General features: G+C 66.7%; 63 protein-coding genes and 1 tRNA gene (2 of these 64 cut by a window edge). 22 read left to right on the top strand and 42 right to left on the bottom strand.

Going from position 1 to position 52,090, the window contains the following annotated elements; all coding sequences use genetic code 11:
• The 6 genes in view from F579_RS0104560 to F579_RS0104535 are tightly spaced (at most 40 nt apart) and all read right to left on the bottom strand, a layout consistent with a single transcriptional unit that may run on beyond the window.
• Nucleotides 1–62, bottom strand: partial view of a phage virion morphogenesis protein gene (locus F579_RS0104560; protein WP_019024057.1) — the 5' portion only. The gene continues 475 nt to the left of window position 1, outside the view; only the first 62 of its 537 coding nucleotides appear in the window; the start codon lies at nt 60–62; its stop codon lies beyond the left edge, outside the window.
• Entirely contained in the window at nt 62–472 is a 411-nt protein-coding gene (locus F579_RS0104555; protein WP_019024058.1) for a phage protein Gp36 family protein, read from the bottom strand. The genes F579_RS0104560 and F579_RS0104555 overlap by 1 nt, the downstream gene beginning before the upstream one ends.
• Nucleotides 473–475: 3 nt before the next feature.
• Nucleotides 476–763, bottom strand: coding sequence for a hypothetical protein (locus F579_RS0104550; protein ID WP_019024059.1), 288 nt, complete (start codon nt 761–763; stop codon nt 476–478).
• A 3-nt stretch (nt 764–766) separates the two neighbouring features.
• On the bottom strand, nt 767–1,693 hold the full coding sequence (locus tag F579_RS0104545) for a hypothetical protein (protein WP_019024060.1): 927 nt from the start codon (nt 1,691–1,693) through the stop codon (nt 767–769).
• Nucleotides 1,694–1,733: 40 nt separating this feature from the next.
• Entirely contained in the window at nt 1,734–2,102 is a 369-nt protein-coding gene (locus F579_RS0104540) for a capsid cement protein (protein ID WP_019024061.1), read from the bottom strand.
• Between the two features lie 39 nt (nt 2,103–2,141).
• Nucleotides 2,142–3,278 (bottom strand): peptidase, encoded by a 1,137-nt coding sequence (locus F579_RS0104535; protein WP_019024062.1) that lies wholly within the window; start codon nt 3,276–3,278, stop codon nt 2,142–2,144.
• 162 nt (nt 3,279–3,440) lie between these two features.
• Between F579_RS0104535 and F579_RS0104530 the strand changes: the two genes are divergently transcribed.
• From F579_RS0104530 to F579_RS15500, 8 genes are all read left to right on the top strand, one after another.
• Nucleotides 3,441–4,013 (top strand): hypothetical protein, encoded by a 573-nt coding sequence (locus tag F579_RS0104530; protein ID WP_019024063.1) that lies wholly within the window; start codon nt 3,441–3,443, stop codon nt 4,011–4,013.
• A gap of 66 nt (nt 4,014–4,079) precedes the next feature.
• Entirely contained in the window at nt 4,080–4,454 is a 375-nt protein-coding gene (locus F579_RS0104525; protein ID WP_019024064.1) for a hypothetical protein, read from the top strand.
• A gap of 158 nt (nt 4,455–4,612) precedes the next feature.
• Complete coding sequence (locus tag F579_RS0104520) at nt 4,613–4,888, top strand: hypothetical protein (protein ID WP_019024065.1); 276 nt, start codon at nt 4,613–4,615, stop codon at nt 4,886–4,888.
• A 48-nt stretch (nt 4,889–4,936) separates the two neighbouring features.
• Nucleotides 4,937–5,305 (top strand): hypothetical protein, encoded by a 369-nt coding sequence (locus F579_RS0104515; protein WP_019024066.1) that lies wholly within the window; start codon nt 4,937–4,939, stop codon nt 5,303–5,305.
• Between the two features lie 128 nt (nt 5,306–5,433).
• The gene (locus tag F579_RS0104510; protein WP_019024067.1) at nt 5,434–5,736 is read left to right on the top strand and encodes a hypothetical protein; all 303 of its coding nucleotides are present in this window, start codon (nt 5,434–5,436) and stop codon (nt 5,734–5,736) included.
• 49 nt (nt 5,737–5,785) lie between these two features.
• Nucleotides 5,786–6,022 carry a hypothetical protein gene (locus tag F579_RS0104505; RefSeq protein WP_019024068.1) on the top strand — a complete coding sequence of 79 codons (237 nt, stop codon included), beginning with the start codon at nt 5,786–5,788 and terminating at the stop codon, nt 6,020–6,022.
• A gap of 53 nt (nt 6,023–6,075) precedes the next feature.
• Entirely contained in the window at nt 6,076–6,384 is a 309-nt protein-coding gene (locus F579_RS0104500) for a hypothetical protein (protein ID WP_019024069.1), read from the top strand.
• Nucleotides 6,381–6,581 carry a helix-turn-helix domain-containing protein gene (locus F579_RS15500; RefSeq protein WP_081616895.1) on the top strand — a complete coding sequence of 67 codons (201 nt, stop codon included), beginning with the start codon at nt 6,381–6,383 and terminating at the stop codon, nt 6,579–6,581. The genes F579_RS0104500 and F579_RS15500 overlap by 4 nt, the downstream gene beginning before the upstream one ends.
• A 138-nt stretch (nt 6,582–6,719) precedes the next feature.
• Here the strand turns inward: F579_RS15500 and F579_RS0104495 are convergent, their stop codons facing one another.
• The 19 genes from F579_RS0104495 to F579_RS0104405 form a co-directional block, all read right to left on the bottom strand.
• On the bottom strand, nt 6,720–10,211 hold the full coding sequence (locus tag F579_RS0104495; RefSeq protein WP_019024070.1) for a phage minor head protein: 3,492 nt from the start codon (nt 10,209–10,211) through the stop codon (nt 6,720–6,722).
• Nucleotides 10,208–11,665, bottom strand: a complete 1,458-nt coding sequence (locus tag F579_RS0104490) for a DUF935 family protein (RefSeq protein WP_019024071.1) — start codon at nt 11,663–11,665, stop codon at nt 10,208–10,210. Before F579_RS0104490 ends, F579_RS0104495 begins: the two co-directional genes overlap by 4 nt.
• A gap of 3 nt (nt 11,666–11,668) precedes the next feature.
• Nucleotides 11,669–12,838, bottom strand: coding sequence for a phage terminase large subunit (gene terL, locus F579_RS0104485; RefSeq protein WP_231365773.1), 1,170 nt, complete (start codon nt 12,836–12,838; stop codon nt 11,669–11,671).
• 161 nt (nt 12,839–12,999) lie between these two features.
• Nucleotides 13,000–13,452 (bottom strand): hypothetical protein, encoded by a 453-nt coding sequence (locus F579_RS0104480; RefSeq protein WP_019024073.1) that lies wholly within the window; start codon nt 13,450–13,452, stop codon nt 13,000–13,002.
• Nucleotides 13,449–14,858, bottom strand: a complete 1,410-nt coding sequence (locus F579_RS0104475) for a DNA modification methylase (RefSeq protein ID WP_019024074.1) — start codon at nt 14,856–14,858, stop codon at nt 13,449–13,451. Before F579_RS0104475 ends, F579_RS0104480 begins: the two co-directional genes overlap by 4 nt.
• A 3-nt stretch (nt 14,859–14,861) precedes the next feature.
• A complete protein-coding gene (locus F579_RS0104470) occupies nt 14,862–15,275 on the bottom strand; it encodes a hypothetical protein (protein WP_019024075.1) in 414 nt (137 codons plus the stop codon).
• On the bottom strand, nt 15,272–15,655 hold the full coding sequence (locus F579_RS0104465; RefSeq protein ID WP_019024076.1) for a DUF1353 domain-containing protein: 384 nt from the start codon (nt 15,653–15,655) through the stop codon (nt 15,272–15,274). Before F579_RS0104465 ends, F579_RS0104470 begins: the two co-directional genes overlap by 4 nt.
• Nucleotides 15,645–16,079, bottom strand: coding sequence for a hypothetical protein (locus F579_RS0104460; RefSeq protein WP_019024077.1), 435 nt, complete (start codon nt 16,077–16,079; stop codon nt 15,645–15,647). The genes F579_RS0104465 and F579_RS0104460 overlap by 11 nt, the downstream gene beginning before the upstream one ends.
• Nucleotides 16,080–16,105: 26 nt before the next feature.
• Entirely contained in the window at nt 16,106–16,519 is a 414-nt protein-coding gene (locus F579_RS0104455; RefSeq protein ID WP_019024078.1) for a Mor transcription activator family protein, read from the bottom strand.
• The gene (locus F579_RS0104450; RefSeq protein ID WP_019024079.1) at nt 16,516–16,980 is read right to left on the bottom strand and encodes a VRR-NUC domain-containing protein; all 465 of its coding nucleotides are present in this window, start codon (nt 16,978–16,980) and stop codon (nt 16,516–16,518) included. The genes F579_RS0104455 and F579_RS0104450 overlap by 4 nt, the downstream gene beginning before the upstream one ends.
• Nucleotides 16,981–17,112: 132 nt before the next feature.
• On the bottom strand, nt 17,113–17,634 hold the full coding sequence (locus F579_RS0104445) for a class I SAM-dependent methyltransferase (RefSeq protein ID WP_019024080.1): 522 nt from the start codon (nt 17,632–17,634) through the stop codon (nt 17,113–17,115).
• Entirely contained in the window at nt 17,627–17,785 is a 159-nt protein-coding gene (locus tag F579_RS15350) for a hypothetical protein (RefSeq protein ID WP_019024081.1), read from the bottom strand. Before F579_RS15350 ends, F579_RS0104445 begins: the two co-directional genes overlap by 8 nt.
• Before the next feature lie 10 nt (nt 17,786–17,795).
• Nucleotides 17,796–18,239 carry a single-stranded DNA-binding protein gene (ssb, locus tag F579_RS0104435; protein WP_019024082.1) on the bottom strand — a complete coding sequence of 148 codons (444 nt, stop codon included), beginning with the start codon at nt 18,237–18,239 and terminating at the stop codon, nt 17,796–17,798.
• Between the two features lies 1 nt (nt 18,240).
• A complete protein-coding gene (locus F579_RS0104430) occupies nt 18,241–18,477 on the bottom strand; it encodes a hypothetical protein (protein ID WP_019024083.1) in 237 nt (78 codons plus the stop codon).
• Entirely contained in the window at nt 18,474–18,656 is a 183-nt protein-coding gene (locus tag F579_RS0104425; protein ID WP_019024084.1) for a hypothetical protein, read from the bottom strand. The genes F579_RS0104430 and F579_RS0104425 overlap by 4 nt, the downstream gene beginning before the upstream one ends.
• Nucleotides 18,653–18,949, bottom strand: coding sequence for a hypothetical protein (locus F579_RS0104420; RefSeq protein ID WP_019024085.1), 297 nt, complete (start codon nt 18,947–18,949; stop codon nt 18,653–18,655). The genes F579_RS0104425 and F579_RS0104420 overlap by 4 nt, the downstream gene beginning before the upstream one ends.
• Entirely contained in the window at nt 18,946–19,281 is a 336-nt protein-coding gene (locus F579_RS0104415) for a hypothetical protein (RefSeq protein ID WP_231365774.1), read from the bottom strand. Before F579_RS0104415 ends, F579_RS0104420 begins: the two co-directional genes overlap by 4 nt.
• A 34-nt stretch (nt 19,282–19,315) precedes the next feature.
• Nucleotides 19,316–20,140, bottom strand: a complete 825-nt coding sequence (locus F579_RS0104410; RefSeq protein WP_019024087.1) for a helix-turn-helix domain-containing protein — start codon at nt 20,138–20,140, stop codon at nt 19,316–19,318.
• Nucleotides 20,137–20,349 (bottom strand): Cro/CI family transcriptional regulator, encoded by a 213-nt coding sequence (locus F579_RS0104405; RefSeq protein WP_019024088.1) that lies wholly within the window; start codon nt 20,347–20,349, stop codon nt 20,137–20,139. Before F579_RS0104405 ends, F579_RS0104410 begins: the two co-directional genes overlap by 4 nt.
• Before the next feature lie 102 nt (nt 20,350–20,451).
• On the opposite strand from F579_RS0104405, the gene F579_RS0104400 reads away from it, so the two are divergent.
• From F579_RS0104400 to F579_RS0104370, 7 genes are all read left to right on the top strand, one after another.
• Complete coding sequence (locus F579_RS0104400) at nt 20,452–21,030, top strand: helix-turn-helix domain-containing protein (protein ID WP_019024089.1); 579 nt, start codon at nt 20,452–20,454, stop codon at nt 21,028–21,030.
• Nucleotides 21,031–21,172: 142 nt separating this feature from the next.
• On the top strand, nt 21,173–21,370 hold the full coding sequence (locus F579_RS0104395) for a hypothetical protein (RefSeq protein ID WP_019024090.1): 198 nt from the start codon (nt 21,173–21,175) through the stop codon (nt 21,368–21,370).
• Nucleotides 21,367–22,293 (top strand): YqaJ viral recombinase family protein, encoded by a 927-nt coding sequence (locus F579_RS0104390; RefSeq protein ID WP_019024091.1) that lies wholly within the window; start codon nt 21,367–21,369, stop codon nt 22,291–22,293. The genes F579_RS0104395 and F579_RS0104390 overlap by 4 nt, the downstream gene beginning before the upstream one ends.
• A gap of 2 nt (nt 22,294–22,295) precedes the next feature.
• The gene (gene bet / locus F579_RS0104385; RefSeq protein ID WP_019024092.1) at nt 22,296–23,117 is read left to right on the top strand and encodes a phage recombination protein Bet; all 822 of its coding nucleotides are present in this window, start codon (nt 22,296–22,298) and stop codon (nt 23,115–23,117) included.
• Entirely contained in the window at nt 23,114–23,368 is a 255-nt protein-coding gene (locus tag F579_RS0104380) for a hypothetical protein (protein ID WP_019024093.1), read from the top strand. The genes bet and F579_RS0104380 overlap by 4 nt, the downstream gene beginning before the upstream one ends.
• Nucleotides 23,361–23,555, top strand: coding sequence for an AlpA family transcriptional regulator (locus F579_RS0104375; RefSeq protein WP_019024094.1), 195 nt, complete (start codon nt 23,361–23,363; stop codon nt 23,553–23,555). The genes F579_RS0104380 and F579_RS0104375 overlap by 8 nt, the downstream gene beginning before the upstream one ends.
• Entirely contained in the window at nt 23,552–24,088 is a 537-nt protein-coding gene (locus F579_RS0104370; protein WP_019024095.1) for a hypothetical protein, read from the top strand. Before F579_RS0104375 ends, F579_RS0104370 begins: the two co-directional genes overlap by 4 nt.
• A 504-nt stretch (nt 24,089–24,592) precedes the next feature.
• Here F579_RS0104370 and F579_RS0104365 read toward each other — a convergent pair.
• From F579_RS0104365 to pdxH, 3 genes are all read right to left on the bottom strand, one after another.
• Nucleotides 24,593–25,594, bottom strand: coding sequence for an integrase (locus F579_RS0104365; protein WP_019024096.1), 1,002 nt, complete (start codon nt 25,592–25,594; stop codon nt 24,593–24,595).
• Between the two features lie 79 nt (nt 25,595–25,673).
• Nucleotides 25,674–25,763, bottom strand: a tRNA-Ser gene (locus tag F579_RS0104360).
• Between the two features lie 78 nt (nt 25,764–25,841).
• The gene (gene pdxH / locus F579_RS0104355; protein WP_019024097.1) at nt 25,842–26,486 is read right to left on the bottom strand and encodes a pyridoxamine 5'-phosphate oxidase; all 645 of its coding nucleotides are present in this window, start codon (nt 26,484–26,486) and stop codon (nt 25,842–25,844) included.
• Between the two features lie 129 nt (nt 26,487–26,615).
• On the opposite strand from pdxH, the gene F579_RS0104350 reads away from it, so the two are divergent.
• The 4 genes from F579_RS0104350 (at nt 26,616) to F579_RS0104335 (ending at nt 31,565) form a co-directional block, all read left to right on the top strand.
• Nucleotides 26,616–28,172 (top strand): glutamate synthase-related protein, encoded by a 1,557-nt coding sequence (locus F579_RS0104350; RefSeq protein WP_019024098.1) that lies wholly within the window; start codon nt 26,616–26,618, stop codon nt 28,170–28,172.
• 101 nt (nt 28,173–28,273) lie between these two features.
• A complete protein-coding gene (locus F579_RS0104345; protein ID WP_019024099.1) occupies nt 28,274–28,702 on the top strand; it encodes a hypothetical protein in 429 nt (142 codons plus the stop codon).
• Between the two features lie 65 nt (nt 28,703–28,767).
• A complete protein-coding gene (locus tag F579_RS0104340; protein ID WP_019024100.1) occupies nt 28,768–29,166 on the top strand; it encodes a globin in 399 nt (132 codons plus the stop codon).
• Between the two features lie 122 nt (nt 29,167–29,288).
• Complete coding sequence (locus F579_RS0104335; protein WP_019024101.1) at nt 29,289–31,565, top strand: YgiQ family radical SAM protein; 2,277 nt, start codon at nt 29,289–29,291, stop codon at nt 31,563–31,565.
• A gap of 134 nt (nt 31,566–31,699) precedes the next feature.
• Here the strand turns inward: F579_RS0104335 and F579_RS0104330 are convergent, their stop codons facing one another.
• The 3 genes from F579_RS0104330 to hpnD are packed head-to-tail and all read right to left on the bottom strand — an operon-like array spanning nt 31,700 to nt 34,711.
• Nucleotides 31,700–32,509 (bottom strand): SDR family NAD(P)-dependent oxidoreductase, encoded by an 810-nt coding sequence (locus tag F579_RS0104330; RefSeq protein ID WP_019024102.1) that lies wholly within the window; start codon nt 32,507–32,509, stop codon nt 31,700–31,702.
• Nucleotides 32,506–33,840 carry a hydroxysqualene dehydroxylase HpnE gene (hpnE, locus tag F579_RS0104325; protein WP_019024103.1) on the bottom strand — a complete coding sequence of 445 codons (1,335 nt, stop codon included), beginning with the start codon at nt 33,838–33,840 and terminating at the stop codon, nt 32,506–32,508. Before hpnE ends, F579_RS0104330 begins: the two co-directional genes overlap by 4 nt.
• Before the next feature lie 13 nt (nt 33,841–33,853).
• On the bottom strand, nt 33,854–34,711 hold the full coding sequence (gene hpnD / locus F579_RS0104320) for a presqualene diphosphate synthase HpnD (protein ID WP_019024104.1): 858 nt from the start codon (nt 34,709–34,711) through the stop codon (nt 33,854–33,856).
• Nucleotides 34,712–34,893: 182 nt separating this feature from the next.
• Between hpnD and hemN the strand changes: the two genes are divergently transcribed.
• Nucleotides 34,894–36,279 carry an oxygen-independent coproporphyrinogen III oxidase gene (gene hemN, locus F579_RS0104315; RefSeq protein WP_019024105.1) on the top strand — a complete coding sequence of 462 codons (1,386 nt, stop codon included), beginning with the start codon at nt 34,894–34,896 and terminating at the stop codon, nt 36,277–36,279.
• On the opposite strand, the gene hpnC is transcribed toward hemN, so the two are convergent.
• The 9 genes from hpnC to F579_RS0104270 form a co-directional block, all read right to left on the bottom strand.
• The gene (hpnC, locus tag F579_RS0104310) at nt 36,276–37,154 is read right to left on the bottom strand and encodes a squalene synthase HpnC (protein WP_019024106.1); all 879 of its coding nucleotides are present in this window, start codon (nt 37,152–37,154) and stop codon (nt 36,276–36,278) included. The two genes, hemN and hpnC, sit on opposite strands and share 4 nt — an antisense overlap.
• A gap of 5 nt (nt 37,155–37,159) precedes the next feature.
• A complete protein-coding gene (rmuC, locus tag F579_RS0104305; protein WP_019024107.1) occupies nt 37,160–38,497 on the bottom strand; it encodes a DNA recombination protein RmuC in 1,338 nt (445 codons plus the stop codon).
• On the bottom strand, nt 38,482–39,168 hold the full coding sequence (gene gph, locus F579_RS0104300; RefSeq protein ID WP_019024108.1) for a phosphoglycolate phosphatase: 687 nt from the start codon (nt 39,166–39,168) through the stop codon (nt 38,482–38,484). The genes rmuC and gph overlap by 16 nt, the downstream gene beginning before the upstream one ends.
• Nucleotides 39,165–39,908: a bifunctional 2-polyprenyl-6-hydroxyphenol methylase/3-demethylubiquinol 3-O-methyltransferase UbiG gene (gene ubiG, locus F579_RS0104295; protein WP_026301022.1), complete on the bottom strand. Its 744-nt coding sequence runs from the start codon at nt 39,906–39,908 to the stop codon at nt 39,165–39,167. Before ubiG ends, gph begins: the two co-directional genes overlap by 4 nt.
• Before the next feature lie 11 nt (nt 39,909–39,919).
• A complete protein-coding gene (locus F579_RS0104290) occupies nt 39,920–41,257 on the bottom strand; it encodes a TRZ/ATZ family hydrolase (RefSeq protein WP_019025583.1) in 1,338 nt (445 codons plus the stop codon).
• A gap of 83 nt (nt 41,258–41,340) precedes the next feature.
• Complete coding sequence (gene wrbA, locus F579_RS0104285; protein WP_019024111.1) at nt 41,341–41,961, bottom strand: NAD(P)H:quinone oxidoreductase; 621 nt, start codon at nt 41,959–41,961, stop codon at nt 41,341–41,343.
• A 99-nt stretch (nt 41,962–42,060) separates the two neighbouring features.
• Nucleotides 42,061–44,859, bottom strand: coding sequence for an EAL domain-containing protein (locus F579_RS0104280; RefSeq protein ID WP_019024112.1), 2,799 nt, complete (start codon nt 44,857–44,859; stop codon nt 42,061–42,063).
• A 527-nt stretch (nt 44,860–45,386) separates the two neighbouring features.
• Entirely contained in the window at nt 45,387–45,779 is a 393-nt protein-coding gene (locus F579_RS0104275) for a DoxX family protein (RefSeq protein ID WP_019024113.1), read from the bottom strand.
• Nucleotides 45,780–45,845: 66 nt separating this feature from the next.
• A complete protein-coding gene (locus tag F579_RS0104270; protein WP_051076693.1) occupies nt 45,846–46,745 on the bottom strand; it encodes a phosphate/phosphite/phosphonate ABC transporter substrate-binding protein in 900 nt (299 codons plus the stop codon).
• A 197-nt stretch (nt 46,746–46,942) separates the two neighbouring features.
• On the opposite strand from F579_RS0104270, the gene F579_RS0104265 reads away from it, so the two are divergent.
• Both F579_RS0104265 and F579_RS0104260 read left to right on the top strand, forming a co-directional pair.
• Nucleotides 46,943–48,046 carry a hypothetical protein gene (locus tag F579_RS0104265; protein ID WP_019024115.1) on the top strand — a complete coding sequence of 368 codons (1,104 nt, stop codon included), beginning with the start codon at nt 46,943–46,945 and terminating at the stop codon, nt 48,044–48,046.
• A complete protein-coding gene (locus tag F579_RS0104260; RefSeq protein WP_019024116.1) occupies nt 48,043–48,804 on the top strand; it encodes an OmpA family protein in 762 nt (253 codons plus the stop codon). Before F579_RS0104265 ends, F579_RS0104260 begins: the two co-directional genes overlap by 4 nt.
• Nucleotides 48,805–48,838: 34 nt before the next feature.
• Here F579_RS0104260 and glnD read toward each other — a convergent pair whose 3' ends face one another.
• Entirely contained in the window at nt 48,839–51,520 is a 2,682-nt protein-coding gene (gene glnD, locus F579_RS0104255; RefSeq protein ID WP_019024117.1) for a [protein-PII] uridylyltransferase, read from the bottom strand.
• A 4-nt stretch (nt 51,521–51,524) separates the two neighbouring features.
• Nucleotides 51,525–52,090, bottom strand: the 3' portion of a protein-coding gene (gene map, locus F579_RS0104250) for a type I methionyl aminopeptidase (RefSeq protein WP_012982887.1). 220 nt of this gene lie beyond the right edge of the window; the window shows 566 of its 786 coding nt (coding positions 221–786); its start codon lies off the right edge, out of view; the stop codon is at nt 51,525–51,527.

Genomic DNA, 52,090 nt, shown 5'->3' with positions numbered 1-52,090 from the left:
GCTAGGCGGTCAAGGGCCAGGCCTACGGTCTGGTCTTCAATGTGGGCGGTTCCGGTAATCATCAGTAGCCGCTCAAGGTCTCGCGGGTGAACGTGCGGTCACGGCGCCGGCGCGTGCCGGCAAATCGGCCGGTTCGCTCGCGCGGGGTCAGGCCCTGAATCTCGCGCCGGGCCTGGCCTGCGTCGTCCAGGTACTTGCGCGCCTCGGCGGCGCGCTCGTCTATGTATTCGGGACGGCTTGCGGGGTAGAGGCGGGCCCGTGCCAGGGTCGCGCATAGCTCCCGCAATTCGTCGGGGGGGTTGGCGACCGGCGTCTGGTAGCGGCTGGCCAGGCGGCTTTCCACCTCGGCGGTGGCGCGGGCAATCGCTGCGGCCACCGCTTCGTCGGCTTCGGCTTCCCCGGCCGGCCCGCCCGCGAGTTGTTCAATCTCACGGGCGGTATAGGCCGCTTCCAGATACGCGCGGTCGATCATGGGTTACGCTCCGGCCGCCGCGCCGGCGTCGCCACCGGTGCTGCTGTCGGTACCGGCGTCGCCACCGGTGCCTTCCTGGTCGGAACCTTCGCCGCTGGGCTTGGCCTTGTTCTTGCCTTTGCCCTGCGGGGTGGCCGGGGCGCCCTTGATGGGCTCCACGGCCGGGTAGGGCCCACGCAGCAGGTCTTCCGCTTCGTCGGGGGAGAGCGAAACGGTCGAGCCTGCGGCGTGGGGCTTACCGTGCAGGCGAATCGGAAGCAGAGCCCGATAGCTCTTTTTCGCGTCCGCCATGCTTTACGCCTTCACGTTCTGAACGAAGAACCCGGCATCCTTGGCGGCGATAAGCTCCACCAGGGATTCGCCTACGCGCACGCGCTGGCTACCGCGCAGGCCCACCTTCTCTTCGTTCATCTGGCCCGCTACGCGGTCACCCCACTGTGCGGTGTACCCGAAGGTCAGTCCGCGCTGGGTATCGGCCACCGGGTTGCGGTGCAAGAACGCGCAATGGGCGCCCCAAACACGCGCCATGTTCGGTTCTTGGCCCTTGCGTGCGGTGTTCACAAAACCCTGGCCCACCAGAATGTCCTCAAGCTCGAAAAGCTCGGCAACGGCGGCGCGGGTAGCGGCCCCGGAGTCGCCACTGTTGCCGTGGGCGGCCTTGACGATGTGGGGGTTGGTACGCAGGGCGGTCCATGCGGCGTTGCCCATCACGGCAATGTTCGGGCGCACGATGGGGGTGTCCAGGTACTCGAGAACCGCCGGGATCGGGTTGGCGTCCGGGTTGCTCCACTTGCTACCGGCTGCCAGGGCTTCCTTGTGCGTGAAGTTGTCCGGGTTGTGAACCATGCCGGCCACGCGAACTTCCCGGTCCAGCAGAATCAGGTCGGTCATGGCTTCGACCGCATGGCCCACCGGGTCGTGGCGCTCGTCTGCGTTCTCCAGGTCCGCATTCGGGATGATGTCGTCCAGGCCGTAGTCGCGGGTCGCGGCGGTCTCTTCCTTCGCGCCGAACTCCACTTCGTTGGGCATGGACTTGCGGCCCACCAGGGTGTTCGGAACGGTGAAGCGTTCGGACTTCGCGTACTCCATCCACTTGAAGACTTGTTTGCCAACGCTTACGCGCGGCAGCACGTCGTCCGCAATCATGGCGCGGTTGGTGTAGGCCAGGGCGATCTGCGTCAGATGCTCCTGGATCGGGAACGGGGCGTACTTGGTATTCATCGGGGTCTGTCCTCTATTGGGGTTCGGTGGTGGCTACCCGTTAATCCGCCGGGATCGCGCTGCGGTCGATCATCACGGAGCCGTGGTCGCCGGCATCGCCGGCCATCATGGCGATGCCGACGATGTGGTCTCCGGCGGAGGCCTTAACGGCGCGGCCCTGGGCATCGGCGGTCAGGCGGTCGCCTCGGGTCACGGTGCCGCCCAGTTCAACCTCGGCGGCGCCGGCCATTACCACGTCCATCGGCTCGCCGGCATCGGCGGCGCCCAGGCTGTCGGAGACGCCGATGAAGGCGGCGGAGCCATCGGTCGCCTGCGCGGCCTTGGTGTCGCTGTCACCGAACACGACCAGGCGGTGCGGCTGCACCTCGCTGGCGGCATCGAAGTTCTTGATGTAAAGCTCGTTTTTCATGTCCTGTTCCTCGGTAGGGGCTGCGGGTTCGGGCGCCGGTTACTCGGCGTTATGCTTGCCGGCGTTCACGGCCGCGACGGCTTCGGTAAAGCTCAGGTGCCGGCCGGTGCGCTCCTTGTAGTTCGCCTGGTAGGCGCGGGCTTCATCGGCCACTGCCTTGTTGTCCTTCGGCTCGGTGGCGTCGTCGTCCGTGTCGGCGGCGCGCTCGCTGTAATCGATGGCCTTCGGCAGCTTGGCGATGAAGGCGGACAGGAACTCACGCGGGGTCTGGCTGGTGGCGTCTTCGCCCTCGCCAAAGTCCACGGCCGCCTCGGCGTCCAGGGTCTCCGCGAACTGAACCAGGGCGGGCACGTCCTGCGGGCGGATGCGGCCGGCCTCGGCGTGTTCCTTGAACTCCGCTTCGGCGGCCTGGCGACGCATGGCCGCTTCCTGTTCCGCGATGCGCTGTTCGCGTTCCGCCAGCTTCGCTTCGCGCTCCGCAAAGTCGGTCGTCTGGTCGTCTTTCTTGGCGCCGTCGGCGCCCTCGGTCTTCTTGGTCATGGGGTCTTCCTCGGGTGTGGTCTTCGGGGCTTCGGTGAAGCCGGGTTCAGGCTCGGCGTCCGCTTCGCCCTCCAGTTCGCGGCGGCCGGCGTCTTCCAGGTCTTCCACGAGGTAGGCCGGGATTACGTTGTCCGCTTCCTCCTGGCCCCGGAATCCGATCATCCATTCGCGCAAGCGGCGGAAGAGGCCGGCGGTCATGGTGGTCTCGATAAATTCCACCGCCTCGTCTTCCTCGCTGAACGCCACGTCTTTGAGGCCCTTCACGGCCGGCGGCTGCGCGCCCAGGAATCCAACGTGCCGGAGGTAGTAGCGGCCCGGGGTCGGGTTGTTCGGGCTGTCCGGGGTATAGAACGAGGCGCTGCGCTTCTTGAAGCGGCCGGCCTGCACCATCTCCGCGAACGCCTCGTCTACCTGTTCGGGGGTGGCGCGCATGGATCCGTCTTCGGCGTACTCCAGGCCCTTGATCCAGCCGTAGGCGGGCAGGTTGTCTTTCGGGTGGCCGACCGTAATGGGCGCTTCGTGCAACGCCGGGTCATAGCCTTCAACGGCGGCGCGGAGGTCGTCCTCGGTAAAGTTCAGCGTGGTGCCGCCGGCGCTGGTGTGCGTCCCTCGGCGGAAAATCTCGAACGGCTGCATGGGCTGGCCCTTTGTGGGTTTGCGCCATTGTCCGGGGGTGCTACGGGGGAAGATCAGGGGGGACCGTTTCCCCGGGCGCGCTCGCGTGTACGCCGGGGCTTTACATTAGCGGCCGGAAGTGTACAGTAGGGGCTGACAATCAACCGCAGAGGGGAGTCTGCTATGTCCACGTCCGCTATCTACAACATCGACGGCCAGTACTTCTATACCCACTGGGATGGGTACCCGGAAGGCGCGGCCGTTCGCCTGTTCAACATGATCCACGAACTGACCCAGCCGGCCCGCGATGGGCTGGACGAGGTTCGCGATGCGCGCGGCGGCCTGGGGTTCGCCTTCGTCCGGGGGAACCTGGACGCCGAGCCGCATCCGGGCTCCTACGATACCTGGGGCGCCGAGTACCTCTACAGCGTCAAAACCGGGGCGGGCCCGGCTCAGGTCGTTATCGCCCCGCGCGGGCGCACCGAGGGGGTCTGGCTGTCACAAGAACCCCTGCCGCTGGTCGATTGGCTGGTGTCGCTGGGGCACCCGGTGTGCGAGTGCGAATACGCGCCGTATTTCGGGACCGTCTACCGGCTGGCTACCCGCGAGAACGCCGGGGCCTGTGCGGCGGCGGCGGCGGCTCGGGCTGAACGCTACGGGCCGGAGAACCCGAACCGGGCCGGCTTTGCCGCGAAGGCGCGGGCCTGGGCTGTCGCGGCTGGGATCGATGTGCCGGAAGTCGCGGCCGTCGCCTGAACCTTGGCCCCGGCTTCGGCTGGGGCTCTCTTTCCGGGGCTGCGGCCCCTTTCCCTGGAGGTGTCTATGTGGGTTTTCCTTCCCGATTGCGCGGTGTCCATCGTGGCGCACCGCGACCATGAAGATTCGCTACTGGTGCGGGCTCGCCTGCGCGGCGATCTCGAGCGGTTCCTGGCTGGTTGTGAAGAGGCCGGGGGTGTTACTGAAACCCCGGACGCGGATTACCGGTTCCGCGCGGTCGTGCAGCGCTCCGTGGTGGGCGCGATCCTGTCGGACCAGGCGGCCGGTATGGAGTACGACAATTTCAAGAACCAGGTGCGGCCCGATGAAGACTTGCGCCACTCCTGGTACTACCGGGCCTGGCAATCGGGCCTGAACTGCCAGGAATCCGAGCGGCGCTTCGAGCCGCCTTACTGGCTGGAAGAACCGGCGGAGCCCTAGCGCCGGGCGTCCCCCTGCAACGGCCGGGCCTGGTGCCCGGCTTTTTCTTTATCGAAAACCGCTCGATCCCCCTTGTACGAGGGCCAACGGTCCTATATAGTATGACTCATGGGGTCGCAAGGGGCGGCCCCGGCAAGCAAGCAAAAGGGGAAACCGCAATGACCAACCTGACCGAGAACGAGATCAAGGCCCTGGAATCCTGCCTGAACTATGAAGACCGGGAGACGCAGCTCTCCGATAACTACTCCAACGGCGACCCGGCCGTGTTCCGCAAGGTCTTGGGCTGGGATAAGCACCAGGTCGCTGGCCTCATCTCTAGCCTGGAACAGAAGGGCATGGGGTTCCACGACGAAGAGGACGGGATCTTCTGGCTGTCCGTGGCCGGCGTGCATGCCATCTTCGACGTGCTGGAAGCCCGCGAACGCGGCGAATAATCATCCGGGGCCCTGCGGGGCCCCTCCCAACCGAAGGAGGGACGCGCCATGCGCTACCCATTGAAGATCAAGGCCAGCCGCGTGTTCATCGAGGAATTGTACGAGGCCGAATACGGGGCTTTTGAGGACAAGCAGAACGATATCGAGCGGGCTCAACGGACTGGGGATTGGCAGGGCCCATTCGGGGACGGCTTTGCGATGCCGTCTGTGTGCGAGTTCCTGGGGCGATGGAAAACGCAAATTGAGGTGCGGAACGTTCTCGAACTGGAGGAACTGTACTTCGCGCTCGCCTCGGGAACCATCGGGGTCAGGGGGTACGCCGGGCAAGCTAACCGGATTCTGGATCAAATCCGGCCGGAAGTCCGGGCCAGGTTCCCCGATCTGGTGAAGTCCTGGCCTCGGCAGATGAGCTACTAGGGCCGCCGCCCACGGGGGTAATTCTCGATAATTGCCCCCACCCTGTTGCAATAGGGCCAACGGTCCTTTAATGTATCAGTCATGGGGTCGCGCAGGGCGGCTCCAACAAGCAAGCAAGGGGACAGCAGATGATCTACACCGCCGAGCAAATCCGCGCCGAGCGCAACCTGATTCGCGACGCCGGCCTGGCGATCCCGGGAAAGTACGACGCGCGGGGCCTGATGGCCCTCCACCAAAAGTACCTGACCCTGTTCCGCAAGGGCGCAACGTTCAAGGTGCCGCGCCGCGAGCGCGCCGGCCTGCTGGTCGAGGTCGTCAAGTACGAGAACGAGCGCCGCGAAAAGGCCCAGGCTGCCCAGGCGAAGCAAGCGGCGGCCCTGGCTGCTCACGTCCCGATGGGCGGCCTCGGCGCCGACTACGCCGACCACTAATCGAAACGGGCCCCTGCTGGGGCCCAACAAGCAAGCAAGGGGGATCGCCATGACTGTCACCGTCGAGTTCAACGTCCACGCCTATGAACGCGCCCACGGCCGCTGGCCCCGTAACACCGAGCGGGGCACCTGGGTGTTCCAAGAGATCACCGGGTTTCGCGAAGGCGAACCGGTGTTTGTGCCGGGCCCCCGCAGCCTGGCTGCCGCGAAGCGGTACATCGTGGAAATGGTGGCCGCTGAAGGTGAAACCGGCCGCAACCGCCGCGAGTTCCGCGTCTGCCCGTAACCTGAAACCGGGGCCCTGCAGGGGCCCCTATCGCAACCAAGCAAGGGGAAACCATGAACGCTTACACGTCCCGTATCCTTTGGAACCGCAGCGGCCTTCGCCGCGACGTGCCGCTGTCCCGCGCCGGTACCTACTCGGGCGCACTGTGCGGTGTTCCCTTCGAGGTCTTTATCGCCAGCAACCCCGGGGGTAGTTATACCCGCTCGGGATGGTCGGTCTCCCTGCGAATGAACGGGGCGCATGTGCGGCGCACAGGAATCCAGGGCGGGCTCAAGCGCGCGGCCCAGGTGGCGCGCGGTCTCATTCGTGACGAGGTGGCGTATCTGCGGGGCGATGAATTGCCCGGGCGGGTGGCGTCGTGACCGCCCCATCTCTCCCCCCGTGCGATCCCGAATCCATCCGAGCGGCGCGTGAAGCGGTGGGGCACTCCCAGGCGCAAGCGGCGGCCCTGGTGCATACGGACGGGCGCACCTGGCGCCGGTGGGAAGCGGGGGACCGGTCTATGCCGCTTGCGGCATGGGAGTTGTACCTGCTGAAAACCGGGGCGCGGCCCCTGTAATGTCATCGTCTGCGCCGGGGGCCCGCTCCCAGTTGGCGCAGTTCCAATCCGGCCGCGTCTCGGCTCGCTTCAACGTGCAGCGCCATCCTTCCCCTGTGGGTCGGGTGGCGTTTGTGCAATAACGGCACACGCGCGGCGTCACTCGCTGTCCTCTCCCTTCGTTTCGTCGTCCTTCGGGCTGTAGATCACACGGAAGGCACCGGCCTGGTCGCTGGAACGCTCCAGCATGGTCTCGCGTGCCTTGCGGCGCTCTTCCTCTTCGCGGGTGTCTTCGTCTCGGTTGTCGTCCTGTTCCATCGTCTCCCCCTCCGTGAATTGCTGGGTCGCGCCTCCGTCCAGAACTTCCTCGACTACAACATGCCAAACGGCGCCGCGCTGCTCTGCCGATTTTACCTCGACAATGGTGCCCGGGGGGAGCAACACCTCCCGCTCCCCCATGTTGCTGCTGACGCCGTCCACGTCGGCATGGGGTTGGCGGGTGCGAACGGTGAACCGCATATCGCCGCCGAATCCGCCCCCGTAGGACGAGGAACTGAACGACTGCCATTCGATCCGCGTGCCCGGGGTGGTGTGGGCTCTCACGTAGGCCTGGTGGTTCGGCACCTGTTTCGAGTTGACCCCTCGGGTGTACTCCCCGGCCGGGCGCTGCGGTAGCTTGCGCAGGGCTTCGGTCGCGGCGGCGACGGCTTGCCGGATCGGCTCGGTCATGGGCCGCTGTTGCCGCAGCGCTTCGTTCATGGTCCGGTAGGCGGCCCCGGTGTAGGCGGCCAGGGCCTGCATCTCCACCTCGGGTACGTTGTGCTTGCGCATGGCATCCCGCTGGTGCGGCTGCAGGCGGTTTGCCCCGTACCCGATGGAGGCGGCCCACTTCTGAACGGCGGCGGTATCGTAGTCCCCCGGGCGCGGCGCCAGGTCCGGTGGCACGCGGGCGTTGTCCACCTGGATCCGGTCTGCGGCGATGGCCTTGTGAATCCCCGCGCCCCAGGCGGCCGGGGCCCCTTCGCCGGCATCGATAATGTCCTCAAGTTGCCGCCGCACCGCCTTGTAGTGCGCGCGCAGGGCGTCTTTCGTCTCCCGGGTCACGTAGGCGGTACCGGCCCCCAGCGTCTCGTCTATGGCGTCCAGGGCCTGCCGGGCGCGCAGAATGTCTTTGGCCCGAAGGGTGCCGCCCTGTGCGGCCTGCATGCTGATCCCTTTCGCGGCGTCGATCACGCGCTGGTCGGCAACCGCCACGGAGCCCTGCGCGTCGCTTTGCGCCTTCTTGATGCTGGCTGCGGCCTGTGCGCTGGAGGCGGGCTTCGGCCCCCCGGGAATGTCGAGGTCTGCGCGCTTGGCAATGTCCCGCTTGCGGGCAATGAGGCGATTCGCCAGGGCGGTACGCGCGGCGGTGTCGCCTGGCCCGTAGGCCATGACTGTGCTGCGAATATCGGCGTCTGAAACTTCCAGAACGCGCCGGGCCGATGCCTGCAGGGCGGCTTGATCCATGCCCCCAAATACGCTTGCGGCCTGGCTGTTCGTGCTGGGGTCTCGCAGGCTGATCCATTCGGTCACGCTATCCCCGAAGGCATCGCCCTTGCGCTGCCCCTGGGCTCGGTAGAGCAAGGCGCCCCCGGTGTCGATACGGATGGCCTTGCCGGCGCGAACCATCATGTTGTCGTACTCAAGGCCTACAACGTCCCAGTTCGCCAGCCATGCGTCGACGGCGAACCCGTCACGGGCCCCCGCCGGCTTGTTCGTGCCCCGCAGCGCGTTCGGGTTGCGCTCTACCCCGTCCAGCACCTTCGAGGCGACGGCGGTGCGTCCGTCCCGGGTCGCCATGCGAACGTCGGGAACGTCCACGCCGGCCAGGGCGTAGAGGCGGGCGGCGAGGACTTCGTTGCGCGCTTGGTCCGGGTCCGGGGGGTTCTTGACGTACCAGCGATCCCCTTGCCGGTCTCGGTACATGCCGCCGGGGTTGCTGCCCCCCTGGCCTCCGATCTGATCCATGTCCGCTGTATTCAACGGCGGGCCGGCGTCGAGGTCTGCGGTGGGGCCGTCGCTGTCCTTCTTGGCGGCCTTCGCGGCGGCGGCCGCTTGGGCGGCCTGTGCTTTGCCGGCGTCGATCTCCTGTAGGACGGCGGCCTGTTCCTTCTTGCTCAGGGCCTTGAACGCGGCGGACTGTTTCGGGGTGGGGGTCTCCCCCTTGATCGCTTTCTTCTTGTAGCCGGCGACGGCGGCCTTGGCCTGGCTCTTCGCCTGCAGCGCGGCGGCCTGGGCTTTCACCTGGTCGGCTAGTTCCTTGGCGGTCATGCCGGCGGCCGTGCCGTTGTTCGTCAGCTTCTTGAGCGCCGCCTTCTCCATGATCGGGGCGGTGGGGCTGCTCAACCCGTCCAGGTACTTCTTGGCCTCGGCGTTCGCCTTGGCGGTGCCCAGCTTCTCCAGCCAGGCCTTGCGTTCGTTCCCCGGCAAGCTGTCGAGGGCCTTGCGCTGCGCGGGGGTGGGGCTCTTCCCGGCCAGGATGTTCTTCTTGTAGCCGGACAAGTAACCTTGGTTCGTGTTCTTTTTCTGTAGGGCCTTCGCGCGCGCCAGCAGGGCGCCTAGCTTCTCGGGCGCCGGGCTCGCGTTCCAGCCGTCGTTCTTCTTGAGTTGCGCGAGCGCCTTGGCCTTCCACTTGCCGGGGTCGGGTACGTTCCCGCCTGCAATGTCGTCCAGTTGCTTCTGTGCGGCCCGGTGTTCGGCGTTCTTCGTGGACTCAAGGCGGCGGGCCTTCTGCTCTCGGGTAACGGCGCCAGCGGGCTGTGCGCCGGCGTAGCCGCGCCCGTCGAAGGTCTTGCCGGGCGCCGGGCGCATGTCCGGGGGTAGGGCCTGGATCTTCTCCTGGAGTAGCGCCTGGGCTTTCTGCGAACGCGCGAGGCCCGGGTTGTGGTCCCAGCCGGGGTCAAGGTCGCGGGGGACGCGGTGGGTCTCCCCCGTGCGGGGGTTCTTCCATTCCTTCGTGCCGGGGCTCGGGCGGCGGCTCGGCTTCAACCCGCGCGCGGCCATCTCGGTCTCGCTGAGTTGCTGAACCCCGCAGCGGCAGTTCCAACCGTTCGGCGGGTAGTGCGTTTGCCAGAACTGGTCGGTCACGGGCAGCACCGTCCCGTTCAGGGCTTCGTGTTCCGGCCGGGTGCGGTGGTCGTCCACCGCGTCATACATCAGGTAAGGGGCCTCTTCCGCCTGCTCTTCGATCCGCTCCCAGGCCCCTACGCTGTAGGCGCTCTGTAGATTGGTGCGGAATATCGTTTGCAGCCGGCCGCTGCTACCCAGCAGGGCGTTCACGCGCTCCCCGGTTAGCGGGTCCACCACGTCTTTGCGGCCCCACCATCCGCGCGCCTGCAGGGTGGGGATCAAGTCGTCCCGAAACTGGCGAAGGGTGCCGCCCCGGGCCATTGCTTCGTCCAGGGCCTTGCGCACGTCGCCTAGCATGTCCACGTCCATCATCTTGGCTACCGTGAACGCATGGTCATGCTCGGCGCCGAGCATGTCCCGCCAGTCAAACGTGGTCTTGAGTCCCTTCGCGCGAAAGAACTCCACCGCCTCTTTGGGCGGCAGGTTGAAGCTGGCCCCCAGGCTTAGGCTGCCTGGGGTCTCCCGGTAGTCGTGGGCGCTCATCGCTGCGTGCGAAGGTTGCCCAGTAGGCGCGCGAACAGGCCCGTGCGCTCTAGCTTGTTGACCGCCTCGGCGGGGGGCGGGGCGTCCACAAGCTCTGCCAGGCGGGCCTTGAACGTCTCGGCGTCGTCCGTCTCTTCCAGGTAGGCCAGAAGCTGCTCTACCCGCTCCCCGAGCAGCTCTTCGTGATCGCCGCTGTAGTGCCGGGCTGCCTCTGCGATGGCCTGCTGATCGGCGCGGTGCAGGGCCTTGGTGCTGTCCCCCTCGGCAAAGGCGGCTTCTAGGGCGGTCTCCAGGTCGTCCGTGGGCGCCTGGTCGGCGGGTACCCAGCCGGGCCCATAAGTTTCTTCGATATAGTCTGGCGTCGGCTTATAGCCCATCTGCAGGATCTTCGTGTCCCGGTCGGCTCGGTCGTTCTGGTCTTCCTCCCGCTCCATGCGGCGCCAAACCTTCGGGGGGGCGGCGTCCGGGTGGTTCCATTCGGACCACCAGGCAATCGGGCCCCGGTGCAGGGCCTCGCTAATCATGTCGGCATCGGCCTTCACAATGTCGTCCCGAACGTCCATGTGCACCTCGGCTTGGGCGCGGCTGCTCCCGTTGTCCGTGGTCATGGTCTGGCTCAGAACGATCTTGGTGATCGCTTCGTTCATGGCCTTGCGCATGGAATCGTAGTCACCGGTCCCGCTGCGGGCGGCTTCGATCAACTCCACCGGTATGTCGTCCGGCCGGAGGACCGCGCTGTCCACCTGGATCGCCTCTAGGAACTCCAGGGCCCGTGCCCGCTGCACCGGGTCTTCCATCATCGCGCGGGGCAGGGCGGCGCTTGCGGTCGGCTGGCTGAACTTCTCGAGGAAGATGGCCCAGTACTTCATCCCGTTGCGCTTGAAAAAGACCGGCCAATAAAGGCGGTGGGCCAGGCCCCGGCCGTATAGCTGGCTGCTGTTCTCCGCGCCGTGCGTGATCCACAGGAACTTGCGTTCGGGCATCCGCTCCCCCTGGGGCTTCTTGGGGTGTAGCAGGTAGATGCCCCCGTCCAGGCCCCGGCGGAACCGCTCGGCGGGCCGCACCAGAAGGTCGTCCAGGGCCACGCGGCCGTCCCGCCGCTTCCACATGCACTCGGCCACGCTGTAGCCGTAGTGCACCGCGTGCAAAAGCTGGCGCGTGATCTTGTCGAACTCCAGCGCGGCCAGGTCTTCCTTCAGGTCGTCCGCTGCGCGCTGGTCGGCTGGGCTGTCGCCTCCCGGGATCACCTCCCATTCGCGGCTTATGACGGCCAGGAACCGCTGTTCCAGGGCCGAGCCCACCTGGTCGTCCCGCAATAGCTCCCGGTAGATGGCCGGGTCTCCCCCGCGCTGCGCGATGATCGCGTCGTCATTCGCCAGGAGCGCCCCGGTCCAGTTGTGAACCCGGGTCAAGCTGTCAATCGGTGCGTATTCGCCTTTCGGTGGCTGTGCCATGTCTCAATACCCTCGCATGTCGTGTTCGCTGCGAATCCGGCCCCAGCCGGTGTCTGCGTCGTGTCGTTCGGGGTCGCGGGCGCCGGTGCCGGTGCTGGCGAACTCCATCCAGGCGGCGCGGCCCTCGATCCACTTCAGAAACTGGGTCACGCTGTCCACCCGGTCATCGTGTGGTGCCTGCGGAAACAGGGTTAGCTCTAGCTCGAAGTCCAGCAGCCAGGGCGCGGCCTCGGGTAGCAATACCCGGCCGGCTTCCCAGGCGGCGCTGGTGGCAATCGCGCGCGTTACCTTGTCCCCCTCGGGCTCTATGGCAATGATCGGCAGGCGCGTCTCGCTGCGCAGGTCTTGGATCAAGCTCTGCCCGCTGGCCTTGTCTTCGATCAGGATGGCGTCGGGTTGCCACTTCTCCGCTGCGTTGATCACCGCGCGCTTGAGGTCCGGGTAGGGGGCCCGGTCCCGCCATACGTCGCGCAGGTAGTGCCCCGACTTGTTCGTGTCCCAGGTCGTGCAAACGCTCGGATCGTTGTGTTCCTTTGCCTTGTACGCGGTGTCCCAGCTTTGGGTGCGGGCCTTCCGGTGCGCCGGGGGCGTGCCGTAGTGCTGCAGCCAGGCGTTCTTGATGATCCCGCCCTCGGGGTTCGCCCGCCAATCGCCATCGAGCCAGGCGCTCACAAGCCACGCGGGGCCCGAACTGCGCAGCCGGCGCTTGTACCCCGGGTCGTTCTGCAAGAGCGCCGGGTTGTCGTCCAGCTTGCTCGGTATAAATACGCGCTGCGTGCCGGTCGTGGGGTCCGTGTGGACCGTCATGGGCGGGGCGGGGTCCACATACCGCTGAACGATCCAACCCTGCCCCGGCCCCCCGGGGTTCGCGGTCAGGCGTAGCTTGCAAGGCACGCCGTACTTGCTCCGAAGCGTGCCCCGTAGCTTGTCTATCGGCTCCGGGGTGGCGAAGTTCCCCGCCTCGTCTATGCAGACCCAGGTGTAGCTGTGCCCCTGGTAGCGGGCGGCGTCGGCATCCTTCGCCAGGTACCGCAGTTTCAAGGCGCCCCCAGCGCTGTTCCCCCCGGGCATCACCCAGGTGTTCCGCTGGCCTTTCCATTCCGCGCCTATCGCCGGCATGATCTCGTCCAGCCGGGCCTTTACCTCGTCCAGTTCGTCGTAGGTTCGGCGCATGAACAGGCCCCGGGCCTTGTCCCCGTACCGCTCCCACTGGGCTATCCAGTCCCCTATCGCCCCGTCCGTCTTCCCGCCCCCGCGAGCTCCCCCGAATAGCAAATCCTCCACGGGGCAGGTTACGAGCGCGGTCTGTGGTCCGGGTTGTGGGCTCCATACGACTAGCCGTCCGTCTGCGAGTGCTGTTGCAGCCATTCGTCCACGCTGTCGCAACCTGCGGGCAATACCACGACGCCGGCCGGGCGCTCTTCCTCTCCGCTCGGGTCGGTCGTGGCGTGTTTCTGCGGGGCGTCGAGACCCAGTAGGGCCGCGCGTCTGGCTTGAATCTTCAGCAGCCGGTCTACCGCGCCGAGGTTCCCCTTCGCCACCTGTGTCCAGATGGCCCGCTGTGCGCGGTCGAGCCGGTCAAGCTCCAGGGTGCGTACCGTTTCCGCCTCGGTCTCGGTCAGCGTCTTCAATTCGTCCAGCGCCTTGGTGACCATCTTGTGGGCGGCCTGTGCGGAAACCCCGAGAACCTCCCCGATCTGCACATAGGTTGCCCCGGTGGTGCGTAGCTGCATTGCCCGGGCCTTGCGCTCGGCGGCGGTCAGGCGGCCTGCGGACGTGGCGCTCATGCGGCGTCTTCCTCCCCGGAATCAACCCCAGGTGTATCAACCGCGCCCGCCTCCCGGCGCTCCATCACGTCGCTGAATGTCTCCCCGGTGGCCTCGAGGACCGCTTCCTCCCCGGTGTACTTCATCCAGCGGCGGACAATCACGTCGCAATAGTGCGGGTCTTGCTCTACCAGCCGGGCCTCGCGTCGGTACTGAACGCACGCGATCAGGGTGGTCCCGCTCCCGGCGAATAGGTCGAGGACCGCCTCTCCCTCCCGGGCGCTGTTGCGGATCATGTGCGCCACCAGTTCCACCGGCTTCATGGTCGGGTGGTCTTCGCTGGCGTGGGGCTTGTCGACGCGCGGGGCGCTGGTGTTCAAGGCCAGGCGCAGGCGCTTAATCTCCGCGAGCATCTCCGCTTTGGTCATGCTCTTCGGGTCCGGTTCGTCATCGACCACGGTGCGCTTGTCGAACTCCCCCAGCCAGGTGTGGGCGGCCCCGGGCTTCCAACCGTAGAGGATCGGTTCGTGCTGCCACTGGTAGTCCTGGCGCCCGAGCACGATGTTGTTCTTTACCCATACCAGGCACTGCTTAATGTCCCAGCCGGCCTGAACCATCGCGGTGCGGAAGGGTAGGCCCTGGCTGTCGGCATGTGCCACGTAGACCGCGCCCCCTTCCTTCGTTACCGCCCAGGCGCTGGTCATGGCATCGGTCAGGAACCGCAAGAACTCGGGATCGCCCATCTTGTCGTGTGCGATGGCGCGCTGGACGCGGTTCCCCTTGTCCGCTGCGTTGAGCGCTTCGTTCTTGCTGCTGTAATCGACGTTATACGGCGGGTCGGTCCAGACCATGTCGACCGGGTAGCCGCGCGTCACCGCCTCCACGTCTCCGATGTTGGTCGCGTCGCCACAGATCAAGCGGTGCGGCCCCATGACCCAAACGTCCCCCGCCTGGCTGGTGGCGTCGTCCATCGCCTCGGGCACGTCGTCTTCGTCGGTCTCGCCTTCCTCCGCTTCCTCTTCCCCCCCGTCCAGAAGGCTGTCGAGGAAGGCGGCCAGATCGGCGTCCTCAACCTCTAGGCCGTCCAGAATCTGCGCCAGCATGTCGTCATCGACGCCGGCTAGGTTGGTCACCGCGTCCAGGGCCGCCAGGATCACCCGCTCTTCGTGTTCGGAAAGCTCCACGTAGACCACGGGTACCGTGGGCTCCCCTCGGCGCTGTGCGAGAGCCACGCGGGCGTGCCCGTCGACAACGTGCCCGGTGGTGGTGTTCACGATCACGCGCTGAACCCAGCCGACTTCCCGCAGGGCCCCCTCTAGGGCCTTCTGCTGTTCCTCCGGGTGTACGCGGTGGTTCAGGGGGTTGGCGAGAAGGTCGTCCGGGCTCTCTTCCCCTTCCCCGGTGATGCGGTTGGCGATTGGCTGCATGTGCTATTTCCCCCGGTGTCCGAGCGCCTTGGCCGGCGTGTTGAAGGCCGCCTCGTGCGTGCGCACGCTCTGATGTATCTCCTGGATCCATTGCTTCAGTTCGGTGAACTCTTCCCGGCCGACATAGGTGCTCTGCATCTCCCGGTGAATCTCCAAGCGCAGCCGCTCGGTCTCTAGGTCGAGGCGGTGGATGGCGTCCCGGTTTAGCTTCTCGCTGCCCTCGACCGACTTGATGCTGTTCTCGATCCGATTCAAGGCCTCTCGGTAGTCACTCGCCTGTTTCTCCAGGCTTGCGGCATTGTTCCGGGCCTGCCTCTCGAGCAAGGCCTTGACCGCCCATAGGGTCACGGTCGTCCAGAACAAGCCGGCGCCGAAAACCAGCCCGACGATGCTGATCGCGGTAATCTCTTCGCTCATGCGGCCCCCTGGTCTGCGTCGCGGCGCCGGTACCGGTTCCAGGGGAGCCAGCCCCCGGCGCGCACGGCGCGGTACATCATGGCGCGGCGCCAGTACGGCACGCCGCTGTCCCGCATGGCCTCTCGGAATACCTGATCCGCGCGCTTGCGGCTGGTGATGCCGGCGTCATAGAGGTAATCGTGAACGGCGGCGGCCTTGTGCGCCGTGTTGCCGGTCAACAGGTAGGCCAGGGGCAGGCGCGGAACGCTGGCGAAGTCGGTAACGAAACCCAGCGGGGCGGTGTAGCGGGTGCCGTCGCTGGCCCGGTAGGGAAGGGGCGCCATCAATCGCCAGCGCTTCGGGCCCAGGTGCTTTACCTTCAGCGGTGCCTCAAATCCCACGGCCGTCTTCCTCCAACCGCGCGGCGGCCTCTTCAATCCAATCGGCCACGCGCTCCAGGCGCTCCCGGCGGTGCGGGCTCAGTTCCCGCTCCCCGAACCGCTCCACAAGCTCGGCGCGCAGGGCGGTCAGAAGGTCATGCAACAGAAGCCGGTCGGCTGGGTCGAGGTCTTCCCAGCGGATGGCGTCTCGCACGCGCTGGTCGAGGCGCTCAAGGCTGGTGGTGCGGTCGTCCAGGTGCCCGCGTACTTCGACCACGATCCGGCGCGTCTCGGCGGCGCGGCCGGGGTCTTCCCCGATCCAACGGGCCACGGCTTGCTGCGTGACGATCTTCGCGGCGGTGGGGCTCTGCGTCAGGGTGGCGCAACCGGCCGAAAGGGCAACGGCGGCGGCCAGAAAGGCGGCGGCGATTCGGGTGACGGTCATGGTGGTGGCCGTGGTGTGGGTTTCGCCTATTGTCCCGGGGTCAAGAACACGCGATCAGGGGGGACCGTTTCCGCCTGCCGAGCCGCGCCGGCGGCCTTCCGTGCCCCGGCCGCGTCGAGAATCTTGCGAATCATGCGGGGGCTCAACCCGTAATCACGGGCCAGGGCCCGGGTCTCCCGGCCGCGCTGGCTTTCGGCCACGATGCGGCGGTTGCGAAGCTCCAGCAGGCTGGTCTGTTCGTCGGGTAGGTCGAGGCGGGTGCCGGGGTACTGGTCGCAAAGCTGCGTTGCGGCCGTGTGCCCCACGGTCAGGGTGATCGGGTGTTCCGGGTCTGCCTGGCGCGGTATGTACAAGCGGCGGCCCCCGTAGGCGCGAATCAGGCGCACGGTGGGCTGGTATCCGATAGCGTCTGCCAGTTCGGCCACTAGCTTGCTGGTCATGCGGTGCTCTCCGTTGCGAGGGTGGTGCGCGGCTGCGCGAGGTAGTCGGTCAGAATCTCTCGGGCTTCATCCCATCCGTAGGCGATGGCCCAGCGGTAGCCGGCCCGGATCATGCGGTCCCGCCATTCGGCCTGGCTGTCGGAGATCGCCCGTTCCGCTTCCCGGGGGCTCCTGAACGCGGAGCGGGGCTTTTTCATCTCCAGGTAAAGCCCCGCGTAGCCGCCGCGCGCGAGCGGCAGCTTCAAGTCGGAAACGCCGGCCTTTACGCCGAGCCCCTTCAAGCGGGCGGCCTCGATCCGGCCCCGGTTGCCCCCGTTGGGTACCGCGTACAAGTAATCCCCCAGGGTGGCGCCGGGCTCTACGTCCGGGGCGGGCCTCAACAGGCGGTGGCTGGCCCACTGAACCAGGGCCCGCTGGTGGTCGTCTTCAACGTGCCGTGGCGGTTTGCGTTTCGTCGTCATGCTCGGTTCCGGTGTGCGCTCCGGTGATGGGCCGGGGTGGGCGGCGTAGGGGTGGGGGTGGGAGGCCCCCGAGGGGTGCCCCGGCCCATCCCGCAGCGCACGGGGCCCTGGTGGGGCCCCGGCTGCCTTGGTCTATGTCATTCCGGTGTTGCCCCCTTCCGGTTTCATGAACACCATCCAGTGCGTGTCGCGCTTGCCGCCGGTGTGCCCGAATAGCGGGCGATGTGGTGCTAGGGCCAAGACCTCCCGGGCTTTGATCTGCGTCTCGTTCCACTTGAACACCAGGGTTCCGTTCGGCTTCAGGACACGAAAACACTCAGCGAATCCGGCCCGTAGATCGTCACGCCAGTCCGCGCCGAGCCTCCCGTACTTGGCCGCAAGCCAGGACTTGCGGCCCGCGCGCACCAGGTGCGGCGGGTCAAAGGCGACGAGATAGAACGACTCGTCGGGGTACGGCAGATCCCGAAAGTCCGTCCGAACATCAGGGGCGATACGCAGCGTCCGGGTGCCGCCCTCTTGGCCATGCGAACGATCTGTAACCGTGATTGTTTCCGCCCGGTTATCTCCGAACAGCACGTCCGGGCGCTCCTTATCGAACCACATCATCCGGGAGCCGCAGCAGGGGTCGAGGGCCAGCGGTATCTGGTCAGACATTTACCACCCCATCCACCGGCTTCGCCCCCTTGCGCTTGCCCTTGGTCTTCGCCTTCGCCGACGCCTGGCGTTTCTTGCCGGCCCTGGGCCGGGTGGTCTCCTGCGGTTGCGAAAGGTCTACGTTCACGATCCTGCGGTTGCTCTTCGCCATGCTCTCCCCCCTAGAACGGCAGGTCGTCATCGTCGAACGGCTGCGAGGCGGGGGCCTGGCCTTGTGCGTCCGGGGCCGCCGGCTGGCTAGTGCCGCCGCCCTGGTGCCCGCGCTGCCCCCCGCCGCCGATTAGCTGCATGTCGCGGGCCACGATCTCGGTGCTGTACCGGTCGTTTCCGCTCTGGTCTTGCCACTTGCGGGTGCGGATTTGCCCCTCGATGTACACCTGGCTCCCCTTGGTCAGGTACTCGGCTGCAATCTCGGCAACCTTCCCGAACAGCACCACGCGGTGCCACTCGGTCGCTTCCTGCTTTTCACCGGTGTTCTTGTCCTTCCATTGCTCGCTGGTAGCGAGGCGTAGGTTGGTCACGGTGACGCCGTTCGGGGTCTCTCGGCGTTCGGGGTCGTCCCCCAGGTTCCCGAGAAGGATTACCTTGTTCACTCCGCGCGCCATGTCAGGCTCCTTGCTGTTCGTGTTTCGGTGGCGTGTTCGGTAGATGCAACCGGTACCGGCCGCGCCATGCCTGCTGACCAAAGTGCTTCATCTGCTTTGGGCTCATGAGGACGTACTCCCGCCGGTTCGTCTTGCGTAGCCGGTGCCGGATGGCCTTGGCGGTCACGCCGCCTGGGGCCATCGCGGCGAGTTCCTCGGCGGTACCGGTGGTCCCGTCGTCCAGGGTGTATCGCTTCACTCTTCCTCCCCCTCTTCGTTGCGTTCGTTGTTCGGCTGCGGTGCATGCGGCCCCTGCGGGGCGCTGCGGTGCATGCGGGTCCAGGTGATCCCGCGTCGCCAGGCCCGTTCGGCGGCGGCGTCGTCCCGCTCGATCTCTTCCTCGAAGCTGTACCGGCTGCATGGGCTCATCGGGTTCATTGGGTTCCCTCCTGCAAGTACCAGGTGTTTGCGCGCCGTCCGGTCTTTACGCAGCGGCGCATCGGGCCGGCCTGCAGGCGCTGCCCCAGGTGGGCCCGGTAGATGGCCCGGCGTACCTGGTCGGGTTGGACGCCGAGCGTGTGGGCAATCTCGGCGGCCGTGTAGCCGGGCCGGGCCTCCACTACCGCCGCCAGTTCGGGCTTGATACACTGCCCCTGCGGTTTGCTTGCCGCTTGCTTGTGAAGTACCAGGGCCGCCGCTCCCCCGGCGGTCCTTTTTTGTGCGTGGTTCATATCCCCACCTTCTGTCGAAGTTCGCGCCAACGGCGCAGGTTTTCCTCGCGTTGCTCTTTGCGTTCGTCGCTGCTCAAGAGCCGCGCGGGGTCGGATTCCGGCGGGCCCTTGCGGTACACCTCCGGCGTGTAGTCGAGGCCGAACTCGGCGCCCCGGCGCCCCAGGCATCGGGCGCGGAAGGCGGGCAACGTTGGCGGCCAGTCTTCCCCACTGGTCTCGGTTGCCTCGATTCCCGCCGCTACTTGCTGCGGGGTGAGGTCGCGTAGCCGGTGCAGCCAGGTGCCGTCGTCTGCCTCCCCGTACTGGCTTGTCCATCGGTGTCCAAAGGCCATCGTCATGCGTTCCCACAAGCGGCTGATGTGCCGCTCACCCAACCCGCTCGCCTGGGATGGTCCGGGGTCCGCTGTCGGGTTCGTGGTGCCGGTTGGCGGCCCGGACCCGGTCGATGGCGCTGCCCTTGCTGCTAGGTTTCCCGCTCGCTGCATGCTTGCCTCCTGTGGTCTTACTGCGGTTGCGTAGGTAGTCCGCCTTCAATCCCCGCCAGCCGGCCGCCATCGTTTCGCCCAGGGCGTCGTCCGGTTCCCAGCCGTCTTCGCGTGCCCGCTGGAACTCGGCGGCCATGCGGTTCACGACGGTCTGGTTAACCGGTGCCTTGAGGGCTTTGCGGTGCTGTAGGAAGTCGGCCCATACCTCGGGGCTGAGGTCTGCGGGTAGGGCGGAAGTGTCGAGCGCCTTGCTCGACTTCCGGCTCGCCTTCTGCGCGCCAGATTCTTTATTGGGGGGTTCTTGGTAGGTTCTTGATAGGTTCGTGTCCCAATTTTGGGACGGGTCCGGTCCCGTTTTTGGGACTGGTGCGGTCCCGTTTTTGGTACCGGTCCCAATTTTGGGACTGGTCCCGTTTTTGGGACTGGTGGTTGCGGCGATCTCTGCGCGGTCCTGAACACCTTGGAGGTGGTACCGTGTCGCTTTACCCGCCATCTTGTCGGCTTTGATGAGGCCGTGTTGCTCCAGATACCCTATGCTGTGCATAACCGTCTTCCGGTCGAGCTCTGTATCAAACCGGAGGCGGTCAATGCTGGGGTAGGCGATGCCCTGGTCGTTCGCGCGGTCGGCAAGGCTCAACAGGACTAGCTTCGCGCTGCTACGGCCGACGCGCTGATTCCATGCCCATACGGTGGCGTCCAGGCTCATGCCGCCACCTCAACAAGGGCGGGGCAAAGGTCCACCGCGCGTACTGCGCCGGCCGTGGCCCGCTCGAACTGGAGCGCCCGAATCGCGGGAACGGCTTTGAGTCCGTCGCGCATCTGGCAAATAAACGAGGGGGACACGCCGAGCGCCTTTGCGGCCTGGCTCGGGCCCCCCAATAAATCCACCGCTTGGTCGACGTGTTCGTTGATCATGGCTCGTAGGTGTTGCGCTCTGCTGTATGGTCGTGACACCATAATTTAACCTTGGCTTAATGTACAGCCCTGCTGTACGCCGGGGTTTCTCGGGGGAGAACGATGAAAGAAGAGGTAGGGGCGCGTATTTCCCGCGCGCTGGAAGAGAACGGGAAAAGCCAGCGCTGGCTGGCTCGCGAGGCCGAGGTGTCTCCGTCTGCCGTCACGGGGTGGATTCAAACCGGCCACATCACGGTCGAGAACCTGGCCCGCGTCGCGGAGGCCCTTGGTTATCCGATCCCCTGGTTTCTTGGGCAAGATGCGGAATCGAACAGGAGGGGAATACCGGTGTATGGCACGCTCAAATCAATAACGGACAAGCCTACGGGCTACCTGGAAGAGGTGCCCTGCACCGATCCCCAGGCCTTTGCGCTGCGCGTGGTGGGTAGCGATCTTGATCCGCGCTACCGCGACGGCGAGGTCTTAATCATGGCGCCCTCGCTGCATCCGTCCCCCGGGGCGGATGTGCTGGTGGAACAGGTCGACGGTTCGCTGTCGGTCGATACGCTGCTTTCCGAAACCGAAGACCGCGTGCTGCTAATGCCGACCCTCGGCGGGCCCCGCCGCTGGGTCGCACGGTCGGAATTGCGCCGCGTGGTGTTTATTGGGGGCACACGGTCTTCGCCGCAGTTGGTCGCGTAACCCGGCCCCGCCTGCTGTAAACCGGCCCCGCATTGGCGGGGCTTTTTTTTGCCCTCTTGCACCTCGGTATGCACCTGTGCTGTACTTGTCGTCACCGGCCGTTAGCGGCTGGTGTACGTCACAAGCAAGCAAGGGGATCAACATGGAACAGAATATCGAGGTAACGGTTCGCCTGCCGTCCAGCACTCCTTTACGGGTGCTGCGTGAAATGGCCGACGCGGCGGGGTGCGATCTCCGCATGGTGTCGCAGGGCGGTCGGTCGGTGTACCGGCTGGACCCGAAAGAAACGCCGGCGGGTGTCCGTCGCCTGTCCGTCGTCCAGGCCGGGGGTGCGAAATGAGCGCCGCCGCTGCTGAACGCGCCGCGTTCCTCGAGGCCCGCCGGGCGGGCATCGGGGGCTCCGACATGGCGGCCATCCTGGGGCTCGATCCCTGGAAACAGGCCATCGATGTCTTCTACGACAAGCGGCCCGATCTGGCTGAAGAGCACGGGTACCAGCCGCGCGAAGACGCCGAAGATGAAGATCTGGGGCCGCGCTTTTGGGGCTCCATCCTCGAAGACCCGATTGCCGAGGGCTACGCGAAGCGGACGGGCCGCAAGGTGCAACGCTCGAACGTGCAGCACGCGCTGGAACAGGCCCCGTACATGCTCGCCAATATCGACCGCCGGGTCGTGGGGGAGAAGCGCGGGGTCGAGATCAAGAACGTCTCGCTGCGCATGTCCCATCTGTGGGGCCCGGACGGTACCGACGAGGTGGCCTCCTACTACTTGCCCCAGGTCTGCCATTACATGCTGGTGCTGGACATGCCGGTGTGGGACGTGGCTGCGCTGATCGGGGGCTCGGAACTGCGCATCTATACCGTCGAGCGCGATCCCGAAATGGATCAAATCCTGCTCAACGCGGGCGCCGAGTTCTGGAGCCGGGTTGAAGCGGGCACGCCGCCGCCGGTGGATCCCGAACACAAGCGCGCGGCCGAAGTGCTGCGGCGGGTGTACCCGGGCACCAACGGCGAAACGGTGGCGCTTGGCGACGATGCCCAGCGGTGGGCCGAGGTCATGTGGGATGCCCAGGCGCAAGCGAAGCAATACCAGGCGGTGGTGGATGGCGCTCGGGCGCATCTGCAGGCAATGGCGGGGGCGGCCTCGGTCGCCACGCTGCCGGGCGGCGGCGGGTTCGTGCGCAAGGTCGTGAAGCGCAAGGGCTACGAGGTCGAACCGTCCGAGTACGTCGATTTCCGGTTCAACAAGAAGGCGGGGGAATAGTCATGTCCGATGGGAAAAAGCTAGTCCAGAAGTTCGCGGAACGGTTCAACATGGAACCGGAGAAGATGTGGCAAACGCTGAAGGCCACGGCGTTCCGCCAGCGCGACGGCTCGGCGCCTACTAACGAGCAGATGGCGGCGCTGCTGATCGTCGCGGACCAGTACGGGCTCAACCCGTTCACTAAGGAAGTGTTCGCCTTCCAAGACCGCGACGGCATCATCCCGGTGGTCTCGGTCGACGGGTGGTCCCGAATCATCAACGACCACAAGGCGATGGATGGCCTGGAGTTCCGGTGGTCCGATGAAATGGCCGAACCGGAAGGCGGCAAGCGGTGCCCCGAATGGTGCGAGGTCGCGATCTATCGCAAGGACCGGACCCATCCGATTGTGGTGCGCGAATACCTGGACGAGGTGTACCGCCCGCCCATGCGGAGCCGGAACGGGGGCAACCCGATCTCGGGCCCCTGGCAAACCCACACTAAGCGGTTTCTGCGCCACAAGGCGCTGATCCAGGGCGCCCGCGTCGCCTTCGGCTTCTCCGGTATCTACGACCAGGACGAGGCCAGCCGAATTATCGAAGGCGAGGCGGCGCGCTCCGAAGCCCCGGCCCTCGGGCATTCGGGCGCGGCCCTGGAACACCAGGCGCCCAGCCAGGCCACGGCCGGTGTCGCGGGCCTCAAGGCGAAGCTGTCGGAACGCCAGGCGGAGCCGGTCGCGGCCGGCGCCGAATCCGAGCCCGAACCGGAAGCGGAACCCGAAGCGGCCGAGGTCGATCCCGAGTTCCTGTCCGAAATGGACGGGGCGGAAGAGGGGGGGCGGGCATGATCGCCCGCCTTCGCCGCCTGGTCGCGGCCGCGCTACTGCAGGCGGCCCGCTCTGCCTACCCCGGCCGCCTGCGGGTGGTCGGGTTCGTCCCGCCGGAAGGTATGCCGGATGAAGACGCGCGGGCAGCGGTCGCGGCCTCGCGTGAAACCTTGCGGCGCTCGGTCGTGTATTGGGTGCGCTCCGAAGCGTGCGAGCGCGTGCTGCGCCACTACCATCCTGAACTGTTCAACGAGGAAAACTGCAATGGCTGATGTCCTGTACTCCGAAGACGTGGCCGCCCGCCTGGACAAGTCCGTGGCGGCGGTGCGCGGCCTGATCCGCCGGGGTGGAATCCCGGCCCCGTTCCGTATCGGGCGCCGCTGCGCCTGGCGCCGCGAGGACTTCGACGCATGGCTGGAACGCCAGGCCCGCGAAGCGTCCGAAGGCCGGCGGCAATGAGCGCCCACAAGGGGTTCCCGGCCTCCGATCTGGACTGGGATCAAGTCCCGTATTTCTCCCCCTGGGAATGGCCGAGGGGGGAAGAGGAAGGGGGCCCGCTGGAATACCAGGACGCGGGCCTCATCCTCCTGGTTTCGGAAGTTCGGCAATCGCTGCCGTCGACGCACCGGATGGACCCGCACCCGCTGGTGGGCGGGCATTGGCGCCCGAGCGGCCGGTCTCGGCACTCTATCGAGGGGCGGAATCCGGCGCTCTCGGATGCCATCGATCTCTACATGGACTGGGCCTTCGTGTGGGATGCCTGGGCTGCGTTCCAGCGGCACCCGGATGTGGGCGCGGTGGGAATCTACACCGACCAGATGTACTCGGGAACGGAAGGGGATCGGGCTATGCTCCACATCGATCTGCGGCCCGAGCGTCTCCTGTGGGTCGGCTGGCGTCCGAACCGGAACCACCCGCTGCGGTACGTCTACCATCACACGGACCCGCTGGAGTTCCACCGCTTGCTCGCCTATCGCGCGAAGCGGACCTAGAATGGCGGCCCCTTCGGGGGCCTTGCCTCGCGGCATGCGGCCGGTAGCCTTGCCCGCAGCGTTGTTTCTAGAGCAATCCGTGTAACTGGGGTTCGCAGCCAGGCGCGGGCGGGAAGCGACAAGGCTACCGGGACCGGATGGCGTTGGGTTCGGGTCGAGTGCCTGTCGCAGATGTACCCTGCTAAGGTTGCGCCCGGCCCGCGCCATCCACCTTTATCCGCTCCATGCGGGGTGTGCTTTGGGGTGCCGGTGACCGGGCCCCGAAGATGCTGGAAAGCTGACGAACAGAAGACGCTAACCGGGCAAGAACTTAGTAGCGAGCCGAGCCGCGCGGAAGCGGCCCCCTCTGAAGGGGTAGCGAACGGGGGCGGCGGGCCGGTGAACCGATGCAGAACGGGCAGCGACAGGCATCTGACCGAGGCTTAAAAGGCAAAGCGCACCACCGGATGGCGTGGGGTCCGTTCCCTTTAACCGGGTAATGGACACCGGGCTCTGCGCCGTCTCCTATCCTTTCCCCGCCTTGCCCATGCGATCCGCCAGCAGGGCGGCGTCTGCGTGGTAATACCGGCGAAGCATCACCATCGTCTTGTGGCCGGTGATCGCGGCTACCTCGGCGCTGTTGAACAGGCCGCACTCCACCAGGCGGCTGGTGCCTTCGTGCCTCAAGTCGTGAAAGCGCACGTCCTCTATGCCGGCCCGCTTGCGTAGGGCCCGCCAGCGGTTGCTGTGGTCGTCCAGGCTCAAGTCGAACAGGCGCCCGTCGATTTGCCGGGGCCCGGCCCGTAGTTCCTGCAGGGCCTCCAGCGCGCGGGGGCTCAAGGGCACGCGCCGGTCCTCTCCGTTCTTGGTATCGGTCAAGTGCGCCACGCGGGCCTTCGTGTCGATCCGGTCCCATGTCAGGCGGAGTAGCTCGCTGCGGCGGGCGGCGGTCTCAAGGGCCAGGGTAATCAAGGCCCGCCATTCGGTGGTGGGGGCGGCCGCCAGCAGGGCCTCTTCCTCCCCCGGGCGCAGGCGCCGGTCCCGCGCGCGGCTGGGGGCGGGCTTCGCCACGTCCTCTACCGGGTTCCGCAGGCCGGTCATGCCCCATTCCCGGCGGGCGGTGTTGAAGAGGTGGCTTATCGGGATCAGGTCGTTCCGTACCGTCTGCCCGCTCACGCCGTCCTCTAGGCGGGCATCCCGGTACTCCGCAAGGTCTGCGCTGCGGATGCGGCTGAGGGGGCGGTCGGCTAGGGGGTGGCGCATCCAGGCCTGAATCCGCAGGGTCTCCTGGCGCGCGCCGCGCTTGCGGGGGGTTACTTCGCGGAGGTACCGCTCCAACGCTTCGCGCAGGGTGGTGGTCCGGGCCTCGCCTGGGTCGTCCCATTCGTCCCGGTCGATGCGGGTCTCTTCCCGGCGTGCCCATTGCTGCGCCTGGGATCGGGTGTCGAACGTGCGGCTGATCGCCGGGAACCCTCGGCGGCGAATCTTCGCCCGCCAGGTCTTGCCTCGCTTCTCTATCGTTGCCATCGCGGTGTCCCAGGATTGTCCCAAACGCGCCCCGGTGTCCCAGGGCCCCCGGTCTGGCCGGATCGCAAGTCTTTGAATATGGCGGAGAGGGAGGGATTCGAACCCTCGGTACTCGCGAGAGTACAACGGTTTTCGAGACCGCCCCGTTCGACCACTCCGGCACCTCTCCGAATTGCTTTACCGTGCGGGGTCGAGCCGCGACGGCGGAGCGAATCCTAGCAGATTCGGAGGACGTTGCGGTAGCGCGTCAGGGCATCAGGCGAGTGATGTGCCAGCCATTGTCCGCCCGGTGGTACTGGAAGCGGTCGTGGAGGCGGCCGGCGCGCCCCTGCCAGAATTCGAACAGCTCGGGCTGCAGGCGGTAGCCGATCCAGGCGGGATCGCGGGGGATCGCGCCTTCGGGGTACTGCTTTTCCAGCGTCTGGACGCGGGCCTCGAGCTCGGCGCGGGTGCCGATGGGCTGGCTCTGGATGGAGGCGGCTGCGGCCAGCTGGCTGGCGCGCGGGCGCTGGGCAAAGTATTCGTCGGCGGCCTCGCCGGGCAGGGCGGTTACGCTGCCTTCGACGCGGATTTGGCGCTCGGTCTCGGGCCAGTAAAACAGGAGGGCTGCGCGCGGGTTCTCGGTGAGGTCCTGGCCCTTGCGGCTGCGGGAGTCGGTGTACCAGCAGAGGTCTTCGCCCTCCACATGTTTGAGCAGAACCGTGCGCGCGGAGGGCTGGCCGTCGGCGTCGGCCGTGGCGAGGATCATCGCGGTGGGGTCCGGGTTTCCGGCCTCGCGCGCGTCGACCAGCCAGCGGTCGAGCAGGGTCAGGGGGTTGTCGAGCAGGTCGCGGCGGTGGAGTTCGCCCTGGGTGTAGTCGCGGCGGGTGTGGCGGTGGTCGGTGGTGCTCATCGGGTCTCCCGGTGGCCTTTGCGCACATGATAAAGGCTGCTATCGCGAACGGCACGGGAAATTTGCGGTGGCTTTGTTGTCACAGGGTCATTACTTGAATCTGTATGTACTAACAGCAAGGAGCGGATGATGGCTGGAGCGAAGATCGCGGCAGTGGAGCCCAAAGGTGTCGAGCTCAAGAAGGGGGAGGAGTACTACTTCTGCCGCTGCGGGCGATCGAAGGACCAGCCGTTTTGCGACGGCTCGCACGAGGGGACGGGGCTGGAGCCCATCGCCTTTACTCCCGAGGAAGACGGCGAGGCGTTTCTTTGCCAGTGCAAGCAATCGGGTGATCTGCCGTACTGTGACGGGACGCACCAGCAGTTCGACGAGGACGATATCGGGACCGAGCCGGAGTCAAAGGGCGAATCGGACCAGGATGAAGGTAACGAGGCGCCGGACCCGCGCAATACCGAGACGGAGCCGCATGTCGAGCTGATCCATCGCATGGCCCGTTCGGGGCTGGACGAGGTGGGCCACTACGGGCCGACGGTGGCCATGGGTGTGCCGCGCAGCCGGCTTCCGATATGGGACGACCTGCAGCTGCTGGCGGCGCAGCTGGCGAGCCGGCCGCTGCCGGACGGGGCCCCGGTCGAAACGGGGCTGGTGATCGGGCCGGAGGCGAAGCGGCCGCTGCAACTGGATATCCCGATGCTGGTGTCGGACATGAGCTTTGGCGCGCTGTCGCGCGAGGCGAAGATCGCGCTGGCACGCGGGGCCGAGCAGGCCGGCACGGGGATCTGTTCCGGCGAGGGTGGGATGCTCGATGCCGAACAGGCGGAGAACTCGCGCTATCTTTTCGAGTTGGGGCCGGCGCGGTTCGGCTATTCCGACGAGGTGCTGGAGAAGGTGCAGGCCTTTCATTTCAAGGCCGGCCAGGCAGCCAAGACCGGTGTGGGCGGCGTGCTGCCCGGGGCGAAGGTGAGTGACGAGATCGCGCGGGTGCGCGGGATCGACGCGGGGCAGGACGCCATCTCGCCAGCCAGCTTGGACGGGTTCGAGACGCCCGCGGATTACCGCCGTTTTGCCGACGAGGTACGGGAGAAGACCGGGGGCATTCCCGTCGGCTTCAAGCTCTCGGCCAACCATATCGAGGCGGATCTGGCCTTTGCCCTGGAGGCGGGGGCGGACTACGTGATCCTGGATGGTCGTGGTGGCGGGACTGGAGCCTCGCCCGCGCTGCTGCGTGATCACATCAGTGTGCCCACGATTCCGGCACTGGGCCGCGCGCGGCGCTTTCTGGATGCCAATGGCGCCAGTGGCCGGGTTACGCTGCTGGTGACGGGCGGGCTGCGTACACCTGCGGATTTCGTGAAGGCCCTGGCGCTGGGTGCGGACGGCATTGCATTGGCGAATGCCGCGATCCAGGCGGTGGGCTGCGTGGGTGCGCGGATCTGCCACACGAATCGCTGCCCGTCCGGTGTGGCGACACAGGACCCGAAGCTGCGGGCGCGGCTGGATCCCCAGGAGGGCGGGGAACGGCTCGGGCGCTTCCTGCAGGCCTCGAGCGAGCTGATGTGCGTGCTGGCGCGGGCCTGTGGCCACAACCGTCTGGAGGACTTCGGCCCGAACGACCTGACGACGTTCGACCGAGAGCTGGCGGAACTGGCGGGTATTCAGTACGCCGGGGTGTACCCGAAGTCCTGACTCGACGCGTGGAGCTCGATGCGGCGGGCCACGTTAGCATGGGTTATCGCGGGCAAACGCTCGGCTGCGTAGCATCACGGGGCCCATCAGCGGAGTACCGCATGTTTTTCCCCGATGTTCGCGCGAGCCATGATCGCTGCATACGAACCGATGCCTTCCTGCGCCACTTCCGGTTGTTGTTGATGGCGGCGGATCCGCGGATACCCGAGGTATTTGGCGACAGTGATCCCGCCCGCCAGGAGCACATCCTCAACGAGTCGGTGCTGGCCGCGCTGGACTTTGCCGAACGGCGCAGCGACGGTCGGGCTCCAGTGCATACCATGGCCATGGTTCATGGCGCACATGGCCGTGTGCCGGTCGAGCCCGCGCTGAACGATTGCTGGGTCGAGGCCCTGATCGAGGCCGCCCGCGACACCGACCCCGAGTGGCAAGACGAGCTGGCGTCGCGCTGGCGCGCAGCGACGGCGCCGACGGTGGATCTTTTTGCGCAGTTGCACTGGGTGGACTCGACGGCTGCCAGGGAAGCTTGATCTGGCTCAATCGCTCGGTCTGCCAGGGGCTCTATCCTTCCGTCTCCTTTATTGCAGGGACAGCCATGGATTTCTCCGACGTGCACCAGAGCTACGGGCGATGCCGCAGGGCGGGCGACTTCGTTACGCGTTTCTACGAACACTTCCTGCAGGCCGACCCACGGGTGAAGGCCGCGTTTGGCTCGACGGACTTCTCGCAGCAAAAACGCGCACTCGGACAGGCCATCTCGACGGCGATCAGCTATGCCGAGGGCGAGAGCTTCGTGGCTTCCACCATGGAACGCATGGGGCAGGCCCATTCCCGCGAGGGACGGGTACCCGTGGAGCCGGATCTGTACCCGATCTGGCTGGACTGCATGGTGCGCACGGCCGCTGAGATCGATCCGCGCTGGGAGCCGGGTCTGGCAGAGCGCTGGCGCGGTGCGATGCAGCCGGCGATTGATCTGTTCGTAAGGCTGTACTGAGCCCGATCGATCCGAGCGAACTTTTCGGCCCCGCAGGCACCGGGGCCGTTTGATCTGGCGGCGATTCCGGCGTGTAATGCGCGGGTTTGAATCCACCGGCCCCGCGCCGGGAGTCCGAGTCCATGTCCGCTGTCCCCGATTTCCCGCCTTCGCTGTTTGCGCGCAAGCCCTACTGGGCCAAGCGCTTCGGTACGGCCCCGTTTCTGCCGACCACCCGCGAGGAGATGGATGATCTCGGCTGGGACAGCTGCGACATCGTGCTGGTTACGGGGGACGCCTATGTCGACCACCCGAGCTTCGGCATGGCGATCATCGGGCGGCTGCTGGAGGCGCAGGGCTTTCGCGTCGGCATCATCGCGCAGCCGGACTGGACCTCCGCCGAGCCGTTCCGCGCGCTGGGCCGCCCCAATCTGTTCTTCGGTGTTACCGCCGGCAATATGGACTCGATGGTCAACCACTACACGGCTGACCGGAAGATCCGCTCCAACGATGCCTACACCCCAGGGGATGTGCACGGCCACCGGCCGGACCGGGCAGTGATCGTCTACGCCCAGCGCGCCCGCGAGGCGTACAAGGACGTGCCAGTGGTCGCCGGCGGCATCGAGGCGAGCCTGCGCCGCATCGCCCACTACGACTACTGGCAGGACAAGGTGCGCCGCTCGGTGCTGCTGGATGCGCGTGCCGACATCCTGCTGTTCGGCAATGCCGAGCGTGCCCTGGTCGAACTGGCCCATCGCGTGGCCGCCGGCGAGCACCCGCGGGAGATCACCGACCTGCGGGGTACGGCGTTCCTGCGCGATGCGGTGCCGGGCAGCTATGTGGAGCTGGACTCCAGCGAAGTGGATACCCCGGGGCCGGTGGATGCCAACCCGGACCCCTACGCGATGGTCTCGCCGTCGACCTGCGCCGAGGCCGAAACGAAGCAGGAACCGAAAAGTGCCACCGAGGAAGGCGGCGCCCAGGTCGTTCGCTTCCACCGCGACATCCCGCGCGGGACCCCGCGAGACCAGACGGTCATCCGCATCCCGGCCTTTGAGCAGGTCAAGGGCGACTCCGTGCTGTACGCCCATGCCTCCCGCGTGCTGCATCTGGAGACCAACCCGGGCAATGCCCGCGCCATCGTGCAGCGCCATGGCGACAAGGAGGTCTGGCTGAACCCGCCGCCGATCCCCCTGACCACCGCCGAGATGGACGCGGTATTCGACCTGCCGTATGCCCGTGCGCCGCATCCCTCCTATGGCGATGCGCGCATCCCGGCCTGGGAGATGATCCGCTTCTCGGTAAACATCATGCGCGGCTGCTTCGGCGGCTGTACGTTCTGCTCGATCACCGAGCACGAGGGCCGCATCATCCAGAGCCGCTCCGAGGAGAGCGTGCTCAAGGAGATCGAGGAGATCCGCGACAAGGTCGATGGCTTTACCGGCGTGGTCTCCGATCTCGGCGGGCCGACCGCGAACATGTACCGCCTGGCCTGCAAGGACCCGGAGATCGAGCGCAGCTGCCGCCGGCTGTCCTGTGTCTATCCCGGGATCTGCAAGAACCTCGATACCGACCACACGCCGCTGGTGAACCTCTACCGCAAGGCGCGGGCGCTGCCCGGGATCAAGAAGATCCTGATTGCCTCGGGCCTGCGCTACGACCTGGCCGTGGAATCACCGGAGTATGTGAAGGAACTGGTCACCCATCATGTGGGAGGCTACTTGAAGATTGCGCCGGAACATACGGAATCCGGGCCGCTTTCCCGCATGATGAAGCCAGGCATGGGCGCCTATGACCGCTTCAAGGCGATGTTCGAGAAATACTCGAAACAGGCGGGCAAGGAACAGTACCTGATCCCGTATTTCATCGCCGCGCACCCGGGTACGTCCGACGAGGACATGCTGAACCTCGCGCTGTGGCTCAAGCGGCACAACTTCCGCGCCGACCAGGTGCAGGCCTTTCTGCCAAGTCCGATGGCGCTCGCGACCGCGATGTGGCACTCCGGGCGTGATCCGCTACGGGGCATCAAGCGCAAGGCGGGGGACCGGGTACCGGTCGCGCGCGGGGCGCGGGCGCGGCGCCTGCACAAGGCGTTCCTGCGCTACCACGATCCGAACAACTGGCCGCTGTTGCGTGATGCGCTCAAGCGCATGGGTCGCGCGGACCTGATCGGCAATGGGAAGCACCACCTGATCCCCACCTGGCAGCCGGCCGGCACCGGCCAGGGTACGGGCGGGGCTCGGCCCGCCACCGGCGGCCGTGTGACCCGCGGCGGCAAGGCCCTGAAGAAGCGCGGCCAGACCTTCCAGACCCAGCACAAGGGCGTGGAGACCGCCGCCCGCCCGGCAGGCCCAGGCCCGAAGAAGGGCCCGCCCCGGGCCAAATCCCGCCCCGGCAAGCGCCGACCGCAGCGTCCATAGGATGCGCCGGAGGTTCGCGGCCAAGGCCGCTCCCACAGAGGCAAAAGGCAAGATCCGAAGGTAGACCCCGGCGGCCACCACAAGCCCGTGGGAGCGGCCTTGGCCGCGAAGCCCCGCGTGGCCAGTTGCGGCGCTCAGCCCTCCTGGGGTTGGCGGTGCGGGCGGGGTGCCGGCTCGGGTACGTGGCCTTCCAGCGAAAGGTGCAGGCCGGTGTGTTCCGGGTCGGTGGTGTCGAGGAGGTAGAGGTACGGGCCGACGACGTCTTCCGGGCGTGGCAGTTTGTCGGCATCCTCGGCCGGGTAGTGGCCGGCGCGGAAGCGCGAGCGCACGGGGCCGGTATCGATGCCGTTCACATGGATGAAGTGCTTCTCGTTGCGGTGCTCGCGCGCGAGGATGTCGATCATCGCATCCTGTGCGGCCTTGGCCATGCCGAAGGCACCCCAGAAGGCCTTGCGGCAGTCCTGGGTGGAGACGACCAGGCTGCCGTGCGGGCTGTCTTCCAGCAGCGGGAGTACGGCCTGGGCGAGGAAGAACGGGCCGTGCAGGTTGCTGTTGATGACCTTGAACCAGAGCTCGGGGTCGTATCCCTTCATCGGCGTCAGCGTCCCGGCCCAGCCGGCGTGCAGCACCAGCCCGTCCAGGCGCCCGAGTGAGTCGCGGATGTTCTCGGCCAGGTCGCCGTAGTCCTTGACCGTGGCGCCCTCCAGATTGAGCGGATAGATGGCCGGCTGCGGGTGGCCTTCCTGCTCGATCAGATCGTAGGTCTTCTCCAGCCCCTTGATGTCCTTGTCCAGCAGCACGACGATCGCGCCCGCCGCCGCGCAGGCCTGGGCGATCGCACGCCCGATGCCCGCGGCCGCGCCGGTTACCAGGATCACGCGGTCGTTGAAGGCACCCGGTTCCGGGCGATAGTCCAGCAGGGCGGGGATGTCGAGATCGGTCAAGGGAGGGTCTCCAGTAGCTTGTGGGCTGATTCTAATCCAGACCGCACGGCGGCTTCGAGGGTCGAAGGCAGGCCCGGCGTCACATAGTCGCCAGCCAGGAACAATCCGGGCCAGGCGGTGCCGGCCACCGGGCGCAGTGCGTCGAGATCGACGCGGGCATCGATGGTGGCGCGTTTCTCGCACACCACATGGCCGATCCGGGGCATTCCCAGGTCAGGGAAGGTCTGTTCCAGTTCTTCCGCAACCCGACGCCAGCGCGTATCCGCCGGCATGGACGGTAGGTCGTCCGCGGTGGAGATCACGACGACCAGCCAGTCCGGCTCGCCGGCCACGCGGCGGGGAATCAGCCATTGTCCGTGCTGGTCGAGCAGCCCCTGCAGCGGCGGGCGGGCTGGGACCGGGCCCGGGTAGCGCAGGTAGACCGTACAGATGCTGCGTTCGCCCATGGCCCTCAGGGCCCGATGGTGGGGTTGCAGCTCGGGGGCCTCGGGCAGGAGCCGGGTCGCCGCGCTGGGTGCGGTGGCGATGATCACCGCGTTGGCATGGGTAACGTGATGGTTACGGTCAAGGAGCTGGTAGCGGGACTCGGTTCCCCCGGATTCGATGGCCACAATGCGCCGTCCGGTCTCGACCGTGGCACCGCGCTCGCGCAGTTCGCGCAGGGCCGGTTCCGGATACAGCGATCCCAGTGGCCGGGTCGGGATGAGCAGCCGGGCGTCGTCCGGCCCGTGGTTCAGGGCCAGGCGCAGCACGTTCTGGAAGATATGCGCCGAGGCGCTGCGGATCGGCGTGTTCATGACCGCGAGGCACAGCGGTTCCCATAGCTGGCGGATCAGCGTGTCCGGCTGACGGCGCGCCTGCAGCCATTCGAGTACGTCGATGTCTTCGTCCAGCGGCCGATGCAGGATCGAGGCCGCCCCGAGCAGGGCCGGAAGGCGTCTGTGCAGCGGGGTGCCGGCAAGGCTTTTCCACAGGCCACCGGCGAGGGCCGGCAGGCGCGGAGAGCGGGGTTCCAGGGAGAAGGCCGGGTGAGGATTCCCCGGTGCATGCATGCGCAGGCCGAACGGCAGGGCCGCGAAGGCGCGCTCCGGCTCGGTGCCGACCGAGCGCAGTTGTTCCAGGGTGGCGTGACAGGCGCCGACCAGCACGTGCTGGCCGTTGTCCAGCTCCGCACCGTCGCGGTTCAGGCTGCGGGCGCGCCCGCCTGCGGTCGCGGCGGCCTCGATCAGATGGACCGCGATGCCGGCCCGGGCCAAGGTCAGTGCGGCGGTCAGGCCGGCCCAGCCGGCGCCGAGCACGACGACCGGATGCGATGCGGGAACGGCGGCCATGGGGCGGGCGGGGTCAGCCCGCGCGGCGGTATTCGCGCTTCAGGCGGCGCGCGGTGCGCCAGGCGATCCACAGCTTGCGGATCGGGGTCAGCCGCACGCGGTGCTCCAGCACGCGATAGCCGTCGTCCTGGATCTCGTCGAGCAGGGTGCGGTAGATCGCGGCCATGATCAGGCCCGGGCGCTGGGGGTAGCGGTCCTCGGCGGGCAGGTGCTCCTCTGCGCGCTGGTAGTAGCGTCGGGCCCGTTCGGCCTGTTCGGCGAACAGGGCGCGGTGGCGGTCGTCGGTGACGTTGACCTGAAATTCTTCGGGCTTTACGCCGTGCTTGTTCAGCTCGTCCAGCGGGATGTAGACCCGGCCGCGCATTGCGTCTTCATGGACGTCGCGCAGGATGTTGGTCAGCTGCAGGGCCATCCCCAGGTCATGCGCGTATTTCAGCGTGCGCCGGTCCGAAAAGCCGAAGATATGGGCGGACAGGATCCCGACCACGCTGGCCGCGCGGTAGCAATACAGCGACAGCGTGGTGAAGTCGGGGTAGCTGTCGTAGTCGAGATCCATCTGCATGCCGTCGATGATCTCGTCGAAATACTCGCGGCTGAGATCAAACGGCGCCAGATGCGGCTGCAGGGCCTGGGTGATCGGGTGGCGCGGCTGATGATCGAACAGGCGCTCGATCTCCTCGCGCCACCACTGGAGCTTGGTGCGCGCGACGCTTTCCTCGCTGACCTCGTCGACGATGTCGTCCACCTCGCGGCAGAACGCGTACAGCGCGGTGATCGCACGGCGCCGGTCTGGCTCCAGGAACCGGAATGCGTAGTAGAAGCTGGAGCCGCTCTTCGCGGCCTTCTCCTCGCAATATTCGTCGGGGGACATACGCGCTCGGGATCGGGGTACCGTCTTGGGACGGCAAGGCTAGCACAGCGGGACCGGGATGCGGATGGCGGCGGTGATCGAAGCCACGTTTGATATACATCAACCGTGCCCAGCTGGAGGGCGCGTAGGGTGAGGATGTCAGGGTGGCGCAAGGGGCCCGCCCTCCCGATGCGGAGAGCCGTATGGAACAGCGTCTGGTATTCGATCCCGAAGTGTTGCGTCGCTATGACGTGAGCGGCCCTCGCTACACGTCCTATCCCACGGCGCCGCAGTTCCACGAGGGGTTCGACGCGCAGGCCTATGCGCGGGTGGCGCGGGCGACGAATGCCAAAGGGGCGGCGCGTCCGCTGTCGCTCTATGTTCACGTGCCCTTCTGCAACACGGTGTGTTTTTACTGTGCCTGCAACAAGGTGATTACCGGAAACTATCGGCGGGCGACGAGCTATCTCGACTCGCTGGAGCAGGAGATTGCCCTGCAGGGCCATCTGTTCGATGGGGACCGGCCGGTGCGCCAGCTGCACTTCGGGGGTGGGACGCCGACCTATCTGTCTGACGAAGACCTGACCCGAGTCATGAATGCCCTGGGCCGGCATTTCACGCTGGAGACGGGCCCGGAGCGGGAGTTCTCGATCGAGATCGATCCGCGTGCCGTGCGGCCCGGCACCCTGCCGCTTCTGGCGTCCCTGGGCTTCAACCGCATCAGTGTCGGGGTGCAGGATGTCGATCCGGCCGTGCAGAAGGCCGTCAACCGCATCCAGCCGTTCGAGGTCACCGAGCAGGCGGTACGCCAGGCGCGCGAGCACGGCTTTGTCTCCACCAACCTGGACCTGATCTACGGGCTGCCCCTGCAGACGGTGGACACGTTCTCGGCGACCCTCGACCGCGTGCTGGAACTGCGCCCGGAGCGGCTGGCCGTGTACAACTACGCGCACCTGCCGGAGCTGTTCAAGACGCAGCGCCAGATCCGCGATGGCGACCTCCCGCCGGCCACGGAGAAGCTCGCGATCCTCGAGATGACCATCCAGCGCCTGACCGACGCAGGGTACGTGTACATCGGCATGGATCACTTTGCGCTGCCCGATGACGAACTCGCGATCGCCCAGCGCGCGGGCACGCTGCAGCGAAACTTCCAGGGCTACTCGACGCGCGCCGAATACGACCTCGTCGCGCTGGGGCCAACCGCTATCGGCAAGATCGGGGGCAGCTACAGCCAGAACCTGCGCGAGGTCGATGCCTATCAGGAACGGCTGGCGTCGGGCGAGCTGCCCGTGTTCCGCGGCCTGGAGCTGAGCGCGGACGACCGCCTGCGGCGCGCGGTGATCAGCGAGCTGATGTGCCACTCGAGGGTCGATTTCGGCGGCATCGAGGACGCATTCGGCATCAACTTCCGGGAGACCTTCGGCGATGCCCTGAACCGCCTGGCCGAGATGGAGGCCGACGGCCTCGTCACCATCGGCAGCGATTGCCTGGAGGTCCAGCCACGTGGCCGGCTCCTGCTGCGCAACATCGCGATGGCCTTCGACGCCTACCTCGACCGTGAGAAGCGGCGCTACTCGAAGGTCGTCTAGGTAGCGTTACGCCTGCGGCGGCGTGGGCGCAGGCTGTGGGCGAGGATGATCCAGGCGTCGCGGGCGCGCAGGCGCGGGCGGGCGAAGACGTCGTCCTGCTGGCGCAGGCGCCAGAGCACGCGGGCGCCGCCGTTGATGATTGCGCGGATCTCCAGGCCCATGCGCCCGCGCAGCATGCCGCCGAGCGGTGCCCCGGCGCGCAGCAGGCGGTCGGCGCGGGCGTACTGGAACTGCATCAGGTTGCGTAGCGGAAAGGTCGTCTGGCCCGCCGCGATCATCTCCTCGCTGACGCCGTACTGCGCCATCTCGTCTTGCGGCAGGTAGATCCGGTTGTTCTCGGTGATGTCCTGGTGCAGGTCCTGATAGAAGTTGATCAGTTGCAGGGCGGAGCAGACCGCGTCGGAGTAGCCGATCATCTCCTCGGTCGGGTTGCCGTCGAGGTACAGCATCAGCCGCCCGACCGGGTTGGCGGAGCGGCGGCAGTACTCCATGACCTCGCCAAAGGTGGCGTAGCGGGTCTGTTCCAGGTCCTGGATGAAGGCGTCGACCAGATCGACGAACGGGGCGGCGGGCAGGCTGAAGCGCTGCCGTGCATCGGCCAGCGCGATCCATTCCGGTTCGGATTCCGCGGCCGGATCTTCGAGGATTTGCACGCGTTCCTGCATGGCGATCAGCGCGGCCCGACGTTCGTCGACCGGGCGCTGGTCCTCGTCGGCGAGGTCGTCGGCATCGCGGGCGAAGCAGTAGATCGCGGCGACCGGCCCGCGCAGGCGCGCGGGCAGCAGCCAGGAGGCGACCGGGAAATTCTCGTAGTGCGCGGCCGCGCGGCGCCGGCAGTGACGGTAGGCGGCGCGGATGTCGGGGTGGCCCGCCACGCGGCTCAGTCCCGCGAGCCCGTATCCGGAGCGGTATCGTCGTCCGGGCGATTGGTGTCTTGGTCCTGGTCAACGGGCTGGCGGGCGCGATTGTTCAGGGTGTCCGGCGTCTCGGGGCTCTTGCGCGCACGAATGCCCAGCTCCTGGAAGCGGCGGGCGCTTGGCATGACCTGGCGCTCCAGGCTGCCCACGGTCTTGTTGAAGGCGTCGGTGCTCTGATCCAGCGCCTTGCCGAGGCGCGCCAGGTGCTCGGTCATGGTGCCCAGACGGTGGGAGAGCTCCGCCCCGAGGTCGCGAATCTCCAGTGCGTGCTCGGTGAGCTGTGCCTGTTGCCAGCCGTATTCGACCGTGCGCAGCAGGGCGATCAGCGTGCTCGGGGTGGCCAGCAGCACCTGGCGCTCCAGCGCGTATTCCAGGAGACCGGGTTCGTGTTCCAGCGCGGCGGCCAGGAACGGGTCGCCGGGCAGGAACAGGACGGCGAACTCGGGGGATTGCTCGACGCTGGCCCAGTACTGCTTGCTGGAGAGCTCGGTCACGCGTGAGCGCAGGTGCTGGGCGTGACGCTTGAAGGCCGCTGCGCGCGGTTCCGGGTCAGCCGCGGCGACGGCGTCGAGATAGGCATCCAGGGGGGTCTTGGCGTCCACGACCAGGGCGCGGTTGCCGGGCATGTGGACCAGCAGGTCCGGGCGCTGGCGGCCGCTGTCGCCATCCAGCGCCGGTTGTTCGGTGAAATCGCAGTGCGCCGAGAGGCCGGCGAGTTCCACTGCCCGCTTGAGGGTCAGCTCGCCCCAGCGCCCGCGCACGCCGGGACGCGACAGCGCCTGCACCAGGTTGTGTGCCTCGCGCTGGAGGGTGGCGTTGTCCGAGCTCAGGCGCTGGATCTGTTCATTCAGTGCGGCGAAGGCCTGGGCGCGGGAGCGCTCCATCGCGTTGATCTCGGCCTCGGTCTTGCCCAGCGTCTCGCGGATGGGCTTGAGCATCGCCTCGACCTTGTTCTCCGAACGCTCAATCTCGTTCTGCCCCTCGCTGAGCTTCTGGGACAGGATCGACTGGGCCAGGCGCAGGAACTGGTTGGAATTGGCCTCCAGCGCCTCGCTGGCGAGTGCCGAGAAGGAGCGGTCGAGTTCCTGGCGCGCGGTCTCGAAGCTCTGGCGCAGGTCCTCACGGCGCTGTTCCGCGGCTTCGAGCTCGGCCTCCAGGCGGGCATTGCGCGTCTGCAGATCGCCCACGCGGCGATTGAGGCGCAGACCGGCCAGGGAATAGCCGAGCACCAGCCCGATCAGCAGGGCGGCACCGAGTGCGGTCCAGGCGGTGAGGGGGAGTGCGGTCAGCTCGCCAGCCATTGCGGGCCTGCCTTGGCCTGGTGCCAGCGCCAGAAGTCATCCGGTTGATCGAGGGTGCCATCGGCGCCCCAGCGGTCCGGGTCCTGGGTGGCGTCGATGTAGCCCCAGCGCGCGATGAGTGTGGCCATGCCGGCGGCGCGGCCGGCCGCGATATCGCGTTCGGCGTCGCCCCAATAGCAATGTTGTTCGGGCGGGAGCCCCGTCTGGCGTGCGGCCAGCCACATGGGCTCGGGGTCCGGCTTGCGTTGCGGGAGGGTGTCGCCGCTGACGATCGCGGCCAGCCGGGGCGTCAGACCCAGGGCGTCCAGGAGCGGTTCGGTCAGCCAGGCGGGCTTGTTGGTCACCACACCAAGCGGCCAGCCGCGCTGCTCGCAGGCGTCCAGCACCTGGTCCAGCCCGGGAAAGAGGGTGGTGTCGATGCACAGGTCACGGGCGTAGATCTCGAGATAGCGCTGCTTGAGGGTCTCGCGGCGCGCACCCTCGACATCCGGAAAGCCCAGCTGCACAAGGGCCTGGGAGCCGTGCGAGACGTGATTGCGCACGGCCTCGAAGGGCAGGGGCGGGCGATCGTTCTCGGCCAGCAGCACGGTCAGCGCGGCATGCATGTCCGGGGCCGTGTCGAGCAGGGTCCCGTCCAGGTCGAACAGGACCCCGCGGATTTCGCGGCTCATGGGGTCTCGCTGTTGTTGTCCGGGCGGCGCGCGGCCATCAGGTAGTTGACGTCCGTGCGCGGGACCAGGCGATAGCGGCCAGACAGGGGCGAGTAGGTGAGCCCGGTCATGTCGACGACTTCGAAGCGGTGCTTGCGCAGGACCGCGCCCAGCTCCGAGGGCCGGATAAAGCGGCTGTACTCGTGCGTGCCGGTGGGCAGCAGGCGCAGTACGTATTCGGCACCCACGATCGCCTCGGCGAACGCGCGGGGGGTGCGGTTGATGGTCGAGAGGAACAGCCAGCCACCCGGGCGCACCAGCTGGACCAGCGCGTCGATAACCGCCTCGGGATCGGGCACGTGTTCCAGCATCTCCAGGCAGGTGACCACGTCGTAGTCGCCTGCATGATGCTCGGCATGGGCCTCGGCGGTGGTGTGCAGGTAGTGAATCTCCAACCCGGAGTCGTGTGCGTGCTCGCGCGCGACCTCCAGGTGTTCGGCGCCGGCATCCAGAGCGGTCACTTGTGCGCCGCGCACCGCCATCGCCTCGGACAGGATGCCCGCGCCACAGCCGACATCCAGCACCTTTTTGCCAGCCAGATCGGCGTGCTGGTCGATCCACTCCAGGCGCAGGGGATTGATCGCATGGAGGGTGCCAAAGGCGCCGTTCGGGTCCCACCACTCGTGTGCCCGATGCGTGAACTTGTGCAGTTCGGCGTGATCGACGTTGTCGCCAGTGCTGGCGTGGGATTCGCGGGTCATGGTCATCTCGATTACGCGGCCAGTTCGCGCTGGATTTCCAGCACGCGCGCGCCCCATTCGCGGGCCTCGGCCTGGAGCTCGTCCAGGTCCAGCGTAAGCAGTTCCCGGTCCCTGAGCAATGGCCGTCCGGCCACATGGACGTCGGTGACCGCCTCGCGGGTGGCGGCGTAGACAATCTGGGCGGCGGGTTCGTGCATGGGTTGCAGCTCGATGGCGCGAAGATCAATGCTGACCACGTCGGCCTGCTTGCCCGGTTCCAGGCTGCCGATGCGGTCGGCCAGGCCCAGCGCACGGGCGCTGCCCAGCGTGGCCATCTCCAGCGCGGCGGTGGCGGGGAGGGCCGAGGCATCGCCACTGACGCCCTTGGCCAGCAGCGCGGCCGTGCGCATCTCCCCGATCATGTCGAGATCGTTGTTGGAGGCGGTGCCATCGGTCCCCAGCCCCACGGTGATGTTGTCGCCCAGCAGTTCGGCGACCGGACAGAAGCCCGAGGCGAGCTTGAGATTGGATTCCGGGCAGTGCGCGACCGACACCGGACGTCCTTGAAGCAACTCGCGGTCCTGCGCGCTGACCTGGGTCATATGCACGGCGATGAACGGCTGGTCGAGCAGCCCCAGGCGTGCCAGCCGGGCCAGCGGTCGCTCGCCGTGGTCGCGTTCGGCATCGGCGATCTCGCCGGCGGTCTCGTGTACATGCATGTGGATAGGGGCGGCCAGCTCGCGGGCACGCTCCGCCACGCGCTGCAGACTCTCGTCACCCACGGTGTAGGGGGCATGCGGCGCCACGGTGTAGTGGATGCGGTCGTGGTGCTGCCAGTGATCGACGACCTCGGCGCCCCGCTGGAAGTATTCGTCCGTCGTCTGGGCCCAGGGTGTGGGGAAGTCGAACACGGTGAGCCCCAGTGCGGCGCGGATGCCGGATTCGTCGACCACGCGCGCGGCGTCGTCGACGAACAGATACATGTCGCTGAAGCAGGTGGTCCCGCCGCGCAGCATCTCGGCGATGGACAGCCGCGTGCCCGCGCGCACGAACTCGGGCGACAGCAGGCGGCCCTCGGCCGGCCAGATGTAGCGCTTGAGCCAGTCCATCAGCGGGCGGTCGCTGCCTACCCCGCGCAGCAGGCTCATGCCGGAGTGGGTATGCACGTTGACCAGGCCCGGGATCAGGGCATGCCCTTCGCGATGCAGGTGTTCGGCATCGGGGTGTTTTGCGAGGGCCTCTGCGCGCGGGAGCAGGGCCTCGATCACGCCGTTGCGAATGACCAGTGCGTGATCGTCGAGCACCGTGTCGCGCGGGATCACGGGCAGAATCTGCGAGGCACTGAGAACCAGGGTTCGGGTTGTCGACATGGGAAGCCAGACCGAGGGGTTTCGGCCGCGCATGGTACCCCAAAGAGGCGGCGAAGGCCGCCCCTTTGAGCCGGTCGAACCGGTTAACTGGCCTGGCGTCCCAGGACCTGGGCGCGTGTGACCTCGGCGACATGACGGCCCTGGAACGCGGCCATCGCGAGTTCGTTCTCGCTCGGCTGACGCGAGCCGTCGCCATCGGCCAGGGTGGTGGCACCGTAGGGAGTGCCGCCGCTGATTTCGCTCATGTCCAGCAGACGCTTCTCGGTGTAGGGCAGGCCGACGATGGTCATGCCGTAGTGCATCAGGTTGACGATGGTCGAGACCAGCGTGGTCTCCTGCCCTCCGTGCTGCGAGGCGGTGGAACCGAATACGGAACCGATCTTGCCGACCAGCTTGTCGCCAAACCACAGCGCACCGGTCTGATCGAGGAAATTGGCCATCTGCGCGGACATGCGGCCAAAGCGGGTCGGGGTGCCGATAATAATCGCGTCATAGTCCGCCAATTCTTCCGGTCTGGCGATGGGGGCGGCCTGGTCCAGTTTGGCCCCGGCCTGCTTTGCGACATCCTCGGGCATTAGTTCCGGGACACGCTTGATCGTGACCTCGGTGCCGGGGACTTCGCGGGCGCCGCGGGCGACGGCCTCGGCCATCTGCTCGATGTGGCCCCAGGTGGAGTAATAGAGGATGAGGACTTTGGTGCTCATGGGAAGGACCTCCGGGTTTAATTGAGGACCAGCTTAATTCCCATTAAAGCGAACAAAAATGGCCTTTTAATGGCTTTATTGTTCGTTTAAAACGAATGGTCAGCGGGGTGGCTGCGCAGAACTTTGAAGCGAGGGTGATGCCCCGAGCACGGCCCGTTCGAGGTCCGCCAGGTCTCCCGGATGGCCGTACAGGAACCCCTGGAAGTGGCGGCAGCCCAGGCCGAACAAAAAGGCCCGCTGCTCGACTGTTTCGACGCCTTCGGCAATTACGTCCAGGTCCAGCGTGCGAGCGAGATTGACGACCATCTGCGCGATTGCGGCGTCGTTGGGGTCGTCCAGTACGTCGCGCACGAAGGACTGGTCGATTTTCAGCTGCGCTAGCGGAAGCTGCTTCAGATAGGCGAGGGACGAGTAACCGGTGCCGAAGTCATCCAGGGCGAACTCCACGCCCAGCGTGCGCAGCTCGTCGATGTGTGCGACGACGGTGTCGATCTCCTCGAGCAGCATGCTCTCGGTCAGCTCCAGTTTCAGCCGGTCGCCGGGGGCTCTTGTCTCGTGGAGGATCTCGCGCAAGTTCTGGACGAACTGCGGGTCGCGGAACTGCCGTGCGCTGATGTTGACCGAGAGGGTCAACTCGCGGAAGGCGGCGGTGTGCTGCCAGGCAGCGAGCTGGGCACAAGCGGTACGCAGGACTTTGCGCCCGATCGGCACGATCAGGCCGGTTTGTTCCGCGATGGGGATGAACTCGGTAGGCGGGATTTCGCCACGCTGGGCGTGGTTCCAGCGCAGCAGCAACTCGGCGCCGATCACCTGGCCATCGGCCTCGACCTGGGGTTGATAGGCAACGGTGAACCGATCTTCGTCGAGGGCGTGGCGAAGGTCGCTTTCGAGCTCGAAGCGGGCCTCCACCGCGCGATGCAGTTCGGGGTCGTAGAAACGCACGGTATTGCGCCCGGCGTTCTTGGCCCGGTACATCGCGAGGTCGGCCTGCTTCAGCACTTCTTCCACGCCGAGACTGCGGCCGCTGAACAGGGTGGCGCCAATACTGGGGGTGACGTGGCGGTTCTGGCCGGCGAGCTCGAAGGGCTCGCGCAACAGATTGATCAGTTTGCGCCCCACCGCCTCGGCCTCCGTGGCAGCGCGCGAGGGATCAGGATGGAGATCGTTGAGGATGATCACGAACTCGTCGCCGCCCAGGCGCGCGAGCGTGTCGGCCTCGCGCACGGAGTTCTCCATGCGCCGGGCGACCTGGCACAGGAGGTCATCGCCGACCGCGTGCCCGAGGGTGTCGTTGATGTCCTTGAAGTTGTCCAGATCGATGAACAGGACCGCGCCGTGGTGACGTGTGCGCGCCGTATTGGCGAGGGCCTGGCCCAGACGGTCGTGCAACAGCGTTCGATTGGGCAGGCCGGTCAGGCCATCGAAGAAGGCCAGGCGCCGGATTTCCTCTTCGGCGTCCTTGCGGTCGGAAATATCCATCATGGTGCCAAAGGTCGCCATGATCTGGCCGTCTTCATCGAAGCGCGCACTGGCGTAGATGCTGACCCAGCGATGACTGCCGTCGTGCGTGCGCAGGCGGATCTCCTCGGATTGCGCGTGAGTGCCCCCTTCGAGCAGGGTGGCACAGAAGCTCTGTGCGTCGTCGCGGTCTTCGGGGTCAACAAAGGCACACATGGGCTGACCCAGAGTCTCTTCGACCGTGAACCCTGTCAGGGCCTCCCAGGCGGGGTTCAGCAGGGTCCAGCGGCCCTCGGCGTCGGTACGGAAGATCACCTCGGAAATGTGGTTGACGACATCCTGGTAGCGGTTTTCGCTCTCCTTGAGTGCCGCTGTGGCCCGACGGTGGGCGGTGACATCGAGCGTCAGTCCCCGCAGGCTGCGACGGCTGCCGGGGTCTTCGGCCGAGGAGAGGATATCGCGCAGCCAGATCCACTGACCGTTGCGGTGGGCGAAGCGGTAATCAACCACCTGGGGTTCGTTACCGGCCGCGCGCGCGGCCTCGCGCACGCGGGGGAGGTCATCCGGGTGGATATGCCGGGCGCGCAGTTCCCCGCGCCCCAGGTTGCGCGAGGGGAAGCCCAGCAGCTTGCGGGTGTCTCCTGCGACGAACTCCCACTCGTGGCTCTCGGGATTCGACTCCCACAGGATGGCGTTGGCCCCGCCCAGCATGGATTCCAGGCGGGCTACGGAGCGATTCAACTGCTGGTTTTGCTGGAGTAGTGTGGATTGTGTGGTGTCCAGGTGGGCGGCCATGTCGTTGAACGTCCGCGCCAGGTCGCCGAACTCGTCTCGGGAATCGATCTTTACTCGATGGTCGAGCTGCCCGGCCTCCAGGGCCCTGCCCCCTTGCAGGAGCAGGCGCAGACGGCGGGTCGTCATCAGGGCGAATAAAATGGCCGCCAGAATCGAGAGCCCCAGAACGCCCAGGGCCAGCAAGACATTGCGTTCCAGCAGGTTGGTCGAGAGCTGGTCGATCGCATCGGTCGAGTAGCCGACGGCCACGGTACCCAGAGGCTGGCCGGAAAGCTCGATGTCCCGGGCAATCTCGACCTGGCCGGATTCACTGCGCACACCGGCCTCGGGGGCGGGGAGGGTGTCCGGGGCGACGCCGACCGAGGCCAGGGGGCGCTCGCTGGCGTCGAGTACGACCGCGTAGAGGACGTTGGAGTCGTCGCCCAGCAGCTCAAGGAGGTCCTGGAGCATCGCGGGATCGGCGTAAGCGAGGCCCGGTGTCAGCGCAGACCCCAGCAGGCGGCTTTGTTGTTCGGCGGTGCGCTCCAGGACCTCCTGCTGGTTCTGCTGGACCTGGGTGATTCCGCTAAAGAGCAATGCCGCGACCATCGCAACCTGGATCGCGACGGTGCCAATGATGATCTGCCAGGCGACGTTCAGGCGCATGAAAGCCCCACAGGCCCACCAGAACGGGCACGGCGCAGGGAGGCACAGCGTGGCTTGGATGCGAGCAGGAGACGAGGCATGGCGCGTCTGGGAGCACCCGGGGTTGAGCGGGGTTCAGGAGCGGTAAGGCTACGTACTGTACCTGAACGAAGGCTGATTTTCTTGCTTTCGGGCGGAGGGCGCGCGAATGGTTGGCGCCCTCCGCCTCAATATTCAGCGAGGGCTCGTGCCGCCTGGCGGCACGAGCCCTCGTGGCCCTAGGGAAACACTGATCAATGTACACGTTCGCGCTCGAGTCGCTTTTGCGTGCGAACAAGGCGCGGTGACTGCCGTGCAGTCATTCTGCACAAGGGAGCCGCAACGCCGTTCCCACGCAAAAGCGGCCGAGCCCCTTTGGGGTTGGTACCCCAGGTTCCCCGATCCTGCGTTGCGCCGCTTGCGGGTAGAACCACTACCCGCTGCACGACGCGCCTTGTCTCGGAAAACCTGGGGTGCCAACGCGAGCGTGTACATTGATCAGTGTTTCCCTAGTAGCGATTGATGGCGAGGCGGCCCGGTCCGGTCAGGGCGAGCGCAACTGCCGAGAACAGGAACATGGCCTGCAGTTCGATGGCCCAGCCGCCGTGCTGCGTCAGCTGGACGACCTCGTCGGCATGGGCGAGGCCGATGGCGAACAGCATGTTGACCGCGATGATTACCGCGCCAATGCGCGCGTAGAGGCCAATGATCAGCAGGACGGGTGCCAGGACCTCCCCGATGTACACGCCATAGGCCAGCACTCCGGGCAGCCCGGCCCCGGCCAGCATCCCCTCGATGTGTCCAACGCCTCCGGAGATCTTGTCGATCCCGTGCAGCAGGATCATGACGCCCAGCGCCAGTCGCAGGATCAGCTTCCCGGTGTCGTCCAGCATGTTGTCCATTTCGTTGTCTCCTGATTGCGTGGTTGAGGTTTGCGCGGGGTCTTGTGTTGAGCAGCTGGGTCAGATTCAGTGCTCGCGCAGTAGGCTCCTGAAGGCTTCATAGTCCTCCGGGCTTGCCGGTTCGAAGCCACGAGAGTGGCCAAACGCGCGCAGCCGTTGTTGTCCGGAGGTGGTGTTGGAGAGCTCCAGCAATTGTGTCTGCAAGTCTAGATCATTCGTTTGCACCCGTTGGTGCAGCACGATCGTAACGCCTGGGAAGGGGTCCGACTGGGCGAGGATGCGGACCAGGCTGCCATCGGCCAGGGCAATGGTGCGGGGCCCCTCCTGCGGCGAACGTGGCGACTCGAGGGCGCGTGCGTCAATCACCAGGACGGCCGCTTCGGCCAGTCCGCGTTGCATGGCCGCCGCGGCGGCATTGTGGTGCGGGAACTCCAGATAGTGGATCGGGGGATCCTCGGTATCGAACACCGCGCGGATTCGCTCGCTGGCCAGCCGGGTACCCAGACTGTGCCGAGCGGGGGTCGCCAGGGTCGCGTCTTCCAGGTCGGTCAATTGCCGGTGCGGCGCATTCACTGGTGCCACGATGATCATGGCCAGGGTATTGCGCGAACGAGCGATTGGGCGATACGCGCTGGTTTCGCCGAGCAGCGGAACGACGTGTGGCGCGACAATCGCCACGTCGTAGCGCTCCTCCGACAGGCGCTCGATAAACCGAGGGAAATCGCGCGAGGCTTCCAGGTGTACGGGCGCCTGGCGCAGGTCGGCAAGCCATTCGCGCAACGGCGCGTATCGTTGAAACAGGGCCTGGGGACTCGCGAATGGCTGTATCCCCAGCTCCCAGGCTTCGTCCGTAAACGCTGTGCCAGGCAGTAGTGCGACTACCAGCACAAGTCCAATGGTGCGCAGGCGGGCCCGGCGGTTTACGGACGCTGGAAGAGGGGGTAACCCGGCCTGACGTTTTCCCATCGGGTGCGATCCCGGCGGATGGGCTTACTGGTTCCTATAGTCAACCGCACCAGGGGTGTCCATGCGTCAATAAATCGGCACCGCAGCGGGGGTGCTGTTTCAGGCGGCTGTCGGAAACCCGTTGAATCCGCACGTGTGTGGCGCCTAGGGCGGGTTGCGAGGGGGGCTGGCGTCGAATTTGCATGGAGCGCTGTTGCATGCAGATCACCGCGCCGACGGGCGCGGCCGGAGGAATCAAGATGACCATTTTCGACCGCGTCGCCGAGGCGCTGCTCGCCACCCTGCAGGGGCTGACCCCGCTGACCGTTATCGGGGCCTTTTCACTATTTCTGTTCGTGCTGTTCCTGTTGGCCCTAATGGCGCTGACGCTGCGGCGAGCGAACGCTTTCCAGGGCGCCGCGCCCGCCTTGCTGACCACCCTGGGGATCCTGGGTACGTTCCTCGGGGTTGCGATCGGCCTGATCGACTTCGATGCGGCGCGGGTCGAGGCGAGTATTCCGGCGTTGCTGGAGGGGCTGAAGCTTGCGTTCGTGACCAGCATCGTCGGCATCCTGCTGGCGTCGGTATTGCGCGTACTGCAGGTGATGATGCCGGCGCCGGTGACGGCACCGGATGACCGGGGCGACCCCCAGGTCAGCGGTGATCCCGAGCGTGTGCTGGCCGAGCAGCGCGATGCGACGCGGGCCTTGCTGCAGGCGGTACAGCAGATGGATCGTCGCCTGGATCAGCGTCTCGAGACGCAGCACCACGAACTGAAGCAGAGCCTGGAGGGGCTGGCGGATCGCATGAGCGAGCTCAGCAGCGGACACCTGGTGGCCGCGCTGGAGCAGGTGATTCGCGACTTCAATGACCGCTTGGGCGAGCAGTTCGGCGAGAACTTTCGCCGGCTGGATGACTCGGTGGCGCGGCTGGTGGACTGGCAGGATCGCTATCGCGAGCAGATGGATACCCTGCACCGGGCGTTCGATCAGGCGCGCGAGGGGGTCGAGCAAAGCGAGGGTGCGCTGGAGCGTCTGACTGGGCAGGCCTTGAAGATTACCCGGCATGTCGAGGAGCAGGATGCGACGCTGGCCAGTCTGCGTCGGGAAACGGTGGAACTGGAGGCCCTGCTGAGTGCGATCGCGGCGCTGCGTGACCGGGCCACCGAGGCCTTCCCCGCGATGGATGCCAGGCTCGAGGCGATGCTGGAGAGCATCGAGAACGCCGTGCAGTCCGGGCGCGCGGCCGAGTCCCGCTGGCGGGGAGACGCGTTTGCAGTGGGGATGGCGACGCCGACGGATACCCTGGGGGCGCGGTCGTGATCCTGCGCTGGTTGCTGCGACGCCGGGGGCGTGCGGGTGGCGCTGCGCACGAGGCGGATCAGGGGTCGCACTGGCTGGCGCTGGCGGACCTCATGGCCGCGTTGATGATGATCTTCCTGTTCCTGGCGCTGTTGCACATGGTTCAGGTCGAACGCTCGAGTGCGGCGCATGTCGAGGTGCGCAACGAGGCTGCCGCGTTGCGGGCGGCGATCTACTCGGTGCTGGAGGAGGAGTTTCGCGAGGACCTGCCGCGCTGGAATGCGGAGCTTGACCGCGACACCCTGACGCTGCGCTTTCGCGAGCCGGAGGTTCTGTTCGAGCGCAGTTCCGCGAGTATCCGCCCGCGCTTCGAGGCGATCCTGGACGATTTCATGCCGCGCTACGCCGAGCAGCTGCGGCCGTTTGCGGACGTGATCCGCGAGGTGCGTATCGAGGGGCATACCTCCAGCGAGTGGGCCGGAAGCGACGATGCGATTGATGCCTACTTTGGCAACATGGACCTGAGTCAGCGCCGTACCCGAGCGGTGCTCGAGCATGCCTACCGGCTTGAGCCCCTGCAGGAGGACGACTGGTTCCGCTCGCGTGTGGCGGCGGTCGGTTTGTCCTCGTCGCGGCGGGTGCTGGATGCCGATGGACAGGAAGACCACGAGGCCTCGCGGCGGGTGGAGTTCAGCGTACTGACGGACTTCGAGGCGCGGCTTCTGGGCAACACCGAGGCCCGCCCGTCCCCCAAACCGCTGGAGGCGCGTTCGCCCTGACCGATGTGCTTTGGGTTCTGGGCGCGGGTGTGCGTCAGATGCGTTCCAGCAGGGCGTTGCGGAGGATCTCCTGCTGGTTGTCGGAGAGGGCCCCGCCGTTGTTGCACTCCAGCAGGAAGCTGTCCTCTACCTGCTCTCCGGCCGTGGCGATGCGGGCCGTGCGCACGTCGATCGCGTGTTCGGCCAGTACGTGGCCGATGGTCGACAGCAGTCCCGGGCGGTCGAGCGCGCGCAGGCGCATGCGTGTGGCTTGCCCGCCGGAGGCGGATTCGAATTCGATCTGCGTATCCACGTCGAAATGCTTCAGGCGGCGTGGTAACTGGCGGCTCACCGGGGCCTTTTCGCCATCGGTGCGGGTGAGTTCGTTGGCAAGGTACTGGCGGATTTCGTCGCTGCGGTAGCCGGCGTCCACCGTCTGGCCGCCGCCGCTCTCCAGCACCAGGAAGGTGTCCAGTGTGCGCCCCCCGGCCGTGGTGATGATGCGGGCGTCGACGATGTCGAGGCCCAGCTGGGTCAGCGCGCTGGTGATGCGGGCGAACAGGTAGGGGTGGTCTTCCGCGTAAACGAAGATCTCGGTGCTGCCGCGCGATGTCTTGGGGCGCACCAGAATCAATGGCAGTTCGTCCGCCTTCAGCGGCAGCAGGGCCTGTCCGTGCCAGGCGACCTCGTCGGCAGAGTGGCGCAGGAAGTACTCGTCGTCGAGTTCGTCCCACAGGGCTTCGGCGTCGTGCGCCCCAAAGCCGCGCCCCTCGAGCAGTTGCAGGGCCTCGCCGCGGGTCTCGCGAATCTGTGCGTCCATGTTCGGGGCCGCGTCGAGGCCGCGCTCGAGCACGTTGCGCGTGGCGTGATAAAGCGTTTGCAGCAGCGAATCCTTCCAGCTGTTCCACAGCTCCGGGTTGGTGCCGCGGATATCGGCGATGGTCAGCAGGTACAGGAAGTCGAGGCGCTCGCGGGTGCGCACCTCGCGGCCGAAGGCCAGCACGACGTCGGGATCGGAGATGTCCTTGCGCTGGGCGGTGAGCGACATCAGCAGGTGGGAGCGGACCAGCCAGGCCACCAGGCCCGCGTCTTCGTCGGACAGGCCGTGCTGCTGGCAGAAATGCAGGGCATCGTGGGCGCCCAGCTCCGAGTGGTCTCCGCCACGACCCTTGGCGATATCGTGGAACAAGGCAGCCAATACCAGCCGTTCGGGACGCTCAAGCTCGCTATGGATGCGGTGCGCGAGCGGCTGCTCGTGGGCGAACTCGGGCAGGGCCAGCCGGCGGGCGTTGCGCACCACGTTAAGGGTGTGTTCGTCCACCGTGTAGGCATGGAACAGGTCGTACTGCATGCGTCCGATGATGCGTCCGAATGCGGGCAGGTAGTTCCCCAGCACGCCGTAGCGGTTCATACGGCGGAGCTGGCTGGTAATGCCGCGGGGCGCGCGCAGGATGTCCATGAACAGGGCGCGGCAGACCGGGTTGCGACGGAAATGGCCATCGATCAGGTGGCGGTGGGCGCGGATCAGGCGGATGGTCGAGGCGCGGATCCCCTGGATCTCAGGATGCTCCTGCAACAGGCGAAAGACCTCCAGCAGGGCCGGTGGGTAGATCATGAAAACCTGGTCGTGGGCCACTTCCAGATAGCCGCCGCGTACTTGAAAGCGCTGATGAATGCGGACCGGCTCCTGCAGGGCCTGCGGATCATCGAGAATGGCTTCGTTGAAGTGCTGCAGGAGCAGCTCGTTAAGCCGCTCCAGGTCGTTGATCGTGCGGAAGTAGCGCTGCATGAATTGCTCGACCGCTCGGTTGTGGTTCTGGTCCACGAAGCCGAAGGTGTTGGCCAGCTGACGCTGCAGGTCGAACAACAGCCGGTCCTCGCGGCGCCCGGCGAGCATGTGCAGGGCGAAGCGTACACGCCAGAGAAAGCTCTGACCCTCCAGCATCTCGTGAAGCTCGCCTTCGCGTAGGAAGCCCAGCGAGACCAGTTCCTCTATACGTTCCGCGCCGTAGTGGCGCTTGGTTACCCAGCCGATCATCTGGATGTCGCGCAGCCCGCCGGGGCCTTCCTTCACGTTGGGTTCCAGGCGGTAGCCGGTCTCGCCGAAGCGGCGGTGCCGCGCCTGCTGTTCCGCGAGCTTGGCCGCGTAGAAGCTACGCGAGTCCCAGATGCGATCGGAGTCGATGGCGCCGCGAAATTCGTTGAAAAGGCTCAAATTGCCACTTAAATAGCGTGATTCGATCAGATTCGTCGCGACCGTGATGTCGTCGCGGGCCTCGCGTGTGCAGTCCTCGATGCTGCGTACGCTGTGCCCGACCTCGATCCCGATATCCCAGAGGAAGGTGACGAATGCGCTGATCCGGTCGAACACCTCTCGGTCCGCCGTGCCGTCGATCACGATCTGGAGGTCGATGTCGGAGGCAGGGTGCAACTCGCCGCGCCCGTAGCCCCCGACCGCGACCAGGCACAGCCGGTCGTCATCGGCCAGGCCCTGCTGGGCCCAGATCAGCTTGAGCATCTCGTCAATGCGGCGTGCGTGACCGAGGATCAGCTCCTCGATCGGCATGCCGTCACGAAAGCCCTGGTACTGCTGTTCGAGGATTGCGCGTCGGCGATCGCGGAACAGGGAGATATTCCCGGGGTTGCGGCTCAGGCGCTGGTAGTCCTCGCCCCAGTCGGGCGAGAAGGCGGGCGCGTCGGCCTCGCTGGGGGTGCCGCCGGCGGGCAGTGTACTCATCGACTCAGGCCGCGAGTTCCTGGGGCGGGGTCTCGTCCTTGCGCAGGGTCAGGATCTCGTAGCCGTCGGCCGTGACCAGCAGGGTGTGTTCCCACTGCGCGGACGGGCTGTGGTCCTTGGTGACGGCGGTCCAGCCGTCGGCGAGGATCCGGGTATGCCGGCGCCCGGCATTGATCATCGGCTCGATGGTGAAGCACATGCCTTCCTCAAGTTTCAGCCCGGTGCCCGGCTTGCCGTAGTGCAGCACCTGCGGGTCTTCGTGGAAGCCGCGCCCGATACCGTGACCGCAGAACTCGCGCACCACCGAGCAGCGCTGGCTTTCGGCGTACTGCTGGATCGCGTGTCCGATGTCGCCAAGGGTCGCGCCGGGGCGTACCTGCTGGATGCCGAGATACATGCTGGTGCGGGCGACGTCGATCACGCGCTGCGCCTGAATGCTGGGCTTGCCGATCACGAACATGCGGCTGGTGTCGCCGTGAAAGCCGTTCTTGATCACGGTGATATCGATATTGAGGATGTCGCCGTTTTTCAGCTTGCGATCGCCCGGAATGCCGTGACAGACCTGGTGAT

Source organism: Thioalkalivibrio sp. ALJ21, from assembly GCF_000378605.1.
GTDB lineage: Bacteria > Pseudomonadota > Gammaproteobacteria > Ectothiorhodospirales > Ectothiorhodospiraceae > Thioalkalivibrio.
Note: the sequence above shows the minus strand (reverse complement) of the source record. Positions and strands in the feature narration are given on the sequence as shown.

What these genes read in the sequence shown, in the direction of transcription:
- hpnE (WP_019024103.1), bottom strand. Translation starts at nt 33,840, where the DNA reads ATGGCCGCCGTTCCCGCATCGCATCCGGTCGTCGTGCTCGGCGCCGGC.
- F579_RS0104345 (WP_019024099.1), top strand. Translation starts at nt 28,274, where the DNA reads ATGTTTTTCCCCGATGTTCGCGCGAGCCATGATCGCTGCATACGAACC.
- terL (WP_231365773.1), bottom strand. Translation starts at nt 12,838, where the DNA reads ATGCGCCGAACCTACGACGAACTGGACGAGGTAAAGGCCCGGCTGGAC.
- F579_RS0104270 (WP_051076693.1), bottom strand. Translation starts at nt 46,745, where the DNA reads ATGGGAAAACGTCAGGCCGGGTTACCCCCTCTTCCAGCGTCCGTAAAC.
- F579_RS0104420 (WP_019024085.1), bottom strand. Translation starts at nt 18,949, where the DNA reads ATGAACCACGCACAAAAAAGGACCGCCGGGGGAGCGGCGGCCCTGGTA.
- F579_RS0104540 (WP_019024061.1), bottom strand. Translation starts at nt 2,102, where the DNA reads ATGAAAAACGAGCTTTACATCAAGAACTTCGATGCCGCCAGCGAGGTG.
- F579_RS0104395 (WP_019024090.1), top strand. Translation starts at nt 21,173, where the DNA reads ATGGAACAGAATATCGAGGTAACGGTTCGCCTGCCGTCCAGCACTCCT.
- F579_RS0104350 (WP_019024098.1), top strand. Translation starts at nt 26,616, where the DNA reads ATGGCTGGAGCGAAGATCGCGGCAGTGGAGCCCAAAGGTGTCGAGCTC.
- F579_RS0104410 (WP_019024087.1), bottom strand. Translation starts at nt 20,140, where the DNA reads ATGAGCCTGGACGCCACCGTATGGGCATGGAATCAGCGCGTCGGCCGT.
- F579_RS0104530 (WP_019024063.1), top strand. Translation starts at nt 3,441, where the DNA reads ATGTCCACGTCCGCTATCTACAACATCGACGGCCAGTACTTCTATACC.
- F579_RS0104480 (WP_019024073.1), bottom strand. Translation starts at nt 13,452, where the DNA reads ATGAGCGCCACGTCCGCAGGCCGCCTGACCGCCGCCGAGCGCAAGGCC.
- F579_RS0104510 (WP_019024067.1), top strand. Translation starts at nt 5,434, where the DNA reads ATGATCTACACCGCCGAGCAAATCCGCGCCGAGCGCAACCTGATTCGC.
- F579_RS0104415 (WP_231365774.1), bottom strand. Translation starts at nt 19,281, where the DNA reads ATGGCCTTTGGACACCGATGGACAAGCCAGTACGGGGAGGCAGACGAC.
- F579_RS0104515 (WP_019024066.1), top strand. Translation starts at nt 4,937, where the DNA reads ATGCGCTACCCATTGAAGATCAAGGCCAGCCGCGTGTTCATCGAGGAA.
- hpnD (WP_019024104.1), bottom strand. Translation starts at nt 34,711, where the DNA reads ATGTCCCCCGACGAATATTGCGAGGAGAAGGCCGCGAAGAGCGGCTCC.
- F579_RS0104445 (WP_019024080.1), bottom strand. Translation starts at nt 17,634, where the DNA reads ATGTCTGACCAGATACCGCTGGCCCTCGACCCCTGCTGCGGCTCCCGG.
- hemN (WP_019024105.1), top strand. Translation starts at nt 34,894, where the DNA reads ATGGAACAGCGTCTGGTATTCGATCCCGAAGTGTTGCGTCGCTATGAC.
- gph (WP_019024108.1), bottom strand. Translation starts at nt 39,168, where the DNA reads ATGAGCCGCGAAATCCGCGGGGTCCTGTTCGACCTGGACGGGACCCTG.
- F579_RS0104340 (WP_019024100.1), top strand. Translation starts at nt 28,768, where the DNA reads ATGGATTTCTCCGACGTGCACCAGAGCTACGGGCGATGCCGCAGGGCG.
- F579_RS0104525 (WP_019024064.1), top strand. Translation starts at nt 4,080, where the DNA reads ATGTGGGTTTTCCTTCCCGATTGCGCGGTGTCCATCGTGGCGCACCGC.
- F579_RS0104370 (WP_019024095.1), top strand. Translation starts at nt 23,552, where the DNA reads ATGAGCGCCCACAAGGGGTTCCCGGCCTCCGATCTGGACTGGGATCAA.
- pdxH (WP_019024097.1), bottom strand. Translation starts at nt 26,486, where the DNA reads ATGAGCACCACCGACCACCGCCACACCCGCCGCGACTACACCCAGGGC.
- F579_RS0104550 (WP_019024059.1), bottom strand. Translation starts at nt 763, where the DNA reads ATGGCGGACGCGAAAAAGAGCTATCGGGCTCTGCTTCCGATTCGCCTG.
- rmuC (WP_019024107.1), bottom strand. Translation starts at nt 38,497, where the DNA reads ATGGCTGGCGAGCTGACCGCACTCCCCCTCACCGCCTGGACCGCACTC.
- bet (WP_019024092.1), top strand. Translation starts at nt 22,296, where the DNA reads ATGTCCGATGGGAAAAAGCTAGTCCAGAAGTTCGCGGAACGGTTCAAC.
- F579_RS0104375 (WP_019024094.1), top strand. Translation starts at nt 23,361, where the DNA reads ATGGCTGATGTCCTGTACTCCGAAGACGTGGCCGCCCGCCTGGACAAG.
- F579_RS0104470 (WP_019024075.1), bottom strand. Translation starts at nt 15,275, where the DNA reads ATGAGCGAAGAGATTACCGCGATCAGCATCGTCGGGCTGGTTTTCGGC.
- F579_RS0104490 (WP_019024071.1), bottom strand. Translation starts at nt 11,665, where the DNA reads ATGGCACAGCCACCGAAAGGCGAATACGCACCGATTGACAGCTTGACC.
- F579_RS0104380 (WP_019024093.1), top strand. Translation starts at nt 23,114, where the DNA reads ATGATCGCCCGCCTTCGCCGCCTGGTCGCGGCCGCGCTACTGCAGGCG.
- F579_RS0104450 (WP_019024079.1), bottom strand. Translation starts at nt 16,980, where the DNA reads ATGACGACGAAACGCAAACCGCCACGGCACGTTGAAGACGACCACCAG.
- F579_RS0104365 (WP_019024096.1), bottom strand. Translation starts at nt 25,594, where the DNA reads ATGGCAACGATAGAGAAGCGAGGCAAGACCTGGCGGGCGAAGATTCGC.
- F579_RS0104335 (WP_019024101.1), top strand. Translation starts at nt 29,289, where the DNA reads ATGTCCGCTGTCCCCGATTTCCCGCCTTCGCTGTTTGCGCGCAAGCCC.
- glnD (WP_019024117.1), bottom strand. Translation starts at nt 51,520, where the DNA reads ATGAGTACACTGCCCGCCGGCGGCACCCCCAGCGAGGCCGACGCGCCC.
- F579_RS0104495 (WP_019024070.1), bottom strand. Translation starts at nt 10,211, where the DNA reads ATGAGCGCCCACGACTACCGGGAGACCCCAGGCAGCCTAAGCCTGGGG.
- F579_RS0104400 (WP_019024089.1), top strand. Translation starts at nt 20,452, where the DNA reads ATGAAAGAAGAGGTAGGGGCGCGTATTTCCCGCGCGCTGGAAGAGAAC.
- F579_RS0104265 (WP_019024115.1), top strand. Translation starts at nt 46,943, where the DNA reads ATGCAGATCACCGCGCCGACGGGCGCGGCCGGAGGAATCAAGATGACC.
- F579_RS0104520 (WP_019024065.1), top strand. Translation starts at nt 4,613, where the DNA reads ATGACCAACCTGACCGAGAACGAGATCAAGGCCCTGGAATCCTGCCTG.
- F579_RS0104275 (WP_019024113.1), bottom strand. Translation starts at nt 45,779, where the DNA reads ATGGACAACATGCTGGACGACACCGGGAAGCTGATCCTGCGACTGGCG.
- F579_RS0104405 (WP_019024088.1), bottom strand. Translation starts at nt 20,349, where the DNA reads ATGATCAACGAACACGTCGACCAAGCGGTGGATTTATTGGGGGGCCCG.
- F579_RS0104390 (WP_019024091.1), top strand. Translation starts at nt 21,367, where the DNA reads ATGAGCGCCGCCGCTGCTGAACGCGCCGCGTTCCTCGAGGCCCGCCGG.
- F579_RS0104500 (WP_019024069.1), top strand. Translation starts at nt 6,076, where the DNA reads ATGAACGCTTACACGTCCCGTATCCTTTGGAACCGCAGCGGCCTTCGC.
- F579_RS0104545 (WP_019024060.1), bottom strand. Translation starts at nt 1,693, where the DNA reads ATGAATACCAAGTACGCCCCGTTCCCGATCCAGGAGCATCTGACGCAG.
- F579_RS0104290 (WP_019025583.1), bottom strand. Translation starts at nt 41,257, where the DNA reads ATGTCGACAACCCGAACCCTGGTTCTCAGTGCCTCGCAGATTCTGCCC.
- F579_RS0104425 (WP_019024084.1), bottom strand. Translation starts at nt 18,656, where the DNA reads ATGAACCCGATGAGCCCATGCAGCCGGTACAGCTTCGAGGAAGAGATC.
- F579_RS0104460 (WP_019024077.1), bottom strand. Translation starts at nt 16,079, where the DNA reads ATGACCGTCACCCGAATCGCCGCCGCCTTTCTGGCCGCCGCCGTTGCC.
- ssb (WP_019024082.1), bottom strand. Translation starts at nt 18,239, where the DNA reads ATGGCGCGCGGAGTGAACAAGGTAATCCTTCTCGGGAACCTGGGGGAC.
- F579_RS0104505 (WP_019024068.1), top strand. Translation starts at nt 5,786, where the DNA reads ATGACTGTCACCGTCGAGTTCAACGTCCACGCCTATGAACGCGCCCAC.
- ubiG (WP_026301022.1), bottom strand. Translation starts at nt 39,908, where the DNA reads ATGACCCGCGAATCCCACGCCAGCACTGGCGACAACGTCGATCACGCC.
- F579_RS0104280 (WP_019024112.1), bottom strand. Translation starts at nt 44,859, where the DNA reads ATGCGCCTGAACGTCGCCTGGCAGATCATCATTGGCACCGTCGCGATC.
- F579_RS15350 (WP_019024081.1), bottom strand. Translation starts at nt 17,785, where the DNA reads ATGGCGAAGAGCAACCGCAGGATCGTGAACGTAGACCTTTCGCAACCG.
- F579_RS0104535 (WP_019024062.1), bottom strand. Translation starts at nt 3,278, where the DNA reads ATGCAGCCGTTCGAGATTTTCCGCCGAGGGACGCACACCAGCGCCGGC.
- F579_RS0104555 (WP_019024058.1), bottom strand. Translation starts at nt 472, where the DNA reads ATGATCGACCGCGCGTATCTGGAAGCGGCCTATACCGCCCGTGAGATT.
- F579_RS0104475 (WP_019024074.1), bottom strand. Translation starts at nt 14,858, where the DNA reads ATGCAGCCAATCGCCAACCGCATCACCGGGGAAGGGGAAGAGAGCCCG.
- F579_RS0104455 (WP_019024078.1), bottom strand. Translation starts at nt 16,519, where the DNA reads ATGACCAGCAAGCTAGTGGCCGAACTGGCAGACGCTATCGGATACCAG.
- wrbA (WP_019024111.1), bottom strand. Translation starts at nt 41,961, where the DNA reads ATGAGCACCAAAGTCCTCATCCTCTATTACTCCACCTGGGGCCACATC.